Below are 57671 nucleotides of genomic sequence, written 5' to 3'. Positions count from 1 at the left end.
CGCGCGCGGTTACCTGAACCGCCCTGCGTTGACCGCCGGACGCTTCGTCGCGAATCCGTTCGGGAAGCCGGGCGAGCGCCTGTACCGCAGCGGTGACGTGGCACGACGAAACCACAACGGCGAGTTGGAATATCGTGGCCGAGCCGACCAGCAGGTGCAACTGCGCGGGTTCCGGATCGAGCTGGACGAAATCCGTAACTCACTGTTGAGTCACAGCGGGGTGTCGGCGGCCGTCGTCGTCGTACACCGTCCGGGCACGGAGGCGGCTCGGCTGGTCGCCTATGTCGTGCCGGCCGACGACGCCCTCTGCGAAACCGAATCCCTTCGTGCACATGTCGGTGCGCGGCTGCCCGAATACATGGTCCCCGCGGGCATCGTCGTATTGGCGGCTTTGCCGCTCACGGTCAACGGCAAGGTGGACCACCGTGCGCTGCCGGATCCGGTATTCGATTCGGCCGCAGCGTACGTCGCGCCGCGCACCGCTGTCGAAGAGTCGATCGCAGACGTCTTCGCCGAGGTTCTCGACCTGGAGCGGGTTGGCGTGTCGGACAGTTTCTTCGACCTCGGCGGCAATTCGCTCACCGCGACCAGCGCGGCCGTGCGCATCGCCGAGGTGACCCGACGCGATGTGTCGGTCCGCGACCTGTTCGGTAAACCGACGGTCGCCGAACTCGCCGCGCATATCGAGGCCGGCCACCATGCTCGCCGGCCGGTGCTGAGCCCGGCGCGGCGGTCCGGGCCGGTTCCGCTGGCACCCGCGCAGAACAGAATGTGGCTGGTCAACCAAGCCGATCCAGCTTCTGCCGCATACAACATTCCGTTGGTGATGCAGCTGACCGGACGTCTCGACACCGCGGCCCTGCGGGCCTCCCTGACCGACGTGATCGACCGGCACGAGTCACTGCGCACTTTCTACCCGGCCGTGGACGGTGCCGGGACACAGGTCGTTCTGCCGGCGGAGGAAGTCGTCGCGGAACTCGATCTGACGCCGAAGCCCACCGACCCCGACGAGATCGCGAACCGGATTCGAGAGCTGGCCTCGGCCGGGACCGACGTGCGCCTCGGTCCGCCGATCAAGGGGGTGCTGCTTGCGACCGGCGACCGGCGGTGCCACGTCCTTGTTCTTGTGCTGCACCATATTTGCTGCGACGGCTCATCTCTGCGGCCGCTCGCCGCCGATGTGGCAGCCGCGTACAGCGCGAGGTCGGAGGGCAAGACTCCGGACTGGCCGCCATTGACGGTGCAGTACGCCGATTACAGCGTCTGGCACCGGGAACTGCTCGGCGACGAGAACGATCCGAACTCGGTGGCGGCGCAGCAATTGGGTTACTGGACACAGCGACTGGCGGGCATGCCGCCGGTGCTGGAACTGCCCGCCGATCGCCCGCGCCCCAGCCGCCGATCCCTGCGCGGCGACGTCGCGCAGACGGTGATCCCGGCTCAGACCTTCGGCGAGATCGAGCGGTTGGCGCGCACCGCGAATGTCACGACCTTCATGGTCGTTCATGCCGCACTGGCCGTGCTGCTCGCCCGACTGTCGGGCACCTCGGACATCACCATCGGGACACCGGTCGCGGGCCGAGGTGAACGCGCGCTCGAGCCGCTCATCGGAATGTTCGTCAATACGGTGCCGCTGCGCACCGAGGTGCGCGACGACGAATCACTCACCACGTTCCTGGCCCGGGTCAAGGACATCGATGTTGATGCCTTCGCCTACCGCGACCTGCCGTTCGAACGCATCGTGGAGGAACTCGATCCCGCACATTCGTCGGCGTATGCCCCGCTGTGTCAGGTCTATCTGGCCTTCGAGAACATGGACCGGCCGAAACTGGAGCTTCCCGAACTCACCGTCGAGATCCTGGATCCGGGGCCCGAGCCGGCAAAGGTGGACCTCATCGTCACCGTGGCCGAGAACTCGGCCGCGGGCGGCGACGTCGGTCTGCGAATCAATTACGCGACAGACCTGTTCGACCGGGGCACGATCGAGGAGCTCGCCGCGCGGCTGAACCGAATCCTCGATGCCTTCGTATCGAACCCGGGGGCGCAGGTCGGTGATGTGGAGTTGTTGTCGGGGCTCGAGCGGACGCAGCTGGTGCCCGCGTCGGGTGGCGCCGGCGTCGAACCGTCGGTGCTGGCGAACTTGCTGGGCGGAGATCCCGATGCGCCTGCGATTGTGTCCGGTGCGGACGCGGTGTCCTACGGCCGATTGGACGAGTGGTCGAATCGTCTTGCGCGCGTGCTGATCCAGGAGGGCGTGGGCCCGGGCGATCACGTCGCCTTGCTGATGGCTCGGTCGGTGGAATTCGTGGTCGGACTATGGGCGACGACCAAAGCGGGTGCCGCGTTCGTTCCGGTCGATCCTCGCAACCCGGCAGAACGTGTCGCACACATGATCGCGGACTCCGGCGTGCGAATCGCGATCACCGTCGACAATTCGCGCAACCTGCTCCCGACCGCGGTTCGAGCGCTGGTTCTCGACGATCCGGACGCTCAGGCGTCGATCGCGACACGATCGGCTGCCACCGTCACCGACGCAGACCGGATGCGCCCCTGCCGAGCCACGGATACGGCATACGTGATCTACACCTCGGGATCGACAGGCACACCGAAGGGCGTGGCGGTCACCCACGCGGGCCTGGCGAATTTCGCGGCCGAACAGCGTGAGCGCTACCGGGCCGATTCGAGGTCGCGCGTGCTGCAGGTCGCCGCGCCCGGTTTCGACGCGGTGATGCTGGAGCTGTTGATGGCGCACACCAACGGCGCCGTGCTGGTGATCTCGCCCCCGGATGTGTTCGCCGGCCGTGAGCTGGCGGAACTGATTCGGACACAGCAGGTTTCCCACGCGTTCCTGACACCGAGCGTGCTGGCGACGATGTCGCCCGCCGGATTGGATTCGTTGCAGGTGCTGGTGGCCGGTGGCGAGGCCGTGTCTCCGGAAACCGTGGCGGTATGGGCGCCGGGACGACAGCTGTTCAACGGGTACGGACCGACCGAGACCACGATCATGGTCGCGATCAGTGATCCGTTGTGTGTCGGCGACCCCGTGACGATCGGTGGTCCGATCCGTGGAGTAGAGGCTGTGGTGCTGGACGCGTCATTGCGGCCGGTGCCGGTCGGGGTGACGGGAGAGTTGTACGTCGCCGGCATCCAACTGGCTCGCGGATATCTCAATCGGCCCGCCCGGACGGCCGCGTCGTTCCTCGCGAATCCGTTCGGTGCGCCGGGCACACGCATGTACCGCGTCGGCGATCTCGCCCGCTGGACACCGGAGCACACCCTGGAATATGTCGGGCGCAGCGATTTCCAGGTCAAGATCCGCGGCCAGCGGATCGAACTCGGTGAAATCGAATCCGTTCTGTGCGGACATCCCCACGTCGCGGCAGCAGTCGCCGTAGGAGTTGCGACGGACGGCGGCACCCGACTGGCCGGCTACGTGGTCCCCGCCGGAGCCGATATCGACACAGCGGAGCTGGTGAACCATGTCGCGCAGCGCTTGCCCTCGCACATGGTGCCCGAGACGGTGATGGTGCTCGACACGCTGCCGCTGTCGTCGGTCGGCAAAGTCGATCGAGCGGCGCTGCCGGAACCGGTCTTCGCCGCGACGACCACCGAGTTCGTCGCACCTCGCAACGCGGCCGAGCAGAGCGTCGCGGAGGTTTTCGCGGAGGTTTTGGGCATCGAGCAAGTCGGTGTCTTGGACAGTTTCTTCGATCTCGGCGGCAATTCGCTGTCGGCTACCCGTGCCGCGGCCCGCTTGAGCAGCGCGTTCGGCGCCGACGTACCACTGCGCGCCCTGTTCGAGGCGGACACCGTCGTGGCGTTGGCGCAGCGCCTGCGCACCGCCGACGCGGGCGGACGAGCACCGCTCGAGCCACAGCAGCGTCCGGACCGAATCCCGCTGTCACCCGCCCAGACCCGCATGTGGTTCCTCAACCGATTCGACACCGGCTCTGCGGTATACAACGTTCCGCTGGTCGTGCGCATGTCGGGAGCCCTGGACGTGAGCGCCATGCACGCCGCGATCGCGGATGTGCTCGACCGGCACGAGTCCCTTCGTACCGTCTACCCGGACAGCGAAAGCGGCCCACACCAGGTGATCGCCCCGGTGGATGCCGTTCTGCCGACGCTGGCGCCGGTGCCTGTCGCGGCGGAGGAAGTAGAGGCACGGATCGCCGCGGAAGTTGCGGCCGGATTCGACGTCACCTCCGCCGTGCCCTGCCGAATCACGCTGCTGCGCACTGCAACCGACGAGCACACCTTGGTTCTCGTGGTTCATCACATCAGTATCGACGGTTCATCGCTCGCCCCCCTCGCCGCCGACTTGACGACCGCCTACCGAGCCCGCACTCGGCAGCAGGCTCCGCAATGGGCGCCGTTGCCCGTGCAGTACGCGGATTACGCCCTGTGGCAACGTCAGCTGCTGGGTACCGAAGACAACCCACACAGTGCCACCGTGGCCCAGATCGCGTACTGGCAGGCAACTCTCGCCGATCTGCCCGAAGTGCTCGACCTGCCCACCGACCGTCCGCGACCGGTACAGCAATCGTTCCGCGGGGCGACGGTGTCGACGACAGTGCCGGCCGACCTGCATCGTGACCTGGCCGGGCTGGCCCGCCGCCACGACACCACGGTGTTCATGGTGACGCACGCCGCGTTCGCGGCGCTGCTGGCGCGACTGTCGGGAACCGATGACATCGCAGTGGGTACGCCCATCGCAGGCCGTGGAGAGCCGGGACTCGACGGTCTGATCGGTATGTTCGTCAACACCCTGGTGTTGCGGACGCGCATCGAGCCCGATGCGTCCTTCACCCGGATTCTGGAACAGGTCCGGGCCACCGATCTGGCCGCTTTCGAGAATGCCGATATCCCGTTCGAACGCCTCGTGAAGGTGATGAACCCGCAGCGCACGACGGCCCACGCGCCGTTGACCCAGGTCGGATTCTCGTTCCAGAACATCGATATCCCCACGGTGACGTTCGACGGCCTGACGGTTTCGGCTCATATGCCCGACCCGAGCGTGGCCAAATACGACCTGCATCTCAACCTCGTCGACACTCTCGGACCCGCTGGTGAACCGGCCGAGATGACAGTCGAATTCGGGTACGCCACAGACTTGTTCGACGAGACGACGATCATCACGATGTTCGAGCGCTACCTGTCGCTCCTGCGCGCGGTCGTCGCCGATCCTGCCCGGGCCGTCGGCGACATCGATCTGCTGTCGGCACACGAGGCGCGCGTACTCACCGCGCGCTCGACGGGGGAGACCATCCGCCGTACGAGCTCGACGATTGCGCAGATGTTCGCGGCGCAGGCGGCGGCGATGCCGGAGCACACGGCGGTTCTGGCCACCGAGACCGGGGATCGACTCACCTACGGTGAGTTCGCTGCGCGAGTGAATTCGCTCGCCCGCGCGCTGATCGCCCGGGGGGTCGGTCCGGAAACCGTTGTGGCAGTGGCGATGCGGCGCTCCGTCGAGATGCTGACCACCCTGTATGCGATCCACGCGGCCGGCGCGGCCTACTTGCCCCTGGATCCGGATCATCCGATCGACCGTCTGCGGGCCGTGCTCACCGCCGCACGGCCGAGCGCGGTCCTCACCCGTCGCGCCGACGCGGTGACTCTGCCCGACGAGGTTGCGGTGTGGACGCTCGAAGAGTTCGAGACCGCCCACATCGACGGGGCGCCGGTGACCGACGCCGACCGGACCCGGCCGTTGCGTGCGGACGATCTGGCCTATGTCATCTACACCTCCGGGTCGACGGGCGTGCCGAAGGGGGTCGCCGTTCCGCACGCCGCGGTCGTGAACCAACTCCGGTGGATGCGCGATCACTACCGGCTGGGCGGCGACGACGTCATGCTGCTGCGGACGCCGTTCACGTTCGATCTGTCGATCTGGGAGCTCTTCTCGGCGTTGACGTGCGGCGCGTCGCTGGTTGTCGCGGGTCCTGACGCGCACACCGACCCTGCTGCCGTGGCCCGGCTGATGGCGGAGTACCGGGTCACGACCGTGGACTTCGTCCCGTCGTTGCTCTCGGCCTTCGTCGACGTGGCCACTCCCGGCGCGTTCCCCGACCTGCGCCGTGTGCTGTGCATCGGCGAGGCGCTCCCGGCCGACACCGTCCGCCGGTTCCGCGATCTCAGCGACGCGCGCATCGACAACCTGTACGGGCCGACCGAGGCCGCGGTGAGCGTGACCGCCCACCGGATCGAAGATTTCGATGCCGTCGCGGTGCCGATCGGAGCTCCCGAAGCCAACGTGGTCGTCCACGTGCTGGATTCGCGGCTGCGTCCGGTTCCGCCCGGGGTGACCGGCGAGTTGTACCTGGGCGGAATCCAATTGGCGCGCGGTTATCACCGGCGGCCGGGTCTGACGGCGGCGACGTTCGTTGCCGATCCGTTCGCCGGTGCCGCCGGCGGCCGCCTGTATCGCACCGGCGACCTGGTCCGCTGGGACGAGGGCGGAGATATCCGGTACGTCGGTCGCGCGGACTCCCAGGTCAAGATTCGCGGGCTGCGGATCGAACTCGGTGACGTCGAAGCGGCGTTGCTCGCCCACGAGCAGGTGCACGGGGCCGTCGCTCAGGTACGCACCGACGGCGGCGAGCAGCGGTTGGTCGCCTACCTGGTGGCCGAACCCACACTCGACGTCAGGCAGGTGCGAAGGTTCCTGCTGCAGCGATTGCCCGCCTACATGGTGCCGGCACCGGTGGTACGGGTCGACTCGATCCCGCTCACGGCGAACGGCAAGATCGATTTCAGGGCACTGCCCATACCGGAAGCGGGCACCCACCCGTCCGAGTACCGGGAGCCGAAAGGTCTTGTCCAACAGGCCATCGCCGAGGTCTTCGGCGAGCTTCTCGAGCTGCCGGCGGTCGGCGCCGACGACAGCTTCTTCGACCTGGGCGGCAATTCGCTGCTCGCGACGCGCGCATTGAGCCGCATCGGCCATATTCTCGACGTATCCATACCGGTGCACGTGATCTTCGCGGCGCCGACTGTGGCCGATCTCGCCGAGCGTATCGGGGATTTGCGTGCGGTACCGGGCCTTCCTGCGCCGACCCCGCGCTCCCGGCCGGATCGCCTTCCGTTGTCGCAGGCTCAGAATCGGATGTGGTTGCTCAACCAATTCGATCCCGAGTCGGCGGGATACGTTGTGCCGCTGGCGATTCGGCTCGAAGGCATCCTCGATGTCGATGCGCTGGCAGCGGCCGTCGGCGACGTCATCGAGCGGCACGAGAGCTTGCGCACCGTATACCCGGCAGTCGACGGTACGGCGGCTCAAGTTGTGCTGGATGCGGCCGACGTGCTCGCCACGTGCGATCTCACGCCTCAGCCGATCGGCGAGCGCGAACTGGCGCAGCGGCTGGCCGAATTCTCGAGCATCGGATTCGATGTTTCGCAGCGGGTACCGTTGCGCGTCGCGCTGTTTCAGCTGTCGGACACCACCTGGACGATCGCGATGGCTGTCCATCACATCAGTTGCGACGGCTATTCGGTGGCGCCCCTGGCCACCGATATCGTCACCGCCTACCGGGCGCGGTCGGGCGGCACCGCGCCGGAATGGGCGCCGTTGCCGCTTCAATTCGCCGATTACGCGCTGTGGCAGCGCGAGGTGCTCGGCTCGGTGGACGATCCGGACTCCTACGTCGCCCGCGACGTCGCCTACTGGCGAACTCGACTGGCGGGCATCCCCGATCTGCTGGAGCTGCCGACCGATCGGCCGCGGCCGATCGAGCAGACCCAACGCGGAGCGGTGACCCACGTCGCGATCTCCGCTGAGCTGCACGGGCGGGTGGAGTCGCTGGCGCGCCGAGCCGGGGCCACGACGTTCATGGTGGTGCACACCGCGCTGGCCATCGTGTTGTCGAAACTGTCCGGCAGCGACGACGTCACCATCGGTGTGCCCCACGCCGGGCGCGGCGACCGGTCGCTGGACGATCTGGTCGGGATGTTCGTCAATACGTTGGTCATGCGCACCCGCATCACGCGCGATCAGACATTCATGAGCCTGCTCCACGACGTGCGGCGCACCGACATCGAGGCGTACGACCATGCCGATGTTCCGTTCGAGCAGCTCGTCGATGCGCTGAATCCGCCACGATCGACGGCGCACACCCCGTTGTTCCAGGTGATGCTCGCTTACCAGAACATGGCGCGGGCACGGGTCGAGCTTCCCGGTCTCACTGTCGAGAGCGTCGACCCCGGCGACAGCGCCGCGATCTACGACTTGCTGCTCATGATGACCGAGGAACACGGCACACACAACGAGCCGGCCGGCATGCGATTGCGCATGACATACGCCACAGATCTGTTCGACGAAGACTCCGTACGACGCTTCGCCGAACAGTTCGTGCACGTTCTCGACGTCGCGGCATCCGATGCCGGCACGACCGTCGATCGGATCGATCTGCTCGGTGCGGCCGATCGGAAGCTACTGGATCGGTGGAACGACACCGGCGGCGCCGTCGTCACGGGCCGGACCCTTGTGGATGCCTTCGACGAACAGGTAGCGCGCACGCCCGACGCTCCGGCGGTCGTCGGCCCGGACGGTGAGGTGTTGACCTACCGGGATTTCGACGCCCGCGTCAATCGTCTGGCCGGATGGCTCATCGCCTGTGGCGCGGAGCCTGAAACCGTTGTGGCAGTGGCCGTGCGCCGCTCCGCCGAGCTCGTGACGGCTCTGTACGCCGTGGTGAAGTCGGGCGCCGCGTTCCTTCCGATCGATCCGGATCATCCGAGTGCGCGTATCGCGCGTGTGCTGGACGCGGCACAGCCGCTGATGGTGCTCACCACCACGTGCGACGGCGCCGAACTGCCGGATGAATACGACTCCGTGCGGATCGATCGACTGGACCTGACGGGTATGCCCGACAGCCCGATCACCGACGCCCAGCGGCGCGCGCCGCTCGAGGCGGGACACTGTGCCTACGTCTTGTTCACCTCCGGCTCCACCGGTGTCCCGAAGGGAGTCGCCCTCACTCACGCAGCGACTGTGAGTCAGCTGGCGTGGGCACAGCAGCAGTGGCCGCACAGCACCGCCGACGTGGTGCTGCACAAAACTCCGATCACGTTCGATATCGCGGTCTGGGAATTGTTCTGGCCGTTGCAGACCGGCGCACGGATCGTGATCGCCGCGCCGGACGGACACCGCGACCCGGCATACATCGCCGATGTCATCGCGCGCCATCAGGTCGGCACCGTGCACTTCGTCCCGTCGATGCTCGACGTGCTTCTCGAATCCACGGGCTCCCCGCAGATGTCGTCCGTGTGGCGGGTATTCGTCGCGGGAGAGGCGCTGGCACAGCGCACAGTCGACGCTGCGGCGCAGGTGTTCGTGAACGCGGATCTGGTGAACTGGTACGGCCCCGCAGAGGCCGAGGTCGTCACCTCCCACCGGTGCCTGCCCGGCGTGACGCCCCGCGCGACGGTTCCGATCGGTACACCCGTCGCCGGGATGCGGGTTCATGTGCTCGATGCGCGGCTGCGGCAGGTGCCCCTCGGGGTCGTCGGCGATCTGTACGTCTCGGGTGTACAGCTGGCACGCGGTTATCACGCTCGTTCCGCTCTTACGTGCGCGGCCTTCGTCGCGAACCCGTTCGGTGCCCCGGGGGAGCGGCTGTACCGCACCGGCGATCTGGTCCGGTGGACGAAGGCCGGCGAGCTGGAATTCCTGGGCCGCAGCGACTTCCAGGTGAAGGTCCGCGGACAGCGGGTCGAACCCGGTGACATCGAAGCCGCGTTGTCCGCCTTGCCGGAGGTGGCTCGTGCGGTCGTGGTCGCCACCTCGGATCGGATCGTCGGATACGTGACGCCGGCACCGGGCGGGACAACCAACGGTCGAGCGATTCGCGACCAGCTCACTCGCTCGCTGCCGCCGTACCTGATTCCGGCCGCGGTGCAAGTGCTCGACTCGATGCCGCTCACCGCGAACGGCAAGCTCGATCGAGCCGCGTTGCCGCAGCCGACGTTCGACGATGGCGAAGAATTCGTGCCACCCCGAACCGGCGCCGAAACGGTACTCGCGAATATCGTCGCGCAGGTCACGGGAGCCGATCGCGTGAGCGTGACGGCGAACTTGTTCGAGATCGGTGTCAACTCGCTCTCGGCCGCGCAGATAGCGGCGCGGGCTCGGGCAGCCCTCGGTGTCGAGGCCGGCATCCGTGACATCTTCGACGAGCCGACGATCGCACGACTCGCCGAGCGCCTCGCCCGGCGCACCGATTCCACGACGATTCCCCTCGCACCACGGACCCGGCCGGCGACCGTGCCGCTGGCGGCGGCCCAGCGACGGATATGGTTCCTCAATCAGTTCGACACCGTGTCGGCGGCGTACAACATCTGTTTCGCGGCGCGGTTGACCGGTGCCCTGGACGTCGCTGCGCTGCAGGCGGCGCTGCTCGACGTGGTGGCCCGGCACGAGCCGCTGCGCACGACCTATCCCGCCGTCGACGGCGAGCCGTGTCAAGTGGTGCACGAGGTGTCCGCCATGGCCGCGGAACTGGCGCTTGTTCCCGAAACGGTCGCCGGCGAGCTCGAGCTGACCGACCGGATCCGCCAGGCCGCCGGGGCGGGTTTCGACATCGCGCACTCGGTGCCCGTGCGTGCACGGCTGTACCGCATCGGCGCCGAAGAGCACGTGATCGTGCTCGTGGCTCATCACATCGCCGCTGACGGCTCCTCGATGGCGCCGCTGGCCGGCGACATCTTCGCCGCCTACGAAGCACGTGTGAACGCGCTTGTGCCGCAATGGGAACCGCTGAAAGTGCAGTACGCCGACTATGCGCTGTGGCAGCGCGACATGCTGGGCGCCGAGGACGATCCGGCGTCGTTGTCGGCGCGGCAGATCGCCTACTGGAGCGATGTTCTCGACGACGCCCCGGAAATGCTCGACCTTCCGACCGATCGGCCCCGGCCGGCCACTGTGTCGACGGCCGGCGGCAGCATCGACGTCGCGGTGCCGCCGCGGCTGCACGATGCTGTGGTGCGGCTGGCGCACCGCGAAGGCGTCACCGTGTTCGTCGTGCTCCATGCGGCCCTGGCGATCCTGCTGGCTCGCACCGCGCACAGCGAAGACATTTGTGTCGGCACCCCGGTTGCCGGGCGCGGCGACCAGGCGCTGGACGATCTGGTCGGCATGTTCGTCAACACCGTCGTGTTGCGCACGCGGGTACGTGAGGACCGGTCGTTCAGCGAATTTCTGTCGGAGGTGCGCCACACCGATGTGGAGGCGCTCGCGCACGCCGACGTGCCCTATGAACGACTGGTCGACGCCCTGGAGCGCCCCCGGTCCACCGCGTATACACCGTTGTTCCAGGTGATGTTCGGGCTGCAGAACATGCGCCCGGCCCGGTTCGAGTTGTCCGGTGTCGATGTCGAACTCCTCGATCCCGGCGTGGCACAGGCCAAAACCGACCTCACCGTGCTGGCGACCGAACGCGTCGAGGATGAGCGGCCCGCCGGTATCGATGTCGAGATCGTCTACGCCACAGATCTTTTCGTCGAGTCGACCGTGGAATTGTTCGCAGAGAGGTTCGTTCGCGTACTCGAGGCGGTCACGGCCGATCCGACCCGGCCGGTGAGCGACATCGGACTGCTGAGCGCCGAGGAGGCGCAACGCCTGCTTCCCGCCCGTGGCGCCGCCACGACCACGCCGTGCCTGCTTCCCGTGCTGCTCGCGTCGGCCGCGGTCGCGCACCCCTTCGCGATCGCGTTGATCGGAGACGGCGAGACCCTCACCTATGACGAGCTCGACCGTCGGTCGAACCAGCTCGCCGCCCATCTGCTGGCCCACGACGTCGGACCGGGTGTATTCGTCGCCCTCGCCGTGCCCCGGTCGGTCGAATACCACATCGCCATGTGGGCGATCGCGAAGACCGGCGCCGCATTCGTGCCGGTGGATCTGCGGTACCCCACCGAGCGCATCGGGCATATGGTCAACGATTCCGGTGTCGAGATCGGGATCACGATCGAGGCAGCACGCATGTCGTTGCCGGACGGCGTCCGCTGGCTGATGCTCGATGATCCGCGTTCGGCCGCCGACATCGCCTCGCGTCCGCAGCGCGCCGTCATGGACGCGGATCGCCCGCGGGCCTTGCAGAGTCGAGACGCGGCATATGTGGTGTACACCTCCGGCTCGACGGGCAAGCCGAAGGGCGTTGTCGTCACGCACGAAGGGCTGGCGGGCTTCGCGGCCGAGCAGCGTGATCGGTACCGCGTGGACAGCACCTCTCGGGTGCTGCAGGTGGCCGCGCCTGCCTTCGATGCCGTCCTGCTCGAGGCGTTGATGGCGCATGCGGCCGGGGCGGCGTTGGTCGTATCGCCGCCCGAGGTGTTCGGCGGGCCGGAGCTGGCCGAGTTGATCGGCACGCACCAGGTATCGCATGCGTTCCTGACACCGAGTGTGCTGGCGACCATGTCGCCCGCCGGTCTCGATTCGGTGCGGATGCTGGCGGTCGGCGGCGAGATGGTGGCCACGGATGTGGTCGCTGCCTGGGCGCCTGGCCGGCGTTTGCACAACATCTACGGTCCGACGGAGACGACGATCGTAATCACGATGAGCGACCCGGTGCAGCCCGGGGACGTGATCACGATCGGCGGTCCGATTCGTGGCGCGCAGGCCGTGGTCCTGGACGCGCGGCTGCGGCCGGTGCCGGTCGGAGTGGAAGGGGAGCTCTACCTTTCGGGTCCTCAGTTGGCGCGCGGCTACCTGAATCGGCCGGCGGCTACGGCGGGTGCGTTCGTAGCGAATCCCTACGGTGCGCCGGGTTCGCGGATGTATCGCACCGGCGACATCGTCCGCTGGACCGCGCACGGCGCGCTGGAATACATCGGCCGTATCGACTTCCAGGTCAAGATCCGTGGCCAGCGCATCGAACTCGGCGAAATCGACGCCGCGCTGCTCGCGTATCCCGCTGTGACCTCGGCCGTCACCGTGATCCGCACCGGACCCGGCGGGCAACCCATGCTCGCCGCCTACATCGTGGCCGGCCCCGCGGACGTGGAACCGAATGCGGTGCTCGACCATGTCGCTGCCGCCCTGCCTGCCCACATGGTGCCGGCGGTCGTCACGGTGCTCGACCGGATGCCGCTCGCCTCGACCGGCAAGGTGGATCGGAAGGCGCTGCCGGAGCCCGTCTTCGGCATCACCGGCGACGACGGGCCGGCGGCGGCGACCGACGTGGAACGCACGATCGCGGCAGCCTTCGCCGACGTCCTCGGCGTCGAATCGGTCGGTGCGGCGACATCGTTCTTCGCTCTCGGCGGCGACTCCATCATGTCGATTCAGCTGGCATCGCGGCTCAAGTCCGCGGGTCTCGTCGTGACCGCGCGAGACATCTTCGAGCGCAAGACCGTTCGCGGTCTGGCGGAGGTGGCCGCGGCGACCGAACGGGTGTCGCTGGACGAGCTGCCCGAGGGTGGGGTGGGCGAGGTCCCCTTCACGCCGATCATGTCCTGGTTCGTCGATCGACTCGGAGCAGCCGGGCGGTTCGCGCAGTCGATGCTGGTGCGGTTGCCCGGTGACGCGAGCGTCGACGATGTGACCGCGACCGTGCAGGCGGTGCTCGAACGGCACGACATGCTGCGCGCGCGGCTGGGTGAACGACGGCTGGACGTGTTGCCCGAAGGTGCCGTCGACGCCGCGGGCTCGGTTCTGACGCGTACGTTCCGTGCGGACCAGGCGCCGGGCAGCAATGGTTTCACGGATGTGGTGGAAGGCGCGCTGGCCGCGGCGTCGGACCGGCTGGATCCGGCAGCGGGCCGGATGCTGCAGGTCGTGTGCCTGCTTCCCGAACCGGGTGTCGATGCCGAGGCCCGAGCTCTGGTCGTGATTCATCACCTCGCGGTCGACGGAGTGTCGTGGCGGATCCTGATTCCCGACTTCGTGGCCGCCTGGCAACAGGTCGTGCGGGGACAGCGGGCGCAGCTGCCCGCGCAGGGCACGTCCATGCGCCGGTGGTCGCATGCCTTGGCCGCAGCTGCCGCGGATCGTGCGGGTGAGTACGACCTGTGGCATCGGATGAGTGCGGCCGACGATCCGCTGCTCGGCCGTGCGGCGCTGGATCCCGCGGTCGATACGCACTCGACCGTGCGGCAGCTGACGGTGTCCTTCCCGACGGAGGTCACGTCGGCGTTGCTCGACGCGGTTCCCGGCGCTGTCCGCGGCGGGATCGACGATGCTCTGCTCGCTGGTCTGGCCGTGGCGGTGACACGCTTCCGCCGGCGGCGCGGCGTGCTGCATGAGGGCATGAAAGTCCTGCTGGAGGGCCACGGACGGGAAGAGCAGATCGCGGCGGGAGCCGACGTTTCGCGCACCGTGGGCTGGTTCACCAACGCGTATCCGGTTGCGCTCGACCTGACCGGGATCGAGCACGCGGATCTGCGCGCGGTGGTGAAGTCCGTCAAGGACCAGTTGCGTGAGATCCCGGACAAGGGAATCGGTTACGGCCTGTTGCGTTATCTGAACGACGACACCGCCGCCGGGCTCGCGGCGTTGCCGGAGCCACAGATCGGTTTCAACAATCTCGGCCGCGCCGGTGTCGATCTCACCTCGTTGTCGGACCTGGCGTGGGTGCCGACCGATGAGCGGTTCGACCGGCGGGGCGCCTTCGATCCGGATATGCCCGCCGCGGCGGCGCTCACGGTCGACGTGCACATCGCCGACAGCGCGGCCGGACCGGAGTTGTCCGCGCACATCGGCTACGCCTCGCGGGTGCTGGAGCACGATGACGTGGCCGAACTCGTCGCCGCATGGGTCGACGCGGTGACCGCGATCGCCGCGGCGGCCCGGACGTACCCGGACTGGGGACTTTCCCGAGCCGACGTTCCCCTCGTCGACGTCACCCAGCCCGACCTGGACGCTTTCGCCGGCCGATACGGTCCGCTGACCGACGTATGGTCGCTGGCGCCGCTGCAGGCGGGGTTGCTGTTCCACGCCGAACTCGCCACCGGTGAAATCGACGTCTACACAGCGCAATCGGTGGTCACGCTCGCCGGCGTCGTCGACGAGAACCGGCTCGAGCATGCCGCGCAGGCTCTGCTCGAACGGCATCCCAACCTGCGGGCCGCCTTCACTCGAACGGCCGACGGTGTTCCCGCCCAGGTTGTTCCCGCGCTCGCCGGTGTCGGCTGGCGCAGAATCGAAACGACCTGCGGCGCAGCGGTTGTCGACGAACTGGTCGCAGCCGAGCGGGCGGCGACCTTCGATCCCGCCGATCCGCCGCTGCTGCGATTCCTGTTCATCGTCGTCGGACCACAGGATTTCCGGCTGGTGCTGACGGCGCACCACCTCCTGCTGGACGGCTGGTCCCTGCCACTGCTGTGGCGTGAGCTGATCGGTCTGTACGCGGTGGACACTCGGGCGGAACTGCTGCCCACCGTCGCCTCCTACCGCGACTACCTCGACTGGCTGCATCGGCGCGACCGGCCCGCGAGCATCGCGGCGTGGCGAGATGCGCTGAGCGACATCGGTGAGCCGACGCTGATCGCCGATCCACACGCGGCGGCGAACGCAGACATTCCGATCGATCTGGCGATCGTGCTCGACCACGCCGTCACCGCCGAGCTGGTGGACTTCGCCCGGGCACGGGCGGTGACGATGGCGACGATCGTGCAGTTCGCCTGGGCGCTGGTGCTGGGCAATCTGCTCGGTGTCGAACGGGTCGTCTTCGGCAGCACCGTGTCGGGCCGTCCCGCCGACCTGCCGGGCGTCGAGTCGATGATCGGCCTGTTCATCAACACGATTCCGGTCGCGGCCGACGTGAGCCGGAACCTGACCGTCGAGGACGCGCTGACTCGGTTGCAAACCGAGAACACTCGGCTGCTCGAGCACCACTACGTCGACCTGTCGCAGATCATGGCGGCCGCGGGCGGCACCCAGCTGTTCGACACCCTGGTCGTCTTCGAGTCCTACCCGGTCGACAGCAGTGGCCTCGGTGATGCCGACATCGACGGGATGCGAGTGGTCTCGGCGGAAGGAAGCGACGCCACGCACTACCCGATCACAGTGCAGGCGCATCACACCGACCGCTTGCACGTCCGTGTCCGCTACCGGCGGTCGCGTATCGATGACGGCACGGCCGCCGGTCTCGCCGCCCGGGTCGAGGCGGTGTTGCGCGCGGTCGCGACCCATCCGCGCACGCGACTCGGGGCAATCGACCTGTTGTCCGCGCGCGAACGGCGTGAGTTGGTGCCCGCTTCGGGCGGCAGGGGCGAAGCACCGCGCCTGATGGCGGAGTTGCTGGCTGCCGGTCCGGGTGCGAATCCCGCAGCGCCGGCGATGATTTCGGGCGAGCGCACGCTTTCCTACGCCGATCTGGCGGCCTGGTCGAACCGGATGGCACACCACCTGATCGGTTGGGGGGTAGGCCCCGGGGATCAGGTCGCGCTGGTCATGCCGCGGTCGGTGGAGTTCGTCGCCGCGTTGTGGGCGGTGACCAAAGCCGGTGCGGCGTTCGTACCGGTCGACACGCGGAATCCGGCCGAGCGGATCGCGCACATGATGTCGGATTCGGCTGTGCGAGTGGCGATTACCGACTCGGCATCGCGGCACCTGCTTCCCGGCCGGGTACGCGTGCTCGTTCTCGATGACCCCGAGACCACCCGGGCGATCGCCTCGCGACCGGCGGCCGCCGTGAGCACCTCGGATCGCGTGCGCGCATCCCACATCCAGGATGTCGCGTACGTGATCTACACCTCGGGCTCGACGGGTACACCGAAGGGGGTCGCGGTCACCCACGAGGGGCTGGCGAGTTTCGCGGCGGTCCAGCGCGAACGCTTCGGCGTCGACGGCGACGCGCGTGTGCTCCTGGGCGCCGCTCCCGGCTTCGACGTCATGATTCTCGAGGTGCTTCTGGCACACAGCACCGGCGCGGTGCTGGTGGTGCCGCCGCCGGAGCTGTTCGCCGGCGAGGCGCTCGCGGAGCTTGTTGCGGCGCAGCGTGTTTCGCATGCGTTCCTGACACCGAGTGTGCTGGCGACGATGTCGCCCGCCGGACTGGAATCGTTGCGGGTGCTAGCCGCTGGTGGTGAGGCGGTCTCGGCCGAAACGGTTGCGGTGTGGGCGCCCGGGCGGAGATTGTTGAACGGATACGGACCCACCGAAACGACGATTCTGGCCGCGATGAGCGAGCTGTATCCCGGTGAAGTGGTCACAATCGGGGCTCCGATCCGCGGGGTGGACGCCGTCGTGCTGGACGAGTGGTTGCGGCCGGTGCCGGTCGGAGTGGTGGGCGAGTTGTATCTCGCGGGCGTGCAGTTGGCTCGCGGATACGTCAACCGGTCGGCAACGACGGCCGGCGCGTTCGTGGCCGATCCGTTCGGCGCGGCGGGTGCGCGGATGTACCGCACCGGGGACCTGGCCCGCTGGACACCGGAGCACACGCTCGAATACCTCGGCCGCCGCGATTTCCAGGTCAAGATCCGCGGTCAACGCATCGAGCTCGGCGAGATCGAGTCCGTCCTGGCGGGCCACCCGGGCGTCGAGCGCGCGGGTGTGGCGTTGCGCAAGGACGACCGTGGCATCGACCGGCTCGTCGGCTACCTCGTCGTCGCCGCGGAGGTGGACCCCGATGAGGTGCGGGCCGCGGCACGGTTGCGGCTGCCCGCGCACATGGTGCCCGATGTCTGCGTGACGCTCGCCGAATTGCCGCTCACCACCACCGGCAAACTCGATCGCCGGGCGCTTCCGACGCCGGAGTTCGCGGGAGTCAAGGAATGGGTGGCCCCGCGTACCGACACCGAGCGGCGCGTCGCGGAGGTGTTCGGGGACGTGTTGAGCGTCGACCGCGTCGGGTCGACGGACAACTTCTTCGATCTCGGTGGGGATTCGCTGTCCGCGACTCGGGTCGCCGCGCGGTTGAGCGCTGCACTCGGAGTGCGCGTCGGTGTGCGGGATGTGTTCGACGCGGCGAGCGTCGCCGAACTCGGGGCGCGCCTGGATACTGTCGACCGCCACGTTCGCAAGCCGCTGATCCCGCGAACCCGGCCGGCGCTCGTGCCGCTGTCACCGGCACAGCAACGGATGTGGTTCCTCAACCAGTTCGACACCTCCGTCGGCGCGTACAACATCCCGCTGGTGATCCGCCTGCGGGGAGAACTCGACATCGACGCACTGCGGCGCGCATGCGAATTGGTCATCGACCGGCACGAATCGCTGCGGACCAAGTTCCCGATGGCCGACCACATGCCGCACCAGGTCGCCGTCGCCGGTGACGAGGCCGTACCGGTCATCGATCCGGTCCCCGTCGAGGAACAGCAGGTGATGGACCGCGTAGTCGACTTCGTCTCGAAGGGTTTCGATGTGCGACAGGCGCCGCCGTTGCGTATCGAATTGCTCGCGGTCGGCGACCGCGACCACGTACTGGTCGTGTCCGTGCACCACATCTGTGCCGACGGGCAGTCGATGGTGCCGCTGGCGCGCGATGTCGCTGTGGCGTACGAGGCGACTCGGAGTGGGACACAACCGATGTGGCCGGCACTTGCGGTCCAGTACGCGGACTACGCGCTGTGGCAGCGTGAACTGCTCGGCGATGAGAACGATCCGGACTCGGTCGCCTCCCGGCAGTTGCGGTTCTGGAAGGACACCCTCGACGGGTTGCCCGATCTGCTCGAGTTGCCGACCGATATGCCCCGGCCGCCGGTCGCGTCGATGCGCGGCCGCTCGATCGATTTCGAGCTTTCCGCAGACCTGCACCATCGCATCGATGCCGTCGCGCGGGCGGCGAACGCGACGGTCTTCATGGTCGTGCACACCGCGTTGTCCGTCCTGCTGGCCAGGCTGGCGGGTTCCGGCGACATCGCGATCGGCACCCCGGTCGCCGGCCGCGGGGAGCACGAACTCGACGACCTGATCGGCATGTTCGTCAATACCCTGGTGTTGCGATCGCGGGTGTCGCCGCATCGCTCGTTCGCCGAATTGCTCACCGCGACACGCGATGCCGACCTCGCCGCGTTCGCGCATGCGGATGTGCCTTTCGAGAACGTGGTGGAGATGCTGAATCCGACCCGGTCGACCGCGCATCTGCCGCTCTATCAGGTCACGCTCGATGTCCAGAACCTGAGCAGGGCCGCGCTGACGCTGCCGGGGCTGCGCATCGAGCCGGTGGAGTCCGGCTTCGATCAGGCCCAGGCCGACCTGGCCGTCAAGCTGGTCGACCGGTTGGATGCGGCACGGCGCCCGGCGGGCATGCTGGGCCGGCTGACCTTCGCCACCGATCTGTTCGTCGAGGAGACGGTGACTCGGTTCGCGCAGGCCTTCGTGCGGATTCTCGAGGAGGCGACCGCGAATCCGGCTGTGCCGATCGGTGATATCGACATCATCGGCCCGGCGCAGCGGCTCGAATTACTGAACGCGGCGGGCGAAGCGGGCGCACCGGTCGTGGAGGCGACGCTGGGAGAGCTGTTCGCGCGGCAGGTCGCGTCCCAGCCGGACGCGATCGCGGTGACCGACGGCGTGACGCGGCTGACCTATGCGGAACTCGATCGGCGCGCCGGCGAGGTGGCCGCTCGGCTGACGGCGCACGGGGTCGGTCCGGAATCGCTGGTGGCCGTGGCGCTGTCGCGCTCCGTCGAGCTGGTCGTGGGCCTGCTCGCGGTGGTGCGGGCGGGCGCCGGCTATCTGCCCTTGGATGTCGCGTATCCGCCCGAGCGACTGCGGTTCGTACTCGACGACGCCGAACCGGCCGCGGTGTTGACGTCGGCGGAATTGGCGCCGGCGATCCCGGACTACGCGGCGCCGCTGGTGATCGCCGAGGATTGCGCGGGAGTGACAGCGGACTGTGGCGGTGCCGCGGTGACGAAGCCGCGGCCGGACAATGTCGCCTACGTGATCTACACGTCAGGGTCCACGGGCCGTCCCAAGGGAGTGGCGGTCACCCATCGCGACGCGGTCACGTTGTTCACGCACGCGGCCGAGCGATTCGATGTCGGTCCGGACGATGTGTGGACGCTGTTCCATTCCTATGCCTTCGATTTCGCGGTGTGGGAAATGTGGGGTGCGTTGCTCTCCGGTGGCAGCGTGGTCGTCGTCGACTACGACACGTCCCGGTCGCCGCACGCGATGGTCGACCTCGTGGGACGCGAGCGGGTGACGGTTCTGAGCCAGACCCCGTCGGCGTTCTACGGCTTCGCCGATGTCGAGCGCGCCCATCGGGAATCCGGCGGCAGCGCAAGCGATCTCGCACTGCGGTATGTCGTGTTCGGCGGTGAGGCGCTGGACACGTCACGGTTGGCCGGATGGTTCGCGGCTCATGCCCCGGGCGAGCCGCAGTTGGTCAACATGTACGGAATCACCGAGACGACCGTGCATGTGACCTCCACCGTTGTCGCAGGGACGAGCGGGTCGGGGATCGGAACACCGTTGCCGGGCCTGCGGGTGTATGTGCTCGACTCCCGGCTGCGGCCGGTGCCGATCGGTGTCGACGGCGAGATCTATGTCGACGGCGGGCAACTCGCGCGCGGCTACCTGGGGGCTCCGGCGCTGACGGCGGTCCGGTTCGTGGCGAACCCGTTCGATCCGACGGGCGCCCGGTTGTATCGATCCGGTGATGTCGGCAGGTGGCGCAAGTCGGCGAGCGGCCTGGAGTTGACGTATGCCGGCCGTGCCGACGCGCAGGTTCAGTTGCGGGGGTACCGGATCGAACCGGGTGAGGTGGAGGCGGCGCTGCTGCGGCACCCGTCCGTGTCGCGGGCCGCTGTGGCGGTGCACCGCCACGAGCGTGGCGTGGATCAGCTGATCGGTTACGTCGTGGCCGCCGATGATCAGCCGGTCGAACCGGGTGAAGTCCGGGAGGTCGCCGCCCAGGTTCTGACCGGCTACATGGTGCCCTCCGCGGTGATGGTGCTGCCGGATCTGCCGTTGACGGTCAACGGCAAGCTCGATCGAAAGGCCTTGCCCGCGCCCCGTTTCGACGTGCCGGCCGACGAGTTCGTGGCACCGCGCACTCGAACGGAGGAATTGATCAGCGACGTGTACTCGAAGGTGCTGGGAGTCCAGCGGGTCGGGGTGTCGGACGGTTTCTTCGACCTGGGTGGTAATTCCCTGCTGGCCACGATGGTGGTCACCGAGTTGCGGGCACGTGGGGTGAGGATCGAGTTGCCGTGGATGTTCGACGACGCGACGCCGAGGGTATTGGCGCGCCGGGCCGACGAGACGAGGGGCGGTGCCTCCGGCCTGGACGTGCTGCTTCCCCTGCGTGCGAAGGGAACGAAACCCGCGCTGTTCGCTGTGCACCCGGCGGGCGGGCTGGCGTGGTTCTACGGTGGTCTGCTCGAACATCTGCACAAAGACCGGCCGGTCTACGGTTTGCAGGACCCGCACGTGGTGGCGGGCGAACCCCGTGCCGAGTCGGTGGAAGAACTGGCCGAACGCTATGTCGCCGAGATCCGCCGGGTGCAGCCGAACGGGCCGTATCACCTGCTCGGCTGGTCATTGGGTGGGCAGGTCGCACACGCCATGGCGGTGCGGCTGCGGCGAGACGGTGCGGCGGTCGGAATGCTGGCCGTCCTGGACAGCGCGGTCGCCGCACCGCAGGAGCCGAGCGCTTCGCCGGTCGTGGCGGAGGACCCGGCGCCGGGACAGCTGATGGCGGATCTGCTCGGCGGCTGGCGAGAGCTGTTCGGCCTCGGAGACGAAGCTCGAGCCGACACCCACGACCGAGCGTGGGCCGTGATCCGTGATCAGGTGACCGGAACCGGGCTGTTCACCGTCGAACAGGTCGATCGGGTGATGGAAAGCTTCGACACCGCGAGCCGGATCGCCGACGACTACCGGCCGGGAGTCTTCGAGGGGGATCTCGTCTTCTTCACCGCGGGCAAGGACCACTCGGACCCCGATGCTCTCGCGAAGGACTGGCGGATCTACATCACCGGCGAAGTGCACAACAAGGTCATCAATGCACGTCACCTCGAGTTGAGCCATCCGCACGCACTGTCGGAGGTGGGCCCGCTGGTCGAAAGGGTGATGAACGAATGGTGATTCCCAGGGGATGCGACAGGCCGAAGACGGAGGGCTCGATGAAACCGCAGTACATGTATCGGTGGGTCAACAACCACGGGGTGATCCTTCTGTTCAAGAAGGTGCAGCTGCGTCGCGGTGACCTGTTCGCCCGGTTGATCGGCGGCAGGGAAGGTATCGAGAATCCCTACGCTCTGATCGAGCAGATGCGTGGGACAGGTGGGTTGCGCCGGGCCCACCCGGTATGGATAACCTTCGATCACGAGACGGTGCGGGAAATACTGCGCGACAAGCGTTTCGGTGTCGGCGTACCGACCGAACTCGCGCCCCGCCCCGTCTTGCGGGCTCTGCGGCGCCGCCCGCTCCCCCCGACCCCGGTGGATCCTCCGTCGATGCTGGTGATCGACCAGCCCGCGCACACGCGGATGCGCAAGCCCGTCACCGCGGCCTTCACCCCGCGCGCCGTCGCCCGGCTGCGTGAGCGGATCGAGGCGGTCACGGAGGAACTACTCGCGGCGCTTCCCGACGACGGTCCCGCTGATCTGGTGGCGCAGTACGCCGCGCAGGTGCCCATCGCCATCATCTCGGAGATGCTCGGCTTCCCGGACGCCGACCGCGAGATGTTCCTGCGTTGGGGTGACGACATCAGTCCGTTGCTCGACCTGGGGATCTCTTGGCGGATGCATCAGCGGGCGATGGAATCCTCGGAGCGCGTGCATCACTACCTTCTCACGCACATCGCACGCCTCCGCGCCAACCCCGGGGACGACATCCTCAGCAACCTTGTCACCGGAAGCGATCTGTCCACCCACGAACTGTGCACCTCGGCGACCATGCTGATGGCCGCGGGCTTCGAAACCACGGTCAACCTGATCGGCAAAGGCATCACCTGGCTACTGCGCCATCCCGAGCAGCTCGACAGGTTGCGTGCCGAACCCGATCTCTGGCCCAACGCGGTCGAGGAAATCCTACGAATCGATCCGCCGGTTCAGACCACCGCACGGACCACGCGGACAGCGCTGGAGATCGGCGGAATCCGGCTGCGCGCGGGTTCGACCGTGGTGCTGTCGTTGGCCGGCGCCAACCGTGACGCCGCGGTGTTCACGGAGCCGGCCCGTTTCGACATCACCCGGCACAACGCCGGTGATCATCTGTCCTTCAGCAGCGGTGTTCATGTGTGCCTGGGCGCCGGTCTGGCTCGGATGGAAGCAGTCCATGCTCTGCGTGCGCTCGTCGAAACCTTTCCGGATCTGCGATTGACCGATCCGCCCACCCGCCGCCCCCTGTTCACGCTCCACGGTTATGAGCGCCTTCCCGTACACACCGGTCCACGCGTCCGTAGCCACCAGCCCGTCGGCTGACCCATACCCGTGGCGGTTTTTTTGCAGGTGACTCCGGTCGCGCCGGCCGCTCATGGGAGGGTTTCTACACTTTTGAGTACCCAGTGGCCTTTGCCGTTGGATTTGGCGTTGTACAGGCTCGCATCGGCTGCCGCCAGAAGAGATTCGGTGTCGGCCCCGGCGAGGGAGGTGACGATGACGCCGATGCTGGCCGCTATCGCCAGGGTATGACCGTCGATGACGATCGGATCCTCCAGCGCCGACAGCAGCCGGTCGGCGATGTCCGAAGTGCTGGACGTGTTGGTTGGTGGTGGGATGCATACGACGAATTCGTCGCCGCCGATACGTGTGACCAGGCAGTGCTGGTCGCGCACGCTGCGGCGTAGGCGGGCCGCGACCGCGGCGAGCGCTTTGTCGCCGATGTGGTGACCGTACTGGTCGTTGAGTGTCTTGAAATGGTCGAGGTCGATGAAGCAGAACCCGGCGCGGTCGCCGGGGTGCGCGGTGGCGATCAGTTCGTGGACTCGTTCGGTGAGCAGGCGGCGGTTGGGTAGGCCGGTGAGTGGGTCGTGGCGGGCTTGGCGGTGTAATTCTTCGTGCCGCTGATGCTGCTCGGTGACGTCGGAGCCCACGGCTAGCAGGTAGTCGGGGCTTTCGCCGGCTCCTTGGACATAGGTGATCGCGAAGGCAATCCATCCGATGGTCCCGTCCGCGCGCACCAGCCTGCGTTCCAGTTTGACTGTGCCGGATCGGGCCGGAACGAGCGTCTCGAACAGCAGGTGATGGATGTGTTCCTTGTCTTCGGGGTGGGAAAAGTCGTAGATCGATATTCCCTGCAGGGATTGGGCCGGCACTCCGATCATCTCCGCCAGGGCGTTGTTGGCTTGCAGTAGCGTGCCTTCGGTGTTCCCGATCGCGACCGCGGCGGCGATGTTGTCGAACACCAGTCGGAACCAGTCGTCTGTGCGGCTCGGGTCGGCCTCACGCTCCGGAGTGGTATGCGTGTGGTCGAGGCTGCGGAGATCACACAACCCGGCTTGGTGTCCCTGCCCGATCGCGCTGAGGAGTTCGGCGATCCTTGCGGTGGCGTCGGGATGTGGGCAGTGGTCGACGAGTCGGTGCAGAACCCGCGCGGAGACCCGGGGAACGTGCTCATCGGTCCACTGTGCCGCGACCAGGGCTCGTCCGACCTGCACGCCTGCCGATGCATCGAACGGATCCGCGCGCAGCGCGCCGAGAAGATCCATGATGAGAGCTCGCAGTGTGAATTGCGCCGACGGTGCGGGCTGAGGAACCGCACCGCGGGGGGCCAGGGCCTTCAGCCAGGCCCGGGCCAGCGGCTCTTCGATGTCGTCCATTCTCAATCCCCTCGGGGATCGAGCCGTCCGCAGACCACCCCACTCCGAAACGACCCATAGTCATTCGGTATAAGACCGTGTCTTGAAGCTACCGCGTCAGATTAACGTGAGGGTCCGAACCGCACACTTTTATGTGACGCGCGTAACACAGTCGGTTGAGAGTTCGAGCCATTACCGATGGCAACAACCGTGCTGTTGTCAGCTGATGTATTCGCCAGTTCACCGACCGGCCCCGCAGGGTCAGGATGCGGAATCGATCATCAGATGCTCTATGCGGGTCGCTTCGTCGGAGTTGTCGCCCACAGCGATCACCGCGACGAACTCCCGATCACCGGCACGTCGTTGCAGGAGGCTCCAGCGGTTGGCAAGGTACCAGCTTGCCCCGGCGGTGCCGCGCGCGCCTGATCCGGCGCAGAAGATCCAGTATCGGTCCGGATGCAGCCTCGGCTTCGGCCGCGCTCGTGCGATGACGCCGATGGTGTGATCCCCGCTCAGGTCGTAGGTGTTGCCGTTGGTCAATTCGAGCTGCCCGGGACAGCAACCGTCGTAGGCCTCGTTGCGGTGAAGGGTGAACAGCGGATGCTCGGTACTTTCCAGATACAGACGTGTGCAGCCGTTGCATGCGAGTCCGAAGCTGACGTAAGGGCGGTCGTTGCATGTGACGGCGTCACGGTCACTGCGGATGTCGATCGACATGGTGGTGCGACGCTGAAGCGCAGATGCCACGTAGAGCAGTGCGCGCACGTCGTTTTCCGGTAAGGCGGCGAACGCATTCCGACTACGGCCGGGGCCCGGGGCGCTGACCTTGCCCGAGATGGCGGATGTGTGAAGCCGCCCAGCGGCTGGGCGCGTTGTGCCGGGCCGCAGCTGTAGCTCGAATGTCGGGTACACGAGCGTGACTCCCTGGACGCTCATCTCAGCCCCGAGAAACGCCGCCAGTTCGCTATCCGCCGCGGCAAGCGCCGACTCACGCGCTGTGCCGGCGGTCGGTGCGTCATCGGACGACCGGAATAACTCCTCGATCGTCCAGCCTGGAAACATTTCGGTCAGCACACGGCAGTGATAGTCGCGAGGACGCCCCACCAGGCCGCCCGAAAGCCATCGATAGAACTGCGTCCTCGCGGGACCGTATCCTGGCGGCACAGGAGGCTCCAGCTGCGCGGCGCACCTGTCGTATGCGGCCAGAAAGTCCGAATGGCTCGTGAGATGCCGGCCTGTCAGCAGCATCTTCAGAACGGTAGTCATGGAAACCCCCTTCAACCCCTGCAATCACCGTCTCCCGCTCGGCGGCGATTCGAACTCCGCAACCGCAGCGCGGCAGTCCGTCTCGACGCCCGAGAGGCCGTCGCCGGGCTCCTCTTACATGTGGTTACCGCGGCCCCGCGCTACCGCAGATGGGGATCGCGCTGCCTTGCTCTCCCCGGTCTGCTACGGGGCAATATGGCTCCGGCCGGCTTTCGTGTTCCGCGGAACCGACCCCTCGGCCCGCGTCGGCGACACCGGCTTGATCCCCATCAGCGCCCTATAGCATCGTGGAAGCGATGAGTAGTCCGCCAGGCGCTGCGGCGGGCCCTGTCGCACTCGTCTGAGGCGGGTTCAACTCCCTTGTCGGACAGCGAATTTCGATCTGGCGTCGTTGTAAGTTGTTAGACGCGTTCATGTTTCCAGCATGCCCGACTTTCTCTTCTTTTCGACTGTCCTTCTGGTGTCCTTCCGCTGCCCCGCCAACCACATACGATGGCCGCCACCGCGGGATCGACGGCACTGATGTCGGCGACCAGCACGGTCGGACACATCCTGGCGGCAAAGTCCGGGGATATCAGGGTGCCGGGAAGTCCATCGGCTGCCCTCACCGACAGCCGTGGTGCGGCCTACACGGCGCCGATCGGCCGAGGGGTCACACCGGTGAGTCGTGGTCGTGCCGGTTGGTTTGATGAACCGCCCGGCACAACCGTGTGCATCGACTCGACTCTCATCCCCCGCGATCACGGAACGGGAGCGAAGAAGCCGATCGCGGCGCCGATAGCGGCACCAACAGCGCAGCCGACCACCGCACCGACCACGAAGAACCAGATCCCGATGGCGATGCCGATGGCGCAGCCGATGCCTGCGCCCACAGCGGCCCCGATGAACAGGGCATTGTGGAGCAGACCATTCAGCTGGTCCGGTGCGGCGACCGGGTGGGTCGTCGGCGCACTGACCGGTGTCAGCGTCAGCACGGTGCCCGTGCTGTCGAGGGTGGGCGTGACGGTGAATGCTTCACCGGTCTGCATGCGCAGTGTTGTCGGTATCGTGCCGACCACCGAACCGTTGTCGGCCGTCACGGTGATGGCATCCGGTGCCAAACTGAACTTCCCGGAGGCCAGATCGACCGTAGCGCGCGAGTGGTCGGCAGCGAGGTTGGTCGTGTATGCGACGGCGCCGTCGACTCCGTTCAGGCTGAGATCCGCAATCCCGGCCTGTCCATTCGCAGTGACAGTGGCGACCGCTGTGGCGGCGATGGTGAATAGCGCGGTTGCCACCAGTTTCTTGATAAACATTTGAACTTCCAATCATCGAGCCCCCACCTAGGCCCCGAACCCAGTAATACTGGGCATCAATAATTTTTGTCACCTGCGTCGATGGCGTCAACAATATCTGCTACAAATCGGGCTATTTGCTGAAAAAACATTCGATCAAGCTGAAACTGCGGAGGACCTCCCGAAGCCTGATTCTGGTCGACGTTCCGCCCTCTGCTGTGGTAGCCGTGGGCGTGTGGATTGCGGTGACGGCCCGGGTGGGCGCGGTCGCGGGGCCTCGACCAGCATGTGCTCGACCAGGGCGCGCAGGTCGTTGGTGGTGATCTCGTCGACCAGCCGGAAACACCGAAGAATCCACAGTCCCCCGCAGGGACTGCGCACTCGTAGCCGAAGGTTGCTACCCCGGGCGGCCGCAGACAGATCGGATCATTTCGTCGGCAACGCGGCGTTGACGCCACCGACGTCGGTGATCTTCCAGTCGGATTTCTTGTCGATCGTCACGTTGTAGGTCACTGTGGTTTGCGCGCCGTCGGGATTCTGGGCGTTGGTCGACGACACATTGACGAACACGTCCACCTTGTACGTTCCGTCGGTCGATGACGAGACCTTCGCGGCGATCGCCGACGCGGTCGAGGTCCACTTCAGGGGAGACAGAATATCGTCGAGTTTCGGCGCGGTCGCATCGAACTTGTTCGCAAGTTGCGGGCTGGTTCCCGCCTTGAGCCTCGCGATCCAGGCACCGATATCGTCGAAACGGATAGTCGCCGCTCCCACCGCGTAATTGGTCGCTACTTGCTCGGCATGACGAGAATCCGCAGCCTGTCGATCGCGATCGGCGATGTCACTGCGAGCCGATACCAGGAAACCACCGAGAATTCCCGCGGCGACGATCGCGATCACTGTCACCGATCCGGTGATGATAGTGCTCAACGGTATGGCGACCGACCGCCGATCGCTCTTGCGGGGGCCGGCCGCCGTGGGCGTGGAGACGACCTTCGTCGTCGATTCCTCCTCGCCTTCGGCTGACTGTTCGGCGCCGGTCTGCGGTGTTGTTTCCGTGGTGGGCATTCTCGCCTCCGCAATCCATTCGATCCGAGCTGTAACTACGTGACCCGAGCTGTCACTACTTGACGTTGACTTGGAGCTGAAGGGCACCATCGGCACTGGTGGCTTGCAGGGCCTGTTCGATCAGGGCGCTGATGTCCAGATGACGCAGTGCATTCGCACCACTGGTTGCCATCGGAGACATGACCGGCAACAGCGCGAGCATGTCGGGTCCCATTCGTGTGACACGGGACGAGAGCTGATTCAGGAGCGGGATCAAGCCGATCTCATCCGGTTTGTCGATCGTGTAGTCGGCGGGGACGTCGCCCTTCTGGATGATCTTGGCGAACGAGTCGATCACGTGGCCGACCTTGGGGCCGAAGGCAGCCCACGGGCCTGCCGCTTCCGACAGTGCCGGCCCGGTCCAGCTCATGTCGTCGGCATGAGCCTGCAGGTCGACCAGCATCCGTCGGATGGTGTCGGTGCGGCTCAGCAGGGTCGCGGCCAGGAGTTGGGTGGAGCGTGCGAGCTGGGGCATGACGGCTTCGCTGCCGGCGAACCCTTCCACCAGCGTCGAGACGACGGAATTGACGGTATCCGGGTCGACCTGTTGTAACAGGGCAGTGGCCTGCTGAGCGAGATCGGACATCGACATCGGTCGCGACACTCGTGCGGCCTCGATTCTGGCCCCGTCGGGCAGATATGGCTCACCGGTGGCCGTCGGCGTGAATTCGATATAAGGCTCGCCGAGCGCGGACAGGTTCTCGATGCTGACCGGACCAGCGGCCGGTATTCCGTATTGACCGTCGATTCGCATCGTAATGCTGACTCCGGTCGCATCCCGGTCGACGTCTGTGACTTGTCCGATCCGGATTCCGGACAGCAGCACCTTCGAATGTGGTACAAGCCCGCCGGAGTCGGGAAGCAGCATGGTCGCGGTGTGCGGTGAATGCGTCGGCCAGCCGACCTTCGCGATGCCGAAGGTCAAATAGCCGGATCCGATCACGAGGATGGCGCCTATGGCCGATAACGAGGTGATGGTTCCCAGTCTGCTCACCGAACCACTCCGATCATCCGCAATGTCGCTATCACGCTGTCGATCTGAACGTCGGCCGGTACAGCCTGGCCGGCGTCCTCGGTGCTTATCGTGCCGATGTTCACCGCCGGGCTTTCTCCGAACGGAATCAGCTTGTCGCGCAGGAATTTCACGAGCCCGTTGAGGTTCGACGGCGCAGTGAGATCGAGTGGATGGTCCGTGGAGAGAAAGAGCGGAACCAGGGCCTTGGCTGCGGAGTCGCTCGCGCGCAGGAACGGTGCCAGCCAGGCGACCGCGTGTCCGACAATGCCGAGGCCGCCGATCAAACCGAGGGTGAGGACCAGTGAATTCGCATCTGCGGGAACCTGACTCGCCCCTTTTTCGGACAGGAGGTCATCGATTGCCTTCGGGTTGTCGAGGACGGCACGCATATCTTGCTGAACGGCACCGAGGAATCGATCGATCGTATCCAGGTGGGTGGCGAGATCGCGGGCGTTCTGTCCGATCGTGCCGAAGATGCGTGCCGTGTCGCGCGGCTGGTCCGGAAGGATCGAATTCGTGCTGTCGACGATGTCTTGGAAGCGTTGAATCGCCCCGCCGGTGACGAAGGTCGACAGTCCCGCCAGCAAGTCCTCGATCTGTAGCGGTGGCTGGGTCCGTTGGATCGGGATGGTGCTGCCGGGTGCGAGCATTCGCGTGACGGGGGTCGTGGGAATCGTGAGCCCGATGAAGATGTCGCCGAGGATGGTGTTCTGGCGAAGTTGTGCGGTCGTGTCGACCGGTAGACGGACCGACTTCTGAATGTCGATCGCCGCCGACACGTATCCGGGATTGCCGGATGCCGGATCCACCACGGTCACCGAATGCACGGTGCCGACGCGGACACCGTTGGCCATCACTTTCGCGCGGGCCGGCAGATTGAGCGTATTCGCGAATTCGATGTCGAGCCGATAAGTCGGCCCGGAGACCGACGTGCCGGGCACGGGCACCGACGACGGGTCGAAGGCGCAGCCGGAGATACCGGTGGCGGTGATGGCGAGTGTGGCGACAACCACGGTAATCAGCCTTTTCATCGTGCCCCTGACAATCGGAGGACCAGCGGCAGCAGTGGAATCTCGGTCATGCCTTTCGATGTGCCGGGGCACCGGCCCGGATCCAGCTCTCCGATCGCCGAGCACACCTGCGCGGAGGCAGGCGCAGGCAGCGCCACCGCGGGAGGCGCGTAGTTGACCACGACGCGGCCGGTGACTGGATCGACGGTTCTTTCCATGGCGTCGAGAATCGGGGGAACGAGATCGAGGAGCTGCTGAATGCTGCCGACATTGGCGGCCAGAAGTTTCAGACCGGGGCCGGAGGCGTCGAGGGCGTTGAGCAGCGGGCGGCCGTACTCCCGCGAGAGATCGTTGAGCCACGGGAAGATCACTTCGAGTGAGTCGATGATCTGGGTGGTGGTATCCCACACTTCGTTGATGAAGGTCAGGCCCTCCGGCGCCTGCTGAAGCGCTATCTTGATGTCCTCCCAATTGTCGGCGACGGCGTTGCTGAGCGATGCCGTGGCATCGATCAGCGCACCGATATGTCCGATGGCCGCATCCGGGCCGCTGAGTGCTCGGCCCATCTGGTTGATCAATGCCTTCAGACTGGGGCCGGTCCCGGACGTGGCGGCATCGATCGAGTCGAGGCTGCGCCGCAAGGCTTGTGGATCACTGCCGCCGAGGTCTTTGGTCAGTTTCGTGAATGCGGCGAGCGATTCGGAAATGCTTTTCGGCGTGAAGGTTTCGGTAATGCAGCGATCGCTCGGCCACCGTGCCGGCGTTGTGCCGTCGCCCAGGACCGCGAGTTCTCGGTCGGCCACGAGCGTGTCGGAGACGGTTGTGGCGGTGACATCGCCTTTCAGCGGGTGGTCGGCGGCGACGGTGAAATCGACACGCACTCCGTGCCCCTCCGGGCGAATGGCGGTCACCGCGCCTACCGCGATGCCGCGCATCGTGACCTGGTTGCCCTGGTACAAACCGACGGCATCGGGCATGACCGCACAGTACGAGAGTTTCTGCTTCGTAGGTTGCGCGATGACGAGATACGTGCCGACGACCAGAATTGCGAGCACAGCGGCACCCGCGAGCGTTATGAAACCACGAGTGGCGAGAATTCGTTTCACGCTCAACACCGCCGTCCCGCTGTCGGAATACATATTCCCGGTGCGACGATCTCGGCGTTCGAATGGTCCACCGACAGGCCTCCCGTGGGGGCCAAGTCGGCCGTGAGGCGATCTCGGAGACTCTGTAGCGCAGCCAGCGATTGGTCGAGTTTGCCGATCAACTGCTGCATCTGTGGTGCCGCTTCGGTAAGTTTGTGCGCGACGGGCTGCAAGGCTTCGCGCCACGTCGGCTCGATCGCGGCGATTCGAGACAGCAGTTCACCCGTAATGTGTAAGGCTTCGGTGATTTCCGCCTTCTTGGCCAGACCTTGGGTTTCCAGCCGACCCATCTTTCGCACGAAGGTCCCGACCAGGGATCGATTCTTGTCCAGGGCGCCCAGGAATTCGTCTGCGACGTCGAGTCCTCGAGAGACGTCGGCTCGCTGGCGATCGAGCACGGATGTCAACGTTTGGAGTGCCCTGCCCATATCGCGGAGGGCGTCGGGGCTCTTCGCCAGCGATGTTTGCATCGCAGTGAGGTTTTCCCGCAATGTGCCCGCGTCGACCTGTGATATCGGGGTCGCGGCGTCCTGGAGACTGCGCACCAGACTGTAGGGGAGGCGGACGCGGTCGGCAGGTATGGGCGTGGAGCCCAGTGGCGAATCACCGGCGGAAGTCAGCGCCACATAGTGGCCGCCGACTACGGTCAGCATTCTGATGTCCAGGGTGGTTCGGTTCCCGACGAAGATGTTGTGCCCGACCGTGAACCGCATGCGCACCCGGTCGGGCAACAGGGTCAGGCCGGTAACCTTGCCGACCGTGATTCCCGCTATCCGGACTTCGGAGCCGGTCGTGATCGATTGCGCCTCGGTGAGGTCGGCGGAATATGTCGATTTTCCCACCGGTATCACGTAGACGAGACCCGTGGCCAGCAGGACCAGAACGAGGGCGACTGCCCCGGCGATGCCGAGTCGAAGGTGCCGCGTGCCGCTGTCTTTTCCGGTACGGCCGTCGGTCTGCTTCGAACGTTTACCCCGCCTCGACAGCGGTCCGCGCGGCGAAAGGGCGGCAGGGGAGTCGGTCAGCTTTTGCAAATCGCGATCCTTTGGCCGGCGATGAGTACGCGGACGACACCGGGTAGATCGGCATTGCCCTTCGAACAGGTGAGATCCGGTTGGCCCGACGGCATCGGAGTGGGAATCATCGCGGCCATGGCCTGCAGCAACCCGGGAAGTTTGTTCAACATATCGACCGCGGCCGCGGGGTCGGGAAAAAGATTGCGAAGATCGGGATTGTTGTTCTCCGTGAACCCGAGGGTGGCCATGAGACTGTTGAGCGGGCCGAGTGCGGATGGTGCCACCTCGGCGAAATCGATCAGCCCGTCGATCTTTGCTTGAAATACGGTGAATACGTCGGCTATCCCTCTGAGGAGGACGACCAAATTCGGCGAGCGCCCGCCTATCTGTCCGGATATCTCGCCCAGATTGCTCATGATCGTCGAAATGACTGCCTGGCGATCGCCGGCGTAGCGACTCAGCTCTTCGATGGAGTCCAAGGCCGGCCCGATTCCCGAACCGTCGCCTTGAATAACCGCCAGGACATTTTCCGCGAACTTATTGACCGATCCTGGCGATACCTCGTCGAGAATAGGCTTCAAGCCGTTGAACATCTGGGTGATGTCGAACGACGGGACGGTGTGCTCGGTGCCGATGGTGGCGCTGTCCGTCAGCCGTTCACCGGGATTCGGGTCTTGCCGGATGTCGATATACCGTTGCCCGGCCAGCGACTGATAGCGGATTGCGAGCACGCTGTTGGTGTAGACCGGACGCGATCGCAGGACGGTGAACTGCACCGCGGCCTGCTGATCGTCCAGAGCGACTGCGGTGACCTTTCCGACCGCGACACCGTAGACCCGGATGTCGTCGCCGGTCTTCAGGCCGTTGGCATCGGTGAAGAGAGCGCGCAGGCTGATCGTGTCACCGGACACCGGACGTTGAATCGCTTGCACGACGAGGACCAGCAGTACCGCCACGGCGGCGGCGAAGATGGTCAGGCGCAGTGCGATAGCGCGCATGGAGAGTTGCCTCATCGCTGACCCCCCTGCACCGGTCCGAACAGCGGCACGGCCAGTCCGGGAAGTCCGCGCAGGACGACACGGACGTTGAGGGCGGACCCGCCGGGCGTATCGATGAACATTCGATCGAGACGCGCCAGCAGTTCAGACAATTCCGCCTTCGATGTGGCAGGCCGCGGGACGGTGCCGGCGAGAGCTTGCACGGTCGGAGTGAACAGTTCGGTATAACCGTGGAAGTATTCTTTCGACACGTCGCCGATCGCGCCCATGCCCGGAAAAGCCTGTGCGGCAAGCATATCGATGGTGGCGTCGAATCGCGCATGGTCGTCGGTGAAGATCGGGATCGCGAGAACGGCCGCGAGCAATTGCACTGTCGCTGAGCTGAATCGGCCGATGCCGCCCGCCAGGGAACCGTAACGGTCGATCAGGAAGGAAGGTGCGAAACGCTGGGTATCGGCCACTGTCCGACTCAGGACGGTGATCGACCGGAGAAAGGGAGTGAACTGCCGCAGGTCGCCGCTGAGCTGAGTGATCAATTGAGTGAGCTGCGGGGTCAGCACCTCGACAGTGGTGTCGCTGAGCATGCGGAGCAGGCGGCCGAGGGTTTCGTCCTTGACGTCGGCGGCCTTCGAGCCGGTCAGGTCGACCACTTCTCCGTCGTGCAATGGACTGCCGGCGCCTGCTTGTCCGAGAACGACCGAGCTGATGCCGAACAGATTCGACGGAGCGTAGGCGACGTCGAGATTGTCGGACATACCGGCGATCCGATCTCGGTCGAGGTCCAGAGTCAGAAGCTGACGGCCTCGGTCGAGGCTCGAGATGCCATCGACCGCCCCCACCACCACACCGTCGAGACGCACGGCCGTACCTTCGACGATTCCTTCGCCCAACTGTTCCGTGCGCAGATGCACCTGCATCCGGTTCTGCGGTGCTCGGCCGCGATCGGTGTCGATCGCGAATCCGCTCGCTACGGCGGCGATGACGACCACGGTGCCGATGACGGCCGCCGTGCGCCGGCGCACCGGTGTTCCTGGCATGGCATAGTCGCGCATTCGATCACCCGGTGAATTCGATGGAGGAATTGATCCCCCAGAGCAGAAGCGTGAGCACCATGTCCAGACCGATGATGCTGACGAAGCTGGCACGCACCGCCCGTCCCGATGCGATTCCGACGCCCTCGGGACCGCCTGCGGCGAAGAAGCCGTAATAGCAGTGAATCAGGATGACGGCAATCCCGAACACCAGAATCTTCGCGACCGATGCGATGAGGTCGAAACCACTGGTGAACTGGAAGAAGTAATGGTTGTACACGCCGGGAGAGGAGCCGTGGACCACGACGACCACCGCCGAGCAGGCGAGGTAGCTGAGTATCAGGGCAATGATGAAGGTCGGCACGATCGCCACGGCGCCGGCGATCACCCGGGTGGTGACCACGAACGGTATCGATTTGAGGCCGAGCGATTCCAATGCGTCGATTTCCTCGGAAATTCGCATGGCCCCGATTTCCGCCGTCATGCGGCAGCCGGCCTGTGCTGCGAAACCGATCGCGGCGGCGATCGGGGCCAATTCTCGGGTGTTCGCAAATGCCGACACCACACCGGTGACGGGGCCGAGCCCGAGGATGTCCAGTGCGGCGAAGGCTTGAATGCCGACACCACCGCCGATCGCGAGCCCGAGGATGACGAGCACCGGGACCGTGCCGCCCCCCACGATCACCGAACCGCGGCCCCACGTCATATCGGTGATGGTGCGAATGGTCTGTGCCCGGTAACGCCGCAGTGTGAACGGTATCGACGCGAGCGTATGCCAGACGAAAGCCGTTGTGAATCCGACGGTTTCGATCGGTGCCAGTATTCGCTCGGGCCGGGTGGCGAGGTTGCGGGCCCAGCGCAAGCCGCGCGGTGCGTACGACGTCGCCACCATCACGCCACCCGCACAGGAAGGAACATGGTGACGACCTGGGTTATCACCAGATTCACGACGATGACCGCCGCCACCGAGAGGACGACCGCGGCGTTCACGCCGTCGGCAACTCCCCTCGGCCCGCCCTTGGCCTCCAATCCGCGCTGGCAGGCGACGATCACCACGATGAACCCGAACAGCATCGCCTTCGCCAGCGAGATCCACACGTCGGTGACGACGGCAAAGGATCCGAATGTAGCCCAGTAGCTACCGGGAGTGACGTGCTGCGGGCCGATGGCGATCGCATAACCGGATACGATTCCGACGAAGATGATCAGCACATTCAGCAGCGGTGCGATCATCAGCATCGCCACCACGCGTGGTGCGACGAGCCGATTCACCGGGTTGATCCCCATCGTTCGCAACGCGTCGATCTCGTCACGAATCGTCCGGGCGCCCAAATCGGCGGCGATCGCGGAGGCGCCGGCACCTCCCAGCAGCAAGCCGGTCGCGATGGGCGCTGCTTGCTGGATCACTCCCAAGCCACCCGCGGCGCCCACAAGCGAGTCGGCACCGAGCTGATGAATCAGATTTCCGATCTGCACCGAGACCACGACTCCGAACGGCACGGCCATCAGGATTGCGGGAATCGTGGTCACGGTCACCAGATACCAAGCCTGGCGCAACATTTCGCGCCCCGGAAAGCGCAACGCGAGCATGTCGGTGACGATGCCGCGCAGCGTTTCCCAGGCCATGTCGACCAGGCGTCCGAAGGTGCGCAGGGCTTCGCCGACGGTTTCGGAGAAGTTGCGGCGGGCTATCGCGATGGCCGAAGCCTCGCCGTCGGACTGCGGAGGGAGCGGCGGCAGAGGCGTGGACGGTTCGGGAGTCCGATCATGAACGGGGGGTGGTTCGATGTGTATGGCCGCCACTGCGAAACCTCTTTGTCCAGCGGAGCGAGCAGAATTCACAGCGGCAATCCTCGGGCGAGGACCAGTCTGAGCCCGGTTCCTCAGTACCCGGGGGGCGCTACCATCGGTAGCTGATACCGCTGGGTTCGTAGTGTGCGCTCGGTCACACGCCACGTCAAGCGATTCGCCGAAATCGGACCCCGTTCCGCAGTGGCGATCCCGTGGTTACGCGGACCCGTCCTCGCCCTGATCGGGTTCGGTAGGCACGTGATAGGGCGGCGTGCTCTTGCCGATGATGCGGTAGCGGTTCCACGGGTCGGGGTCTCCGACGAAGGCGTCGCGCGCACCGTGGGAGGTGCGGATCGTCGCCCGCACTCGCGTCTGGTTCGCGAGGATCTCGGTCAATTGCTCATTGGGGGATATTCGCCCGATCCAGCGGAAAATGCCGTCGATCGGCTCGCGGTAGCCCTTGATCTCCACATGTGCGGGAACTTCGGTGCCGCGGATGACGATGGTGGCCTCGCCGATGTAGTCCGAATCCTCGTGCGGGCTGTGCGGGAACCGGTTCGTCATGTGCAGTCCTTTCGGTCGTCGGCCACCGCGGGCGGGCATGCCGGCCCATTGACAACCAGCGCGGTGACGCTCACAGTCAGTGCTACCAATGGTATGTGATACTCGTGGTCCGCGAACCTGCTTGTCGGTTCCTACGAGATTCCGGTGCGAGGTACACCCATGGAGAGGAACGGTGAATCGGCGATGACCAATGGCGTGACCAGTAGGTTTCCCCGCCCTGTGACATCGATCGGTGGTCCTGTGACGCGGAGAAAGAGCGTTGCCGACCGGCAGCGCGCTGCGCAGCGACTACTTTTCGCCGTCGCGGAAGATACCTACGACGGCGAACTCGACGTCGACTGGGATCGTCCCGCTGAACCCGGAACCGCGTGGATGCCGGACTCCCTGATCTCCGTGTACGGAACCCGATTGTGGAAGTCGCTGACCCCGCGACAGCGCACGGAACTCGGAAAGCGGGAACTGGTGGCCCTTCTCGCGACAGCCATGTGCCTCCAGACCGCGGCCTCGATGCTCACCTTCCGAACGATCGCGATCGAGCAGGCTCTCGTCGACGATCGATCTCGGTTCCTCTTGTCGATGATCAACGATCGCTCGCGCAACGTCACCATGTTCGGCCGGTTGATCAAGCATGCCGGAGTCGCCCCGGACATCGAGCGCCTGCGAGCGGACCGCCTGGCGCACACCGTACTTCTGACGCCGGCCGGGCCGATGACCCAAGTGCTGAGCCTGCTGGCGGACGAATTCGTGGACGCGGTATCGCGGGAGGTGTCCGAGCAAGACGAGTTGCAGCCGCATGTGTTGCAGGTGCTGAAAGTGCATTCCGGTGCGCGCGACCGGCATATCGCGTTCGCCTGGGATGAACTCGAGGATGCGCTCGGGCGCACAGGCCGGCTGTGGAGCAGGCTGCAGGGAATCTTCGCCGCGGTGCGGATCGTGCGGGTCGGCCCCGGGTTGATCAGTTCGGAGATCTATCGGAGTGTCGGATTGAACCCGTATCGGGCGGTATGGGCGGCCTACACCAGCCGGAACTACCGGGCGCGGGTCAATTGCCTGACGGGGGAGCTCGTCGCGTTCGGACTCGAATCGGGGCTGTTCAACGGCCGAACGGCACGCGCGGTGCTGCGGCTGGGCAGGTGCTTGCCGCCGGCGCGTGACGAGACGGCCGATCGGGGGTGAAAGAACCTTGACACCGATACGGGCGGGCGCGCACACTATGCGAACCAGCGGTATCAGATACTCCGGGTACCGACGAGGTTTTCCGCCGCAATCGTCGGCTGAAGATAAGGAAACCCACTCATGACGACATTCGAAGTAGAAGCGCCCCGGTCGGTCGTCAACAACGCCGGAATCTCCACGACAACCCTGAAGAATGTCGGAGATCGGCAGAAGACGGCACAGCGTCTGTTGCGTTCGACGGCCGATCGCTCGTATGACGGTGAGCTCGACATCAACTGGGACGCACCGCTCGATCCGGAAAAGAAGTGGATCCCCGATCACCGGCAGACACTGTACGGAAGCCGGCTCTGGGCCACATTGACCGACGAGCAGCGTCGTACTCTCGGCATGCACGAGATGGTGGCGATTCTCAGTTTCGGGATCATGGCCGAGGTCGGGCTCAGTACCATGCTGTTGCGCGGCGTGCTCGAAAGCGACGAAATGACCGACGATCACAGCCGGTACGCACTCGCCGAAGTCGCCGAAGAGACTCGGCATTCGACGATGTTCAGCCGCCTGGTCAATCTGAGCGAGCTGGAGCCGTATCGGCAACCCTCGGCGCTCACGTGGCTATACCGTGTTATGGGTTTCATTCCGCGTGGGCCGTCCGTCCTGGCCGGCACCCTGCTCATCGAGGAACTGCTGGACCGGTTCCAGCGCGAAGCGATGAACGATCCCGAGCTGCAGCCTCATCTGCGGCAGATGATGAAGATCCACATCCTGGAGGAAGCGCGTCACATCACCTACGCGCGGGAGGAATTGGTCCGTGCGATTCAGGCCCGCGGTAAAGCTGCCAATGCATGGCACCGGGGCCTGTTCGCCCTGCAGAACATGCTGGTTCAGCCGGTGCTGGTAAATCCGAAAGTGTACCGATCGGTCGGGATTCATCCGCTCAAGGGATTCCTGACCGCGATGACGAGTAAAGAATACCGGTCTCAGGCGATTTTCCGGTCGGAGCCGCTGGTTCGTTACCTCCATGAAGTCGGAATGATTCGTGGGCCTGTCACAACTCGCCTCTACAAGTGGTCGCGGTCGCTTCCGGACGATTTGCTCGAGCAAATCGAGCGCGAAAGGTCCGCTGCCTGAAATTCGTGTCGGTGACGCATCCGGGCCTGACAGACGCGTAGCCGAACTCACCGGAAAAGAAGACGCACGACTTGCCGAATCGGTATGACAGCGTCGATAAAGGAATGAAACCATGAAGGACTTCAAGAACAAGGTTGCTGTCATCACCGGATCGGGTTCGGGGATAGGCCGCGCGCTCGCATTGAACCTGGCGCGCCGAGGGGCGAAGCTTGCCCTCTCGGATATCGACTCTGCCGCGGTGGCCGACACCGCCGCACGGTGCGAGAAGATCGGAGCAATCGCGGTTCCATACCAGGTGGACACCTCCGATCGCAACGAGGTCTATGCGTATGCCGACGATGTACGGAAGGAATTCGGTGAGGCGAATCTGGTCGTCAACAACGCCGGGGTCGCCCTGAGCGCCAATATTATCGACATGTCCTGGGAAGACTTCGAATGGGTCGTGAACATCGACTTTTGGGGGGTCGCACACGGCACCAAAGCCTTCCTTCCGGATCTGGTGGCCTCCGGTGACGGCCATATTGTCAATATCTCGTCGGTTTTCGGGCTGATCGGCGTTCCCTCGCAAAGTGCTTACAACTCCGCAAAGTTCGCCGTTCGGGGTTTCACGGAGGCGCTGCGGCAGGAAATGCGGATCGGGCGATATCCGGTAGGTGTCACGTGTGTTCATCCCGGCGGCATCAAGACGAATATCGTCGCCCACGCACGCGGTGCCGGTGAGTCGGAAGAGGAACGTGCCGAGGCGAGCCGGCAGTTTCAACGCATCGCGTTCACCCGGCCGGAGGGTGCGGCTCGGGCTATCGTCCGGGGTATCGAGCGAAACCGGCCACGGGTGCTGATCGGCCCCGACGCGCGGGGATTCGACCTGATTCCGCGGATTCTCGGGCCGCGTTACCAGGACATCGCGGCGAGTCTCGCGAGTCGGTCCCGTATCGCCTCCCAATTCGATCGAAAGTAGCCCTGAACCGCGCTGTCGATGAAGCGCGCTGTCCAACGAGGTACACGACGCGAAATGTCAGAAGAAGATAGTACGACCGCGGCCCGGCCCGACGTTGCCGGCACCGGGCACGGCAACACGCATGTTCACAATCTCACAGTCGTCGAAGTCATCCGCGAAACAGGTGATGCGGCCTCCCTCGTACTCGAAGTCCCGGAGGCGCTCGTCTCTAAATTCAAATACCATCCCGGGCAATTCCTCACGATACGTGTACCGAGCGACCGGACCGGGGCGGTGGCGCGATGCTATTCGCTGTCGAGTTCCCCCCACCTGGACGACGACCTGGTGGTGACAGTCAAGCGAACCGCCGGAGGATACGCTTCGAATTGGTTGTGCGACAACGCCGAGGTCGGGATGCGGCTCACGGTTCTGACTCCGTCGGGGGTGTTCGTCCCGAAATCATTGGACGTCGATCTATTGCTGGTCGCCGCGGGCAGCGGAATCACGCCCATGATTTCCATTGCGAAGTCGACGCTGATCGGCGGGAGTGGCACGGTCTACCTGTTCTACGCGAACAAGGACGAGAAGTCGGTGATCTTCGGCGACGAACTCGACGACATCATGCGTGAGTTCCCGGATCGGCTTAATGTGGAACATTGGCTGGAATCCGAACGCGGGCTGCCGACGGTGAACGGTCTGATCGACTCCCTCGGGGCCTATTCGGCATATGACGCCTTCGTCTGCGGGCCGGCCTCGTTCATGGAGGTCGCGCGGTCTGCTCTCGGCACCATCGGCGTGCCCGACTCCAGGCTCCATATCGAGCTGTACCGGTCCCTTTCCGGAGATCCGTTCGCCGATATCGAGGTAGCCGAGCCCACCGATGGTGAGACTCCGGCAGGCGTGACGGTGGAGTTGGGTGGCCGGAAGATCCAGTTACGGTGGCCACGGAATGCGAAGCTCCTCGACGTGCTGCTGAGCCAGGGTTACGACGCGCCCTTCTCGTGCCGCGAAGGAGCATGTAGCGCCTGCGCCTGCACGGTGCGCAGCGGCGAGGTCAAAATGCTCCGCAACGACACGCTGGTGGACGCGGATATCCGCGTTGGGCTCACGTTGGCGTGCCAGGCCGTCCCGGTCAGCGATTCCATCGACATCGCCTTCGACCAATAGCACAGGACCACCTCATGATTTCGACCGGTGTACGACTGATCCCCATTGCGAATCCGGCCGTCGCCGTGCCTCGTCGGTGCCCGGCGTGGGAACTGTCATTCGGCGGTCGACGAGACCACTGCGATCGGCGTATCGAAATCTATATGTATGCGATTCGCATGCGCAGTGGCCTGGATCATCGCGCGAACGGTTTTGGTCACACGATCGAGCAAATGATCGAATTGGATGTTCGCCGTGCCGTGTTCGAGCCACCAGTGTCCCCCGATCATCACGCTACCGACAATCATCTGAGCATCGAGTTCGACATCCGTACCTGTGCCTCCGAATGTGGTAATCATTCGCCGGAGAATAGCGGCGACATCGTCGGAAATGGTGGCTCGCCTGGCGATGTGCTCGCCTTCCAGATCAGGCGTTTCCGCCATTATCTGTACAGCGAGGCGAAACATATTCGGATGCTCGTGCACGGCCTGGAGGTAGGCCGCGACGCACGAATGCACGAAGTCGCCGACGGTGACGTCGGGGTCGGCGGGTACCGTCACGATCCGCTCGTGGAGCTGGGAGCGCATACTTTCCAGAATCGCACGCACCAGTTCCGCCTTGTCGGTGAAGAACCGGTACAGCGTCGGCTTCTGGATCTTTGCTTCCCTCGCGAAATCGCGCATCGTCGCCTGCGGCCCGAGCGTATCGATCGTCCGCATGGCCGAAACGACCAGTCGCTCCCGAACCTCGGCTCGGTGAGCGACCCAGCGCTCGGTACGTGCGTCCGCCATAGAGGTTCTCCTGTTCGTTTCATCCCGGCCGAGGATCCGCCTACAGCCGAGACGCCCCTTAGCTGTTGGCCATGCAGAGAGGAAAGACCATGGTACTGAGCAATCTGGAGCATTCCACCTTCGACAGTTCGGGATCGGAGGCGGCGCAGCGCTTCACGACATCGGACGGGACCACCCTGGCACTGTGGCGCGGGGGAGCGGCCGATTCGGTGGTCACCTATCTGTTCGCCCACGGCTGGACGCTCGACCACCGCTCCTGGGACGACGTGAGGGCGCGCATGGAGGCCGCGGAGTCCGACGCCGCCTTCCTCACCTACGACCATCGCGGACACGGTCTTTCCGATCGCCTGCCGCCCGGAACCGGAAATCTGGAACGTCTCGCCGACGACCTGGCGGAAATCATCGCGTCACAGGTGGCCGGGCCGATTGTCCTCGTCGGCCATTCGATGGGCGGGATGACGATCGCCACGCTCGGGGAGCGGCATCCCACGCTGGTCGCGGACCGTGTCGCGGGCGCGGCATTCGTGGCCACCACGGCCGGGCCCTTCTTTCCTCGCCTGCGCCGCAGCCCATTCTTCTCCGAGCGTGTGATTCCTTGGTACTTCGCCCGAGGAGAGCGGTCGGCGCAGCGGCCGCCTTCCCAGCGAGCAGCCCGGCTCAATGCACGTGCCGTGCTGTTCGGCCGCGATGCCCGCAATGAGGACATCGACCGCGCGCTGGCGCAGGCGGAATTGGCCGGCCCGGGCGTCACCGTCGAATTCGGCATGTCGATGTCCAGGCACAGCCGGCTCCGCGCGCTACAGCCCTATGCGGCCAAGCCGGTGGCGGTGGTCGGAGGCTCCATCGACCGCTTGTGCCCGCCGCGGCATTCGATCGCGCTGGCGGCGGCTCTGCCGAACGCGTCTTTGACCCTGCTACCCGACGCCGGTCACTTCCTGCCCTACGAGCGCTCCGCAGAGGTGGTCGGGAGGCTACGTAGCGTCCGGCGGGCAGCGGGCCTGGGGGCCGGAGGGGGGAGATCGTGACCTTCGGAAGCCCGTTTCGAGACGTCAACGTCCCCGATGAGTCGGTATTCGACTTTCTCTTCGCCGATCTCGACAGCGGCGACAGCGAGCGGCCGGCCCTCATCGACGGGATCTCCGGAGAAACCATCACCTACGGCCAATTGGTCGCGACGATTCGAGGGGTCGCCGCGACTCTTACGGCCCGAGGTTTGACCGTGGGCGCCGTCATTGCCTTATATGCGCCGAACAGTCCCGCGTTCGCCGCGGTATTCCATGGGATTCTGCGGTCCGGATGTACCGCCACGACGGTGAATGCGCTCTACACCAGCGACGAGGTCGCCCACCAACTGGTCGATTCGCGGGCCTCGCTGGTATTCACCGTGTCCGTCCTGGCGGGTCGCGCTGTGGAGGCGGCAGTGTCGGCCGGCCTGTCGGCAACCGACGTGGTGGTGATCGACAGCGACGATCCGCTCGGGCCCACGGGTTTGGAGGGTTTCATCGCTACCGCGTGCGAGACCGATCTCGACGCCGTCCATCCGTTTTTCGCCCCGTCCTCGCATATCGCCGTGCTGCCGTATTCGTCGGGAACGACGGGCCGGCCCAAAGGGGTGATGCTCACCCACCGCAATCTGGTCGCGAACGCATGTCAAATCGACCGGATCATGGGGATCGGCCGGAACGATCGCGTGCTCGCACTGCTGCCCTTCTTCCATATCTACGGGATGACTGTGCTGCTCAATGCGGCACTGCGCCGCCGCGCCACATTGGTCACCATGCCGAGATTCGAGCTGGCGCAGTTCCTCCGGACCGTATCGGACTTCCGCTGCACCTACCTCTTCATCGCGCCGCCCCTGGCCATTGCGCTGGCCAAGCATCCGCTGGTCGACGAGTACGACCTGGACTCCGTACATACCATTCTGTCGGGCGCCGCTCCCTTGGACGCGGCACTGGGACGTGCTGTCGGTGACCGCCTCGGCTGCCGGGTCCGGCAAGGATACGGAATGTCGGAGATGAGCCCGGTAAGCCATGCGATACCGGCGGAGTGTGACGATATCAGTCTGGCCTCGGTCGGATATACCGTGCCGAACATGCAGTGCAAGTTGCTCGATCCCCAGAGTGGTGCGGAAATAGAAATTCCGGACGTCGGGATCAGTGCGCCCGGCGAATTGTGCTGTCGAGGTCCGAACGTCATGGCAGGTTATCTCGGCAATCCGGAGGCGACCGCCGCGGCCCTCGACGCCGACGGATTTCTACATACCGGCGATATCGCGACCGTCGACAGTCGTGGTGTCGTAACCATCGTCGATCGGCTGAAGGAACTTATCAAGTACAAGGGTTATCAGGTTCCACCCGCTGAACTCGAGGCCGTCCTGCTGACGCACCCAGCGATTGCTGATGCCGCGGTGATCGGCGCTCTCGACCACGACGGCGAGGAGATTCCCAAAGCCTTCGTCGTGCGCGGCCCCGGTGCTGATATCGACGTGCCTGCCGTCATCGCCTACGTTGCCGAACGAGTTGCACCGCACAAGAAGGTACGTGCCGTCGAATTCGTCGACGTCGTTCCCAAATCATCGACCGGAAAAATTCTGCGGCGTGAATTGCGTGCACGCCCGGGTAATGGGCAGGAGCCAAGATGAGCGAGACGTATTTCGACGTATTGATCGTCGGAGCAGGATTGTCCGGAATCGATGCAGCATATCGTTTGCAAACCGAATGTCCCGGAAAGACGTACGCCATTCTCGAAGGGCGGTCGGCGTTGGGAGGAACGTGGGATCTGTTCCGCTATCCCGGTATACGCTCCGACTCGGACATGTTCACTCTCGGCTATCCCTTCCGGCCGTGGGACCAGCCGGATGCCATCGCCGCCGGCCCGGCGATCCTTTCCTACATCAGCGACACTGCCCGCGAATACGAGATCGACCGACATATCCACTACGACCACCAGGTGACCACCGCCGCGTGGTCCTCGGAGTCGGCGCGGTGGACCGTACAGGCGACGTCCGGCGACGGATCCGTACGAACATTCACGTGCCGTTTCCTGTACCTCTGCAGTGGTTATTACAGCTACAAAGAGGGGTACACCCCCGAGTTTCCGGGCCGGGATAGATTTCAGGGCACCGTCGTCCACCCGCAGCAGTGGCCGGAGAATTTGGACTACTCGGGTAAGAAGGTTGTCGTGATCGGCAGCGGCGCCACGGCGGTGACGTTGGTTCCCGCGATGGTGCCGGAGGCCGGGCATGTCACCATGCTGCAGCGCTCGCCCACTTATGTGGGCGCGGTACCGGGCCGGGATCCGATGGTTGCCAGGCTCCGGCTGCTGGTGTCACCCTCGCGGGTAGCGAAGATCGCACGCTGGCGAAATCTGGCACTCGGGGCGGTCATGTGGCAGTTCGTCAGGCGTTTTCCGAAAAGTTCGCGGTCGATGCTGCAACGCGTTGCGGACAAGCGACTCGCTGGCTCCTCGGTATCCGCCGATCCACATTTCGTCCCCGACTACGACCCGTGGGACCAGCGATTGTGCCTGGCGCCCGACGGTGACCTGTTCGAGGCACTGAAGTCGGACCGGGCTTCGATTGTCACCGACAAGATCGCGCAGTTCACATCCTCCGGTATTCAACTCGAGTCCGGAAGGCATCTCGACGCGGATATCATCGTCACCGCGACCGGGTTGCAAGTTGTCGCCGCCGGGGAAATCGATCTGGAAGTCGATGGCCGGAAAGTCTCCCTGCATGACAAGTGGGCCTATCGGGGGGTCATGTACAGCGATATGCCCAACTTCGCCTGGTGCATCGGTTACACCAACGCGTCGTGGACGCTCCGTGCGGATCTGTCGTCTCGCTATGTATGCCGTCTGCTCAACTACCTCGACGAGCACGGATACGACTTCGCCGCTCCGTCGACCGGGGGTAAGGACTTTCGGGAACGCCCATTCCTGAATTTGAAGTCCGGGTATGTATTGCGAGCCCAGAGCGTCATGCCGAAACAATCCGATCGTGCGCCTTGGCAGGTGCGCCAGAATTATCTCCTCGATTTCGGGACGATGAGGTTCGGAAACATCGGTGAGAGCATGGTCTTCGGGCGCCGATCGCCGAAGTCTGTATCGCTGCGGGCCTGATCCGGGACGATGGGAAAGAATTCTCGATGAGTAGCGTGGACACCGCCCTCCCCATCAATCTGCCGCCTGGCCCGCGTGCGCCGCGGGCCATTCAGGGGGCAACCTACCTCGCCGGTCGGCGCCGGGCGTTGCATCGGACATGGGAACGATACGGGCGCGCATTCAGCCTGAACGTCCCGCTGCTCGGCGAAGCCGTCGTCATATCCGATCCCGACCTGGCTCGGCAACTGTTCGCCGCGGGCCCCGAAGTCGCGGGAAATGTGGAGCCCAACCTGGGCCGAATTCTCGGGCCGGGCTCATTGTTCGCTCTCGATGGTGACCCGCACCGGAGACATCGCAAAATACTCTCGCCGCCGCTGCACGGCCGGCGGATGCGAGGTTACGAATCGCTGATCGAAGAGGAGTACCGTCGCGAGGCCGACCGGTGGGCAGAGAACCACGAGTTCCCGATCCTCCCGTCGACGATGCGTATCACTCTGAATATCATTCTGCGGGCGGTATTCGGTGCCGACGGCGACGAGTTGGAAGAGCTGCGGGTGTTGATGCCGAAGATCGTCACCCTCGGATCCAGGCTCGCGCAATTTTCGACAGCGACGCTGCGCCGGGGACGATTCAGCCCGTGGGTACGGTATCGCGGACTTCGGGACCGGTACGACTCACTGATCCGCACCCTGATCGGTCGCGCCCTCGCGGATCCGGATCTCGAGGAGCGTGCCGATATTCTCGCTCTGCTGCTGCGGGCGAGGTACGAGGACGGCGAATCCATGGCGCACGAGGATATCGCGGACGAGTTGTTGGCGTTGCTGACCGCCGGCCACGAAACCACGGCCAACACCCTCGCCTGGGTGGTGGAGCGGCTACGCCGGCATCCGGAAGTGCTCGCTCGCCTCGTCGCCGAACTCGATACCGGCGACCTCGGCTTCCTGCAGCAGACCATCTGGGAGGTGCAACGAATTCGCCCGGTGATCGCGGGAGTTGCCCGGCAGGTCAAGATTTCCAGGATGCAACTGGGGGAGTGGGTCATTCCGAAGGACCGCCGGATCATCGTCGCTTTCGGTCTGATGCATCAGGACCCGTCGGTATATCCCGATCCGCTCTCCTTCGATCCCGGCCGTTTTCACGACCGGAAGCCGGATTTCACCGCATGGTTGCCGTTCGGTGGCGGAAATCGGCGCTGTATCGGGGCCGAATTCGCGAATCTCGAGATGCGAATAGTGTTGCGGGCGCTGCTGCGCGATTTCGAACTGCTACCGACCGCTGAGCGGGACGAGCGGTGGCGCGACCGCGGTGTCGCGTTTGCTCCGGACAGAGGCGGACGGGTGGCCCTCCGCCGTCGAGAACAGCGGGGGTCGGCGATGTCGTGATCCATCCGTGGGTGCCGGCCGCGCAACCGCGGGCCGGCCGGGGTTTCTCGATTCCGGCGCGATCCGCCCTGCGGTGAACGCGGCACTGCGTTTTCGACGACCGCCGCGTCATGAGTCTTGACCCATCGATGTGATTGAGCGCACAATTATACCGACGGTATCTGATACCGGTGGTCCGTGGTTGTCGTCTCCGCCGACCACTGTCGTTATCTGACAGGAGCTCGCGCATATGCAGAAGCCGAACACTGCCTCATCCGAAACGCCCGGCGTCGAAGCGATTGCGGGCACCGTGCCGCCGCACGAGCCCGGGCCCGGCCCGATCCCGGACAATGGAAAGCCCACCGCCACAGTGGGATTCGATGAGAGAATCCGAGAGGCGGTGGCGGCCCCGCTGACGGACGAACCGCCGGCCCGCCTCGGTCCGGACTCGCTGACCTGGAAGTACTTCGGCGACGTCCGGTCCTTGCTCGGGTTTCAGCGCATCGCCGGTACGGAGAACTGCATCGAGCAGTTGGCGAAGGGGGTCGAGGATCACTCGGTGTTCTTCGAGGATCCGATTGCTCGGGGTAGGCGCACCGAGCCACCGATCGCGAAGACACTCTATTCGGCGGAGCCGGACTACTGGGGCCGGACGGTTCGTGATTTCCACAAGTCCATCAAGGGGACCATCGACAGTGACGGCTCGCGCTACCACGCTTTGAATCCGGAACTGTTCTATTGGGCGCACGCCACTTTCGTCGACCAGGTCATCTACGCCACCGACACGTTCATCCGGCGGCTGTCCTACGCGGAGAAGGCGCAGATTTTCGAGGAGTCGAAGATCTGGTACCGGCTCTACGGTGTCAGCACACGCAGTCAGCCCGAGACCTATGAGGAATTCACCGCGTACTGGGATTCGATGCTCGAACGATTCGTGCCCACGCCGACGATCCTGTACGCGACCGGATACCTGCGGAAGGGAATCCCGAGGCCGAAGCGGCTCGCGAATCTACCGCTTCCGGTGTGGAAGCTGCTGTCGGCGCCGTTGAACGGCTTCCTCCGAACGGTGGTGGTCGGCACGTTGCCCCAGCAGATGCGCGATGTGTGCCGCCTGGAATGGGATGACAGGAAGGAGAAGCGGTTCCAGCGCTTCGCCGCGACGATGCGAGTGCTCAATCCGGTATTCAACCGGCTCCCGGTGGACAGGCTCTATTCGCCGTGGGCGGCCGAGGCGTGGAAACGCGAAGGTATCGACCCTCGAAAGATCCTGAACGGCAAGCCGTCCGGCCGCCCGACCACACGGGCCGTCACCTCTCCGAGCAACGTCACCACCCCGGCGAAGGTCCGTACGCGCGATCTGGCGAAGCCGCCGGCCGGCAGTGGGTTGAAACCGGTTCAGGGTCCTGCACTGCCGTCCGTGCCGGATCTGCTGCTCTTCCGAAAGAACCCACAGCAGTATGTGGCCGAGCAGCGCGCGACGTTCGGCGACATCAGTTTCATCGCGGGCCCGGGAGGCAAGATCGTCACTCCGCTGAGTCCGTCGGGATGTGAGGCTGTCGCGTTGAACCGGGACAAGGCGTTTGCCGCCGAACCCGCATGGGGATTCATGATCGGCAGATTCTTCCGGCGCGGCCTGCTGCTCATGGATTTCGACGAGCATCGCGATCACCGACTGGTATTGCAGCAAGCGTTCACGACCAAGAATCTCGAGGGGTACCTGCAGCAGATGCAGCCCATGATTCGTGAGCGGGTGGCAGCATTTCCCAGCGGCGACCGGGTCCGGCTCCTGCATGAACTCAAAGAGCTCACTCTCGATGTGGCGCTGGAGATCTTCCTCGGATTGCGTCTGCCGCGCGCGGAGGCCGATCGCATCAACAAGGCGTTCGTCGATTGTGTCGATGCCGGCCTCGCGTGGGTCCGGTATCCGCTACCCGGAACGAAATGGTCGCGCGGAGTGGCCGGCCGCGCCGTGCTCGAGGAGTTCATGTACGAACATCTGCCCGCCAAACGAGCGACCCGCACGCCCGACCTCTTCTCCGCCCTCTGCCATCTGAGCAGCGACGACGGACGCCGATTCAGCGACCAGGACGTCGTCGACCACATGATCTTTCTTCTCATGGCGGCACACGACACCTCGACCATCACGATGACCACGATGGCGTACTACCTGGCTCAAAACACCGAATGGCAGACGCGAGCACGAGCGCAATCGCGGGAACTCCCGGCGGAAATCGCCTACGACACACTGCCGAAGTTCACCGTGCTCGACTCGATCATGAAGGAATCGCTGCGGCTCAATGCCCCCGTTCCGGGTTTGTTTCGCGAAGCTGTCCGGGACACCGAGATCGACGGCTACTTCATTCCCGCGGGCACCCGTGTTTCGGCCAACGCCATCGTCAACCATTACAACCCTGAATTGTGGTCCGACCCCTTCCGATTCGATCCGGAGCGGTTCTCGCCGGAGCGTGCCGAGGACAAATCACACAAGTTCGCCTGGATGCCCTTCGGTGGTGGCGTGCACAAGTGCATCGGTCTCTATTTCGGCCAGTTGGAGATCAAAACGGTCATGCACAACCTGCTGCTCACCCACGAATGGACGGTACCGCCGGGTTACCGATGGAAGCTCGACTATTCGACGCTACCGGTGCCGAAGGACGGCCTGCCGGTCAGATTGACCACACTCTCCTGAACGGCGGCCGGAAATGACAGAGGCGAGTTTCCCGCCCAGAATCGATCGACAGCTCATCGACCGGTTGCGCGACCAGCTACCGAAGTCCGTCGAAACACACTGTGCCGTCGCACCTTTCTGCGGAAACGAACTTCCCTGGGTGCCGCAGTCGGATAGTGCCGCGATCGACGGCGCCGCGGAGGCCGGACGAATCGCTCAGCGCGACTGGGGTTCCCGGCCGATCCGCGAGCGCGAGCGAATCGTCCTGCGATTCGCCCGGCTCGTGCTCGACTACCACGACCAACTGTGCGATCTGATGCAATGGGAGACCGGCAAGGCCCGGATACATGCCGCGATCGAGGTGCTGGGCGTGGTATCCGTCGCACAGCACTACGGGACCAACTCCCGGCGTTACCTCGCCACCCGGAAGGTTCCCGGAATGGGCGGACCGGTCCGCGCGGCGGTCGGATATCGCGCACAGGGGCTGGTCGGGGTGATCGCACCGTGGAACTACCCGTTGTTTCTCGCGGTAGGTGACGTGATCCCGGCATTGATCGCGGGAAACGCGGTGTTGTCCAAGGCCGACTCGCAGACTCCGTGGACGCTGTTGCTGGCGCGCAGCCTCGCGGTGCAAGCGGGAATTCCCGGGCCCATCTGGCAGGTGGTGGCCGGTGCGGGGAGCCGGATCGGGCCCGACATCGTCGGAGCTGTCGACTATGTGTGCTTCACCGGGTCGACCGAGACCGGACGTGCTGTTGCCGGGCAATGCGCCGCCCGGTTGATCGGCGCGTCGCTGGAACTCGGCGGTAAGAATCCGATGATCGTCTGCGCCGACGCCGATATCGACGCCGCCGTTACCGGGACTGTGCAGGCATGCTTTTCGAGCGCCGGCCAGATGTGTATCGGGATCGAGCGAATCTATGTGCACGACAGCGTGTATCAGCGCTTCCTGGACGCGCTGGTAGCGGCGGTCGGCAGACTCCGGCTCGGCGCGGGCTACGACTTCGCCGTCGATATGGGCTCGCTGACCTCGCCGCGTCAGCTCGCCGTGACGACAGACCATGTCGGCGACGCGATCGGAAAGGGTGCGCGGGTCCGGGTGGGCGGCAGGCCCAGGCCCGACCTCGGACCACTGTTCTTCGAACCGACCGTGCTGACCGGCGTCACACCTGAGATGTCCGTCTATGGCGAGGAAACGTTCGGCCCGGTGGTCTCGGTGTACCCGGTGGCATCCGAGGACGAAGCCGTACGGCTCGCGAACGAGGGCGACTACGGTCTCTCGGCGAGTGTGTGGACGCGAGATATGGCCCGCGGCACGATGATCGGCGAGCAGATCGTTGCCGGCACCGTCATGGTGAACGACGGCTACCTGTCGGCGATCGCTTCGATCCACGCCCCGATGGGCGGAATGCGCCGCAGCGGCCTCGGGCGACGCCACGGTCGCGAGGGGATTCTGCGCTACACCGAGCCGCAAACCGTGACCACCCAAACCCGCCCGACGGCCTATCCCGACCGGATGCGCGGTGTCGCGCTCGCCGCGCTCCGGCAGGCCGTCCGGGTGCGGTTACGAGTCGCCCAGCGAATGTGAGCAGACCATGAAGCGATTCTCAGCGGCCGGCCGAGTGGCCGACGAACTGCGAGCCGGACGAATATTGTGGCGAGCCGGTGCTGTTCCACGGGACCCCGGCCTCGTACGAGTGAGCGCGCAGGCGGCGCAGCGATACGGCGGACTGGGCGGCATGCCGACGGCCTGGGCATCCGTTCGGCCCACCGCGGTCGCCGTCATCGACGATCGGCGGTCGTTGACCTTCGGGCAATTCGCCGAGCGAAGTTATCGCCTTGCCAACGCTTTTCGCCACGAGTTCCCCGGCGCTACGGCGACGGTGGGGATCATGTGCCGCAACCATGCCGACGCGCTGGTCACGATGTTCGGGGCAGCGGCGACCGGCGCCCGGGTGGTCCTGCTGAATACGGACTTCGGGCCGGCGCAGGTCAGTGCCGTGTGTGCCCGAGAACGGATCGACGCGCTCGTCTACGACGATGAATTCGCCGACACCACAACGGGATTCGAGGGAAAACGATGGCAATCGTGGACCGCGTCGTCTCCGCACGACAGCGAGCTCGACCGATTGATCGCCGCCCATCCCGCGGCGCCGCCGCCACCGGCGCCGAAGGCGGCGTCGCTGGTGATCCTGACCAGCGGCAGCTCGGGTGTCCCGAAGGGTGCTCCGCGCAGCGAAACCCGTTCGCTGTTGCTTCCGGCCGGGCTGTTGTCGCGAATCCCGTTGCGCGGCAACGACAAGGTGCTCGTCGCCGCGCCGGTATTCCACGGCTGGGGCCTGCTGGTGTCGACCCTTGTCCTGAGCCTCGGCTCCACGCTGATACTCCAGCGTCGCTTCGAGGCCACGCGCGCCCTGCAACGCCTCGGCGACGATCGGTGCGGCGCGTTCATCGCCGTGCCGACCATGGTGCGCCGGATGCTCGACCTGGGCGACGCGGCGTTGTCGGGCGTCGACCTGTCTGCGCTCCGCATCGTGGCAAGCGGCGGCGCCCGGCTGGAGCCGACGCTGGTCACGGCGGCGGCTCGAACGTTCGGCCCGGTGCTGTACAACCTGTACGGCTCGACCGAAGCCTCATTCATCAGTATCGCCACCCCCGCCGACCTCGCGGATGCCCCGACCAGCGCCGGTAAGCCGCCCCTCGGCGTCACCGTTCGTATCACGGACGAGGCCGGGCGCGCGGTGCCCGCGGGCTCCGAGGGGCGCATCAGGGTACGCACACCAGGCCAGATCGAGGCCTATACCGACGGTCGCCGGGGCAACAGCGACGACGGGTACTTCGACACCGGCGACCGCGGCCGGATCGACGATGCCGGCCGGCTGCACGTGCTCGGGCGTTCCGACAACATGATCGTTTCCGGCGGCGAGAACGTGTACCCGGAGGAAGTCGAACTCGCCCTGCACGCGCACGACGGCATCGCCGACGCGGCGGTGGTGGGCGTGGACGACACCGAGTTCGGGCAGCGCCTGCGCGCGTACATCGTCCCGGTGGCCGGTACGCAACTCGAAGCCGGCGATATCCGGACCCACCTCGCCGCGCTGTTGCCGCGCTCCCGGATGCCACGCGACATCGTGATCGTCGCCGAACTGCACCGAACCGATTCCGGGAAGGTCTCGCGCCACACCATCGACGAACTGAAGGAGCTTCATCGGTGAAGGGAATGAATCTCACCGGCCGTGTCGCCGTGGTGACCGGAGGTGCACGAGGCATCGGCCGCGCGACGGCCGAGGCGTTACGAGATGCCGGCGCGAAGGTCGCCATCGGCGACATCGACACCGGCGCGCTCGCCGAGACGGCGGCGCGACTCGGGGTTCTCGGCGAAGACCTCGACGTCACCGACCCGCTGTCGATATCGGAATTCCATGCCACCGTCGAGGAGCGGCTCGGGCCGATCGATGTGTGGGTCAACAATGCCGGCATCATGCCGGTGGGTTCGATTTTCGATCAGAACCAGCCCATGATCGAGCGGACGATCGACATCAATCTGCTCGGCGCGGTCAACTGTGCACGGATCGCCGCTCGGGCAATGGTGGCCCGGGGCGAGGGCCGCATTGTCAACATCGCGTCGATTGCGGGGCGGATTCCCGCTGCCGGGATGGCGGTCTACAGCGCTACGAAATTCGGCGTGCTCGGCTTCGGCGAATCGCTCGACGCCGAGCTGAGCGGACATGGCGTTCGCGTGTCCACGGTGTTGCCATCCTTCGCGGCAACCGAATTGATCGACGGCCTTCGGCCCGCCCGCGGGATGGAACCGGTTCCGCCACGGGCTGTCGCGACGGCCGTGGTCGACGTGGTCCGCCGCGGCGACAGGCTCGCCGTCGTGCCCACGTCGTTGGCGGCGCTGTCCGCGTCCTGGATCCACTTACCTCGTCCATTGACACGGTGGTTGAGCCGGCGTGCGGGGCTGGACCGTGTTTTTCTCACCGCGAGTGGCGATCGTTCGAACTACGACAGCCGAATTTCCAAGGGGACCAAGCCATGAGAGTGACCGTCGACGCCGGCAGGTGCGCGGGCCACGGCATTTGCGAAGCGCTCGTGGCGGAGGTCTTCGTCCTCGACGGCACCGGGAGGTCCACGGTTCGCGCCGGTTCGATTTCCGAGGCGGATCGTCTGCCGGTGGAGCAGGCCGTCGCCTGCTGTCCCGCACAGGCAATTTCGTTCAGCGAAGACGAGTAGCCGGATGTAACCGCCGGTAGCCACTTTCGATCGCGGGGACGATTATCGGTTTCCGGCTGCCGAGTTCTATTTTGTGAAGTGTGCATGCCGGAATGCCCGTGCGGTTTTCTCGAAAGCGCCGCCGGCCGAGGCAATGACCACCAGTGGAATGTAGGCGAACGGCCGTTACCTGATACCATCGGTTCGGATCGAGTGTCCGTACATATGAGCGATTGGGAGAGCTTGTGGGCGACGCGCGGACGGAGCGCTGGGTGGAACACCGTGCGGAAGTGCGGCGTCAGCTGGTAGCCGCTGCCACGCGGGCGATCGACGACATCGGCCCCCAGGTGAGTATGCGCGAGATCGCGGCGGAGGCCAAGGTTCCGAAACCGACGCTTTATCGGTTCTTCAAAGACAAGGGTGAGCTGGCAGCGGCAATTGGAGACCAGGCCCGGGAAGATATCATCGAAGAATTGACCAAAGCGCGCGAATCTTCTGTCGAGACGATCGGAGAGTTGATCGATGTCGCGTTGACGGGACACGCCGCGCTGATCGACCAACATCCCAATATCTTCAAATTCTTGGTTTTCGGCGCGGATAGTGTGGGTTCGCACGCCCTGGAAAATTCCCGCGCAATTGCGAGGGAGATAAGCACTATATTGGAGACGATCCTCCGTGCGGCGGGCGGTCGAAGCGTGGAGGACGCGATGTACGGGCCCATGATTGTCGGTCTGGTTACCGGCGCGGCCGATGCGTGGATGCGTGGCGCGGAGTCGCCGCGAATGGGCGGGACCTTCGTGGAGCGGGTACGGCCCGCCGTACGCGCGCTCGTCGGCCTCGCCGGTGCCCACGCCGGCGTGGACATCGACTTCGATGCCCCCGTACTGGCGCGGCTGCCCGTCTTCACGGCCGGTGAGCCGGGCACACCGTGACGGTGTAGCCAGTACTTAGCGGATCGTGTTGCGATGCACGAACAATGCGCGCGGTTTCCCCGACCCTCCGATCGTGGGCGAGGTAAGTGACGATCGCCGCGGACGAATGCTCGCACCGTTGCGGCGGCGCTTGTCAGATCTCGTAAGTCACTCCGGTGAGCTGCTCGGAGACGGTCCACAAGCGCTTCTGAGCGTCGAAGTCATGAGATCGGGCGTTCGAGCCCACCACTCGCGGGTATCCACGGTTCTGTCCCAGTCCGTCAGGACCGTAGAACTGGCCGCCGATCACCGCTGGATCGGTCGCCGCGCGCAGAGTCGGCAGGGCTCCCATGGCTGCACTCTGCACAATCAACGGCCCAACCGTTGGCGCCAAGCGCTGAATCACGGACGGGTAGTTGCGGATCAAGTTCGTATTCGCCCCGCCGGGGTGCGCCGCTACCGCCACGGTTGTCGCCCCGTGGGCGGTGAGCCGGCGTTGCAGCTCATAGGTGAACATGAGGTTGGCCAGCTTGGACTGACCGTAAGCACCGATTCTGTCGTAGGACTTCTCCCACTGCAGATCGTCGAAGTGAATCCGGGCGCGGATGCGGTGCCCCAGACTGCTGACCGTCACCACCCGGGACTCCGGGGCCTTCAGGAGGAGGTCCAGTACAAGTCCGGTCAATGCGAAGTGTCCGAGGTGGTTGGTGCCGAACTGCAATTCGAACCCGTCGTCGGTGGTCCGGCGCGGGGGGTGCATGACGCCCGCGTTGTTGATCAGCAGGTCGATACTGGATTGTGTCGCATGCAGTTCGGCAGCGGCCGCTCGCACGGATTCGAGCGAGGACAGGTCGAGTGCGAGCAGGCTCGTGCGCGCGCCGGGCACGGCTTCGACGATGCGGCTGACCGCCTGCCTACCCTTTTCGACGTCGCGGACGGCCAGAACGACCGTTGCTCCCTGCGCCGCCAGCACGCGGGCGGTTTCGAAGCCCAGACCCGTGTTGGCTCCGGTTACCACGGCGAGCCGGTCCTGCTGTTCAGGAACGTCGTCTTCGGTCCACTTGTGCGCCATCGTTCCTCCAACGCTGGGGCCCGCTGATTACGGACCGCCGGTCTCTTATATTGCGCTGCTCACAATAAGAGACCGGCGGTCTATAGTCAACGGGCGCCCGGTCGGTAGCATCTCTGCGTGGGATTTCAGCGAGCGCGCACACGAGAGCAGCGGGAGGTGCGGCGGCAAACGATCGTGGATACCGCGGCGGCGATGCTCACCGAAATGCCGGTTGCCGAGTTGTCTCTCAACGACCTCAGTCGGCGGGTGGGTTTGGCGAAGTCGAATGTCTTGCGCTACTTCGAATCTCGCGAGGAGATCCTGCTCGAACTACTCGATAGAGGATTTCGTGAATGGCTTTCCGAGATCGAGGGCGAGCTGTCCGCGATCGGTTCGCACCTGTCGGCCGATGAGCGAATAGATCGACTCGCCGCTGTTCTCAGCCGCTCCCTTCAGGAGCACACCGTGCTGTGTGATCTGGTGAGTGCTCAAGCGGGCGTCCTCGAACACAACGTGTCGGTCGAGGTGGTGGTGCGCTACAAGCGGTCCACCCGGGACAACCTCGGGATCCTTGCGGAACGGATACGTCGAGTGGTACCCGAACTCGGCGAGAGCAGCTGGGCGATCTGCTTGATGGGAGTGGCGCTGGCAGGGGGCCTGTACGCTCATGCACGGCCCTCGGCCAGTACGGTCGCCGCGTACAGTGTCGATCCCAGTCTGGCTGTGCTTCGCATCGATGTCGGCGCGGCTTTCGAACAGACTCTGGTCACATTGATGTCGGGTGTGTTGTATCGCTCGGGCGGATCCATGTGACGTCTGCCGCGTACACCGGCGCTGCACCTGGGCTTCGCGGGCCTCATCGGCAAGAAACCGATACCCGAACTCCGGGTCATCACGGTTCGCGACGAACAACGCGTTGGCTCGGTGCCTCGGCGATCTCGCCGGCGGTTACCGGTTCAGCCAGCCATCGGTAGTAGGGTTGGCGAGCGAGCTGCAGTACCCGGCACGTCACCGCCACGGGAATCCCTTCGGCGGCAAGCTCTTTCGCGAGCGGGTAGAGCCTTTTCCCGATAGATGGATACGCTGCTGCGCGTCGCAGCACTTCGTTCTCCTGCTCCAGCAACCGGATACGACGTCGAGCATCACGCGACTCGGCAGACTCCGTCCGCGTCGGCCACGACCCGGACCACATCGTCACGGAACTCCTGCGGATAGGGCTTGGGCAGCGAACATCCTTCCAGGCCCACCTCCCGGCAAGCCAGATCGATGTCACCTATCTGTGCTGCAGCCCCATATGTATGCCGCTGAGAACTCCGCCAGCTGACAGAAGGTCTGCACAATTT

General features: G+C 65.3%; 33 protein-coding genes and 1 pseudogene (1 of these 34 running past the window's edge). 18 read left to right on the top strand and 16 right to left on the bottom strand.

Annotated features, from left to right (window positions below):
- Together IRT45_RS25630 and IRT45_RS25625 are read left to right on the top strand one after the other, a co-directional pair.
- A protein-coding gene (locus IRT45_RS25630) for a non-ribosomal peptide synthase/polyketide synthase (RefSeq protein WP_194808425.1) crosses the window boundary here: on the top strand, positions 1-21973 show its 3' portion. 2492 nt of this gene lie to the left of the window's left edge; 21973 of the gene's 24465 nt are visible here — the last part of the coding sequence; its start codon lies beyond the left edge, outside the window; it ends in the stop codon at positions 21971-21973.
- A 38-nt stretch (positions 21974-22011) separates the two neighbouring features.
- A complete protein-coding gene (locus tag IRT45_RS25625) occupies positions 22012-23313 on the top strand; it encodes a cytochrome P450 (protein ID WP_194808424.1) in 1302 nt (433 codons plus the stop codon).
- 50 nt (positions 23314-23363) lie between these two features.
- Here the strand turns inward: IRT45_RS25625 and IRT45_RS25620 are convergent, their stop codons facing one another.
- The 13 genes from IRT45_RS25620 to IRT45_RS25560 all read right to left on the bottom strand — a co-directional run bounded on the left by IRT45_RS25620 (position 23364) and on the right by IRT45_RS25560 (position 36846).
- Positions 23364-24650 (bottom strand): diguanylate cyclase domain-containing protein, encoded by a 1287-nt coding sequence (locus IRT45_RS25620; protein WP_194808423.1) that lies wholly within the window; start codon positions 24648-24650, stop codon positions 23364-23366.
- Between the two features lie 240 nt (positions 24651-24890).
- On the bottom strand, positions 24891-25895 hold the full coding sequence (locus IRT45_RS25615) for a hypothetical protein (RefSeq protein WP_194808422.1): 1005 nt from the start codon (positions 25893-25895) through the stop codon (positions 24891-24893).
- 740 nt (positions 25896-26635) lie between these two features.
- Positions 26636-27202 carry a hypothetical protein gene (locus IRT45_RS25610; RefSeq protein WP_228535062.1) on the bottom strand — a complete coding sequence of 189 codons (567 nt, stop codon included), beginning with the start codon at positions 27200-27202 and terminating at the stop codon, positions 26636-26638.
- Between the two features lie 393 nt (positions 27203-27595).
- A complete protein-coding gene (locus IRT45_RS25605) occupies positions 27596-28237 on the bottom strand; it encodes a hypothetical protein (RefSeq protein WP_228535060.1) in 642 nt (213 codons plus the stop codon).
- Between the two features lie 55 nt (positions 28238-28292).
- On the bottom strand, positions 28293-29144 hold the full coding sequence (locus tag IRT45_RS25600; protein WP_228535080.1) for an MlaD family protein: 852 nt from the start codon (positions 29142-29144) through the stop codon (positions 28293-28295).
- A gap of 122 nt (positions 29145-29266) precedes the next feature.
- Positions 29267-30322 carry an MlaD family protein gene (locus tag IRT45_RS25595; protein ID WP_194808420.1) on the bottom strand — a complete coding sequence of 352 codons (1056 nt, stop codon included), beginning with the start codon at positions 30320-30322 and terminating at the stop codon, positions 29267-29269.
- A complete protein-coding gene (locus tag IRT45_RS25590; protein ID WP_194808419.1) occupies positions 30319-31356 on the bottom strand; it encodes an MlaD family protein in 1038 nt (345 codons plus the stop codon). Before IRT45_RS25590 ends, IRT45_RS25595 begins: the two co-directional genes overlap by 4 nt.
- A 53-nt stretch (positions 31357-31409) precedes the next feature.
- Entirely contained in the window at positions 31410-32480 is a 1071-nt protein-coding gene (locus tag IRT45_RS25585) for an MlaD family protein (protein WP_194808418.1), read from the bottom strand.
- Positions 32468-33475, bottom strand: a complete 1008-nt coding sequence (locus IRT45_RS25580; protein ID WP_228535058.1) for an MCE family protein — start codon at positions 33473-33475, stop codon at positions 32468-32470. The genes IRT45_RS25585 and IRT45_RS25580 overlap by 13 nt, the downstream gene beginning before the upstream one ends.
- Complete coding sequence (locus IRT45_RS25575) at positions 33472-34512, bottom strand: MlaD family protein (RefSeq protein WP_194808417.1); 1041 nt, start codon at positions 34510-34512, stop codon at positions 33472-33474. Before IRT45_RS25575 ends, IRT45_RS25580 begins: the two co-directional genes overlap by 4 nt.
- A gap of 4 nt (positions 34513-34516) precedes the next feature.
- Positions 34517-35383: an ABC transporter permease gene (locus tag IRT45_RS25570; RefSeq protein ID WP_194808434.1), complete on the bottom strand. Its 867-nt coding sequence runs from the start codon at positions 35381-35383 to the stop codon at positions 34517-34519.
- Positions 35383-36294 (bottom strand): MlaE family ABC transporter permease, encoded by a 912-nt coding sequence (locus tag IRT45_RS25565; protein WP_375540154.1) that lies wholly within the window; start codon positions 36292-36294, stop codon positions 35383-35385. Before IRT45_RS25565 ends, IRT45_RS25570 begins: the two co-directional genes overlap by 1 nt.
- 204 nt (positions 36295-36498) lie before the next feature.
- Entirely contained in the window at positions 36499-36846 is a 348-nt protein-coding gene (locus IRT45_RS25560; protein WP_194808416.1) for a DUF4873 domain-containing protein, read from the bottom strand.
- A gap of 240 nt (positions 36847-37086) precedes the next feature.
- Here IRT45_RS25560 and IRT45_RS25555 point away from each other — a divergent pair, with 240 nt between their 5' ends.
- The 4 genes from IRT45_RS25555 (at position 37087) to IRT45_RS25540 (ending at position 41251) form a co-directional block, all read left to right on the top strand.
- Complete coding sequence (locus IRT45_RS25555; protein WP_194808415.1) at positions 37087-38022, top strand: diiron oxygenase; 936 nt, start codon at positions 37087-37089, stop codon at positions 38020-38022.
- A 120-nt stretch (positions 38023-38142) separates the two neighbouring features.
- Entirely contained in the window at positions 38143-39147 is a 1005-nt protein-coding gene (locus tag IRT45_RS25550; RefSeq protein WP_194808414.1) for a diiron oxygenase, read from the top strand.
- A 112-nt stretch (positions 39148-39259) separates the two neighbouring features.
- Entirely contained in the window at positions 39260-40105 is an 846-nt protein-coding gene (locus tag IRT45_RS25545) for an SDR family oxidoreductase (protein WP_194808413.1), read from the top strand.
- 54 nt (positions 40106-40159) lie between these two features.
- Positions 40160-41251, top strand: a complete 1092-nt coding sequence (locus tag IRT45_RS25540; protein ID WP_194808432.1) for a ferredoxin--NADP reductase — start codon at positions 40160-40162, stop codon at positions 41249-41251.
- A gap of 95 nt (positions 41252-41346) precedes the next feature.
- On the opposite strand, the gene IRT45_RS25535 is transcribed toward IRT45_RS25540, so the two are convergent.
- Positions 41347-42021, bottom strand: a complete 675-nt coding sequence (locus tag IRT45_RS25535) for a TetR/AcrR family transcriptional regulator (protein ID WP_194808412.1) — start codon at positions 42019-42021, stop codon at positions 41347-41349.
- Between the two features lie 89 nt (positions 42022-42110).
- On the opposite strand from IRT45_RS25535, the gene IRT45_RS25530 reads away from it, so the two are divergent.
- From IRT45_RS25530 to IRT45_RS25480, 11 genes and pseudogenes are all read left to right on the top strand, one after another.
- Entirely contained in the window at positions 42111-43046 is a 936-nt protein-coding gene (locus tag IRT45_RS25530; RefSeq protein WP_194808411.1) for an alpha/beta fold hydrolase, read from the top strand.
- On the top strand, positions 43043-44662 hold the full coding sequence (locus IRT45_RS25525; RefSeq protein ID WP_194808410.1) for an AMP-binding protein: 1620 nt from the start codon (positions 43043-43045) through the stop codon (positions 44660-44662). Before IRT45_RS25530 ends, IRT45_RS25525 begins: the two co-directional genes overlap by 4 nt.
- The gene (locus tag IRT45_RS25520) at positions 44659-46140 is read left to right on the top strand and encodes an NAD(P)/FAD-dependent oxidoreductase (RefSeq protein WP_194808409.1); all 1482 of its coding nucleotides are present in this window, start codon (positions 44659-44661) and stop codon (positions 46138-46140) included. Before IRT45_RS25525 ends, IRT45_RS25520 begins: the two co-directional genes overlap by 4 nt.
- 26 nt (positions 46141-46166) lie before the next feature.
- Positions 46167-47504, top strand: a complete 1338-nt coding sequence (locus tag IRT45_RS25515; protein WP_194808408.1) for a cytochrome P450 — start codon at positions 46167-46169, stop codon at positions 47502-47504.
- A gap of 349 nt (positions 47505-47853) precedes the next feature.
- A pseudogene (locus IRT45_RS25510) lies at positions 47854-48756 on the top strand (oxygenase MpaB family protein); the annotation flags it as partial.
- Between the two features lie 84 nt (positions 48757-48840).
- Positions 48841-50172, top strand: a complete 1332-nt coding sequence (locus IRT45_RS25505; protein ID WP_194808431.1) for a cytochrome P450 — start codon at positions 48841-48843, stop codon at positions 50170-50172.
- Positions 50173-50185: 13 nt separating this feature from the next.
- Positions 50186-51739, top strand: a complete 1554-nt coding sequence (locus tag IRT45_RS25500; protein WP_194808407.1) for a succinic semialdehyde dehydrogenase — start codon at positions 50186-50188, stop codon at positions 51737-51739.
- Positions 51740-51848: 109 nt separating this feature from the next.
- On the top strand, positions 51849-53366 hold the full coding sequence (locus tag IRT45_RS25495; RefSeq protein WP_309241152.1) for an AMP-binding protein: 1518 nt from the start codon (positions 51849-51851) through the stop codon (positions 53364-53366).
- Between the two features lie 5 nt (positions 53367-53371).
- On the top strand, positions 53372-54193 hold the full coding sequence (locus IRT45_RS25490; RefSeq protein ID WP_228535072.1) for an SDR family NAD(P)-dependent oxidoreductase: 822 nt from the start codon (positions 53372-53374) through the stop codon (positions 54191-54193).
- A gap of 2 nt (positions 54194-54195) precedes the next feature.
- The gene (locus IRT45_RS25485) at positions 54196-54387 is read left to right on the top strand and encodes a ferredoxin (RefSeq protein WP_194808404.1); all 192 of its coding nucleotides are present in this window, start codon (positions 54196-54198) and stop codon (positions 54385-54387) included.
- 224 nt (positions 54388-54611) lie between these two features.
- On the top strand, positions 54612-55298 hold the full coding sequence (locus tag IRT45_RS25480; protein ID WP_194808403.1) for a TetR/AcrR family transcriptional regulator: 687 nt from the start codon (positions 54612-54614) through the stop codon (positions 55296-55298).
- Between the two features lie 133 nt (positions 55299-55431).
- Here the strand turns inward: IRT45_RS25480 and IRT45_RS25475 are convergent, their stop codons facing one another.
- The gene (locus IRT45_RS25475; RefSeq protein WP_194808402.1) at positions 55432-56349 is read right to left on the bottom strand and encodes an SDR family NAD(P)-dependent oxidoreductase; all 918 of its coding nucleotides are present in this window, start codon (positions 56347-56349) and stop codon (positions 55432-55434) included.
- A 117-nt stretch (positions 56350-56466) separates the two neighbouring features.
- Between IRT45_RS25475 and IRT45_RS25470 the strand changes: the two genes are divergently transcribed.
- Positions 56467-57141: a TetR family transcriptional regulator gene (locus tag IRT45_RS25470; RefSeq protein WP_194808401.1), complete on the top strand. Its 675-nt coding sequence runs from the start codon at positions 56467-56469 to the stop codon at positions 57139-57141.
- A 79-nt stretch (positions 57142-57220) separates the two neighbouring features.
- Here the strand turns inward: IRT45_RS25470 and IRT45_RS25465 are convergent, their stop codons facing one another.
- The gene (locus tag IRT45_RS25465; protein ID WP_228535052.1) at positions 57221-57451 is read right to left on the bottom strand and encodes a hypothetical protein; all 231 of its coding nucleotides are present in this window, start codon (positions 57449-57451) and stop codon (positions 57221-57223) included.
- Positions 57452-57671: the final 220 nt, after the last annotated feature.

It is taken from the genome of Nocardia sp. BSTN01 (assembly GCF_015354405.1).
GTDB lineage: Bacteria > Actinomycetota > Actinomycetes > Mycobacteriales > Mycobacteriaceae > Nocardia.
Note: the sequence above shows the minus strand (reverse complement) of the source record. Positions and strands in the feature narration are given on the sequence as shown.

Bases quoted from the DNA above. Each gene is read 5' to 3' on its own strand.
- IRT45_RS25575 (WP_194808417.1), bottom strand. From the start codon at position 34,512: ATGCGCGACTATGCCATGCCAGGAACACCGGTGCGCCGGCGCACGGCG.
- IRT45_RS25500 (WP_194808407.1), top strand. From the start codon at position 50,186: ATGACAGAGGCGAGTTTCCCGCCCAGAATCGATCGACAGCTCATCGAC.
- IRT45_RS25595 (WP_194808420.1), bottom strand. From the start codon at position 30,322: ATGAAAAGGCTGATTACCGTGGTTGTCGCCACACTCGCCATCACCGCC.
- IRT45_RS25515 (WP_194808408.1), top strand. From the start codon at position 46,167: ATGAGTAGCGTGGACACCGCCCTCCCCATCAATCTGCCGCCTGGCCCG.
- IRT45_RS25520 (WP_194808409.1), top strand. From the start codon at position 44,659: ATGAGCGAGACGTATTTCGACGTATTGATCGTCGGAGCAGGATTGTCC.
- IRT45_RS25570 (WP_194808434.1), bottom strand. From the start codon at position 35,383: ATGGTGGCGACGTCGTACGCACCGCGCGGCTTGCGCTGGGCCCGCAAC.
- IRT45_RS25475 (WP_194808402.1), bottom strand. From the start codon at position 56,349: ATGGCGCACAAGTGGACCGAAGACGACGTTCCTGAACAGCAGGACCGG.
- IRT45_RS25625 (WP_194808424.1), top strand. From the start codon at position 22,012: ATGAAACCGCAGTACATGTATCGGTGGGTCAACAACCACGGGGTGATC.
- IRT45_RS25605 (WP_228535060.1), bottom strand. From the start codon at position 28,237: ATGCCCACCACGGAAACAACACCGCAGACCGGCGCCGAACAGTCAGCC.
- IRT45_RS25530 (WP_194808411.1), top strand. From the start codon at position 42,111: ATGGTACTGAGCAATCTGGAGCATTCCACCTTCGACAGTTCGGGATCG.
- IRT45_RS25600 (WP_228535080.1), bottom strand. From the start codon at position 29,144: ATGCTGCTTCCCGACTCCGGCGGGCTTGTACCACATTCGAAGGTGCTG.
- IRT45_RS25560 (WP_194808416.1), bottom strand. From the start codon at position 36,846: ATGACGAACCGGTTCCCGCACAGCCCGCACGAGGATTCGGACTACATC.
- IRT45_RS25490 (WP_228535072.1), top strand. From the start codon at position 53,372: ATGAATCTCACCGGCCGTGTCGCCGTGGTGACCGGAGGTGCACGAGGC.
- IRT45_RS25615 (WP_194808422.1), bottom strand. From the start codon at position 25,895: ATGACTACCGTTCTGAAGATGCTGCTGACAGGCCGGCATCTCACGAGC.
- IRT45_RS25620 (WP_194808423.1), bottom strand. From the start codon at position 24,650: ATGGACGACATCGAAGAGCCGCTGGCCCGGGCCTGGCTGAAGGCCCTG.
- IRT45_RS25545 (WP_194808413.1), top strand. From the start codon at position 39,260: ATGAAGGACTTCAAGAACAAGGTTGCTGTCATCACCGGATCGGGTTCG.
- IRT45_RS25540 (WP_194808432.1), top strand. From the start codon at position 40,160: ATGTCAGAAGAAGATAGTACGACCGCGGCCCGGCCCGACGTTGCCGGC.
- IRT45_RS25550 (WP_194808414.1), top strand. From the start codon at position 38,143: ATGACGACATTCGAAGTAGAAGCGCCCCGGTCGGTCGTCAACAACGCC.
- IRT45_RS25535 (WP_194808412.1), bottom strand. From the start codon at position 42,021: ATGGCGGACGCACGTACCGAGCGCTGGGTCGCTCACCGAGCCGAGGTT.
- IRT45_RS25580 (WP_228535058.1), bottom strand. From the start codon at position 33,475: ATGAGGCAACTCTCCATGCGCGCTATCGCACTGCGCCTGACCATCTTC.